Origin of the sequence: Pseudomonas songnenensis, from assembly GCF_003696315.1 — a bacterium.
GTDB lineage: Bacteria > Pseudomonadota > Gammaproteobacteria > Pseudomonadales > Pseudomonadaceae > Stutzerimonas > Stutzerimonas songnenensis.
This window is the reverse complement of sequence record NZ_RFFN01000010.1, coordinates 1-53791: the sequence shown is the minus strand read 5'-3', so window position 1 is coordinate 53791 and position 53791 is coordinate 1. Positions and strand designations below refer to the sequence as shown.

General features: G+C 63.0%; 68 protein-coding genes and 1 riboswitch (1 of these 69 cut by a window edge). Of the genes, 14 read left to right on the top strand and 54 right to left on the bottom strand.

Annotated elements, in window-relative coordinates; genetic code table 11:
• From EA798_RS19475 to EA798_RS19465, 3 genes are all read left to right on the top strand, one after another.
• Positions 1 to 1099, top strand: partial view of an exonuclease SbcCD subunit D C-terminal domain-containing protein gene (locus EA798_RS19475; protein WP_122100008.1) — the 3' portion only. It extends 137 nt beyond the left edge of the window; the window shows 1099 of its 1236 coding nt (coding positions 138–1236); its start codon lies off the left edge, out of view; it ends in the stop codon at positions 1097 to 1099.
• Complete coding sequence (locus EA798_RS19470; RefSeq protein WP_122100007.1) at positions 1096 to 4749, top strand: SbcC/MukB-like Walker B domain-containing protein; 3654 nt, start codon at positions 1096 to 1098, stop codon at positions 4747 to 4749. Before EA798_RS19475 ends, EA798_RS19470 begins: the two co-directional genes overlap by 4 nt.
• 243 nt (positions 4750 to 4992) lie before the next feature.
• Positions 4993 to 5209: riboswitch (cobalamin riboswitch) on the top strand.
• A gap of 97 nt (positions 5210 to 5306) precedes the next feature.
• Positions 5307 to 7172, top strand: coding sequence for a TonB-dependent receptor domain-containing protein (locus EA798_RS19465; RefSeq protein ID WP_122100006.1), 1866 nt, complete (start codon positions 5307 to 5309; stop codon positions 7170 to 7172).
• 22 nt (positions 7173 to 7194) lie between these two features.
• On the opposite strand, the gene EA798_RS19460 is transcribed toward EA798_RS19465, so the two are convergent.
• The 12 genes from EA798_RS19460 to nrdR all read right to left on the bottom strand — a co-directional run bounded on the left by EA798_RS19460 (position 7195) and on the right by nrdR (position 16250).
• Positions 7195 to 7995, bottom strand: a complete 801-nt coding sequence (locus EA798_RS19460; protein ID WP_122100005.1) for a cobalamin-binding protein — start codon at positions 7993 to 7995, stop codon at positions 7195 to 7197.
• Positions 7995 to 8402, bottom strand: coding sequence for a hypothetical protein (locus tag EA798_RS19455; RefSeq protein WP_106155890.1), 408 nt, complete (start codon positions 8400 to 8402; stop codon positions 7995 to 7997). The genes EA798_RS19460 and EA798_RS19455 overlap by 1 nt, the downstream gene beginning before the upstream one ends.
• Complete coding sequence (ribA, locus tag EA798_RS19450) at positions 8399 to 9016, bottom strand: GTP cyclohydrolase II (protein WP_041014975.1); 618 nt, start codon at positions 9014 to 9016, stop codon at positions 8399 to 8401. Before ribA ends, EA798_RS19455 begins: the two co-directional genes overlap by 4 nt.
• Before the next feature lie 117 nt (positions 9017 to 9133).
• Positions 9134 to 9781 (bottom strand): retropepsin-like aspartic protease family protein, encoded by a 648-nt coding sequence (locus EA798_RS19445; RefSeq protein WP_038663292.1) that lies wholly within the window; start codon positions 9779 to 9781, stop codon positions 9134 to 9136.
• An 86-nt stretch (positions 9782 to 9867) separates the two neighbouring features.
• On the bottom strand, positions 9868 to 10365 hold the full coding sequence (locus tag EA798_RS19440) for a phosphatidylglycerophosphatase A family protein (protein ID WP_106155891.1): 498 nt from the start codon (positions 10363 to 10365) through the stop codon (positions 9868 to 9870).
• 51 nt (positions 10366 to 10416) lie between these two features.
• The gene (gene thiL / locus EA798_RS19435; RefSeq protein ID WP_122100004.1) at positions 10417 to 11379 is read right to left on the bottom strand and encodes a thiamine-phosphate kinase; all 963 of its coding nucleotides are present in this window, start codon (positions 11377 to 11379) and stop codon (positions 10417 to 10419) included.
• 12 nt (positions 11380 to 11391) lie between these two features.
• Entirely contained in the window at positions 11392 to 11871 is a 480-nt protein-coding gene (gene nusB, locus EA798_RS19430) for a transcription antitermination factor NusB (protein ID WP_218857959.1), read from the bottom strand.
• A gap of 2 nt (positions 11872 to 11873) precedes the next feature.
• A complete protein-coding gene (gene ribH, locus EA798_RS19425; RefSeq protein ID WP_003289143.1) occupies positions 11874 to 12350 on the bottom strand; it encodes a 6,7-dimethyl-8-ribityllumazine synthase in 477 nt (158 codons plus the stop codon).
• 59 nt (positions 12351 to 12409) lie between these two features.
• On the bottom strand, positions 12410 to 13489 hold the full coding sequence (gene ribBA, locus EA798_RS19420) for a bifunctional 3,4-dihydroxy-2-butanone-4-phosphate synthase/GTP cyclohydrolase II (RefSeq protein ID WP_122100003.1): 1080 nt from the start codon (positions 13487 to 13489) through the stop codon (positions 12410 to 12412).
• 11 nt (positions 13490 to 13500) lie between these two features.
• The gene (locus EA798_RS19415; RefSeq protein WP_103455050.1) at positions 13501 to 14163 is read right to left on the bottom strand and encodes a riboflavin synthase; all 663 of its coding nucleotides are present in this window, start codon (positions 14161 to 14163) and stop codon (positions 13501 to 13503) included.
• Positions 14164 to 14685: 522 nt separating this feature from the next.
• Complete coding sequence (ribD, locus tag EA798_RS19410; RefSeq protein WP_122100002.1) at positions 14686 to 15786, bottom strand: bifunctional diaminohydroxyphosphoribosylaminopyrimidine deaminase/5-amino-6-(5-phosphoribosylamino)uracil reductase RibD; 1101 nt, start codon at positions 15784 to 15786, stop codon at positions 14686 to 14688.
• Entirely contained in the window at positions 15783 to 16250 is a 468-nt protein-coding gene (nrdR, locus tag EA798_RS19405) for a transcriptional regulator NrdR (protein ID WP_003304016.1), read from the bottom strand. Before nrdR ends, ribD begins: the two co-directional genes overlap by 4 nt.
• A 112-nt stretch (positions 16251 to 16362) precedes the next feature.
• Between nrdR and EA798_RS19400 the strand changes: the two genes are divergently transcribed.
• The 3 genes from EA798_RS19400 to thpR are packed head-to-tail and all read left to right on the top strand — an operon-like array spanning position 16363 to position 17975.
• Positions 16363 to 16788 carry a YbaY family lipoprotein gene (locus EA798_RS19400; RefSeq protein ID WP_019406518.1) on the top strand — a complete coding sequence of 142 codons (426 nt, stop codon included), beginning with the start codon at positions 16363 to 16365 and terminating at the stop codon, positions 16786 to 16788.
• On the top strand, positions 16785 to 17438 hold the full coding sequence (locus EA798_RS19395; protein ID WP_122100001.1) for a class I SAM-dependent methyltransferase: 654 nt from the start codon (positions 16785 to 16787) through the stop codon (positions 17436 to 17438). The genes EA798_RS19400 and EA798_RS19395 overlap by 4 nt, the downstream gene beginning before the upstream one ends.
• 15 nt (positions 17439 to 17453) lie before the next feature.
• Positions 17454 to 17975, top strand: coding sequence for an RNA 2',3'-cyclic phosphodiesterase (thpR, locus tag EA798_RS19390; protein ID WP_122100000.1), 522 nt, complete (start codon positions 17454 to 17456; stop codon positions 17973 to 17975).
• A gap of 30 nt (positions 17976 to 18005) precedes the next feature.
• On the opposite strand, the gene yedF is transcribed toward thpR, so the two are convergent.
• On the bottom strand, positions 18006 to 18245 hold the full coding sequence (yedF, locus tag EA798_RS19385; RefSeq protein ID WP_013981735.1) for a sulfurtransferase-like selenium metabolism protein YedF: 240 nt from the start codon (positions 18243 to 18245) through the stop codon (positions 18006 to 18008).
• Positions 18214 to 19440, bottom strand: a complete 1227-nt coding sequence (gene yedE, locus EA798_RS19380) for a selenium metabolism membrane protein YedE/FdhT (RefSeq protein ID WP_122099999.1) — start codon at positions 19438 to 19440, stop codon at positions 18214 to 18216. Before yedE ends, yedF begins: the two co-directional genes overlap by 32 nt.
• A gap of 207 nt (positions 19441 to 19647) precedes the next feature.
• On the opposite strand from yedE, the gene trxA reads away from it, so the two are divergent.
• The gene (trxA, locus tag EA798_RS19375; RefSeq protein ID WP_122099998.1) at positions 19648 to 20517 is read left to right on the top strand and encodes a thioredoxin; all 870 of its coding nucleotides are present in this window, start codon (positions 19648 to 19650) and stop codon (positions 20515 to 20517) included.
• Positions 20518 to 20542: 25 nt separating this feature from the next.
• Here the strand turns inward: trxA and EA798_RS19370 are convergent, their stop codons facing one another.
• Positions 20543 to 20893 (bottom strand): hypothetical protein, encoded by a 351-nt coding sequence (locus EA798_RS19370; protein ID WP_106155899.1) that lies wholly within the window; start codon positions 20891 to 20893, stop codon positions 20543 to 20545.
• Positions 20894 to 20986: 93 nt separating this feature from the next.
• On the opposite strand from EA798_RS19370, the gene EA798_RS19365 reads away from it, so the two are divergent.
• The 4 genes from EA798_RS19365 to EA798_RS19350 are packed head-to-tail and all read left to right on the top strand — an operon-like array spanning position 20987 to position 24131.
• The gene (locus EA798_RS19365) at positions 20987 to 21616 is read left to right on the top strand and encodes a DUF2796 domain-containing protein (protein ID WP_122099997.1); all 630 of its coding nucleotides are present in this window, start codon (positions 20987 to 20989) and stop codon (positions 21614 to 21616) included.
• Positions 21617 to 21633: 17 nt separating this feature from the next.
• Entirely contained in the window at positions 21634 to 22341 is a 708-nt protein-coding gene (locus EA798_RS19360; protein ID WP_106155901.1) for an ABC transporter ATP-binding protein, read from the top strand.
• 3 nt (positions 22342 to 22344) lie between these two features.
• On the top strand, positions 22345 to 23610 hold the full coding sequence (locus EA798_RS19355; protein ID WP_122099996.1) for an ABC transporter permease: 1266 nt from the start codon (positions 22345 to 22347) through the stop codon (positions 23608 to 23610).
• Between the two features lie 8 nt (positions 23611 to 23618).
• Positions 23619 to 24131 (top strand): DUF3299 domain-containing protein, encoded by a 513-nt coding sequence (locus EA798_RS19350; RefSeq protein WP_122099995.1) that lies wholly within the window; start codon positions 23619 to 23621, stop codon positions 24129 to 24131.
• A gap of 45 nt (positions 24132 to 24176) precedes the next feature.
• On the opposite strand, the gene EA798_RS19345 is transcribed toward EA798_RS19350, so the two are convergent.
• Genes EA798_RS19345 through EA798_RS19320 form a run of 6 tightly spaced genes read right to left on the bottom strand, consistent with a single transcriptional unit; the run spans position 24177 to position 29074 of the window.
• The gene (locus EA798_RS19345) at positions 24177 to 25268 is read right to left on the bottom strand and encodes a tetratricopeptide repeat protein (protein WP_122099994.1); all 1092 of its coding nucleotides are present in this window, start codon (positions 25266 to 25268) and stop codon (positions 24177 to 24179) included.
• A 1-nt stretch (position 25269) separates the two neighbouring features.
• Complete coding sequence (locus tag EA798_RS19340; protein ID WP_106155904.1) at positions 25270 to 25983, bottom strand: energy transducer TonB; 714 nt, start codon at positions 25981 to 25983, stop codon at positions 25270 to 25272.
• Entirely contained in the window at positions 25983 to 26396 is a 414-nt protein-coding gene (locus EA798_RS19335; protein ID WP_013981725.1) for an ExbD/TolR family protein, read from the bottom strand. The genes EA798_RS19340 and EA798_RS19335 overlap by 1 nt, the downstream gene beginning before the upstream one ends.
• An 11-nt stretch (positions 26397 to 26407) precedes the next feature.
• Complete coding sequence (locus EA798_RS19330) at positions 26408 to 26953, bottom strand: MotA/TolQ/ExbB proton channel family protein (protein ID WP_011912010.1); 546 nt, start codon at positions 26951 to 26953, stop codon at positions 26408 to 26410.
• The gene (locus tag EA798_RS19325) at positions 26946 to 28292 is read right to left on the bottom strand and encodes a MotA/TolQ/ExbB proton channel family protein (RefSeq protein WP_122099993.1); all 1347 of its coding nucleotides are present in this window, start codon (positions 28290 to 28292) and stop codon (positions 26946 to 26948) included. The genes EA798_RS19330 and EA798_RS19325 overlap by 8 nt, the downstream gene beginning before the upstream one ends.
• A complete protein-coding gene (locus EA798_RS19320; RefSeq protein WP_122099992.1) occupies positions 28289 to 29074 on the bottom strand; it encodes a DUF3450 domain-containing protein in 786 nt (261 codons plus the stop codon). The genes EA798_RS19325 and EA798_RS19320 overlap by 4 nt, the downstream gene beginning before the upstream one ends.
• A 183-nt stretch (positions 29075 to 29257) precedes the next feature.
• On the opposite strand from EA798_RS19320, the gene EA798_RS19315 reads away from it, so the two are divergent.
• A complete protein-coding gene (locus EA798_RS19315) occupies positions 29258 to 29950 on the top strand; it encodes an OmpW/AlkL family protein (RefSeq protein ID WP_122099991.1) in 693 nt (230 codons plus the stop codon).
• Positions 29951 to 30019: 69 nt separating this feature from the next.
• On the opposite strand, the gene EA798_RS19310 is transcribed toward EA798_RS19315, so the two are convergent.
• The 4 genes from EA798_RS19310 to EA798_RS19295 form a co-directional block, all read right to left on the bottom strand.
• Positions 30020 to 30949, bottom strand: coding sequence for an NAD-dependent epimerase/dehydratase family protein (locus EA798_RS19310; RefSeq protein WP_122099990.1), 930 nt, complete (start codon positions 30947 to 30949; stop codon positions 30020 to 30022).
• A complete protein-coding gene (locus EA798_RS19305; protein WP_122099989.1) occupies positions 30942 to 31826 on the bottom strand; it encodes a sugar nucleotide-binding protein in 885 nt (294 codons plus the stop codon). The genes EA798_RS19310 and EA798_RS19305 overlap by 8 nt, the downstream gene beginning before the upstream one ends.
• A 10-nt stretch (positions 31827 to 31836) precedes the next feature.
• Positions 31837 to 32331: a single-stranded DNA-binding protein gene (locus EA798_RS19300; protein WP_015278280.1), complete on the bottom strand. Its 495-nt coding sequence runs from the start codon at positions 32329 to 32331 to the stop codon at positions 31837 to 31839.
• 164 nt (positions 32332 to 32495) lie between these two features.
• Positions 32496 to 33863: an MFS transporter gene (locus EA798_RS19295; protein WP_122099988.1), complete on the bottom strand. Its 1368-nt coding sequence runs from the start codon at positions 33861 to 33863 to the stop codon at positions 32496 to 32498.
• A gap of 131 nt (positions 33864 to 33994) precedes the next feature.
• Here EA798_RS19295 and uvrA point away from each other — a divergent pair, with 131 nt between their 5' ends.
• Positions 33995 to 36838, top strand: coding sequence for an excinuclease ABC subunit UvrA (gene uvrA / locus EA798_RS19290; RefSeq protein WP_106155911.1), 2844 nt, complete (start codon positions 33995 to 33997; stop codon positions 36836 to 36838).
• A gap of 97 nt (positions 36839 to 36935) precedes the next feature.
• Positions 36936 to 38201, top strand: coding sequence for a M14 family zinc carboxypeptidase (locus tag EA798_RS19285; protein ID WP_122099987.1), 1266 nt, complete (start codon positions 36936 to 36938; stop codon positions 38199 to 38201).
• A 69-nt stretch (positions 38202 to 38270) separates the two neighbouring features.
• Here EA798_RS19285 and EA798_RS19280 read toward each other — a convergent pair whose 3' ends face one another.
• The 29 genes from EA798_RS19280 to rpsJ all read right to left on the bottom strand — a co-directional run bounded on the left by EA798_RS19280 (position 38271) and on the right by rpsJ (position 53614).
• Entirely contained in the window at positions 38271 to 39731 is a 1461-nt protein-coding gene (locus EA798_RS19280; protein WP_122099986.1) for a catalase, read from the bottom strand.
• A 208-nt stretch (positions 39732 to 39939) separates the two neighbouring features.
• Positions 39940 to 40326 carry a 50S ribosomal protein L17 gene (gene rplQ / locus EA798_RS19275; RefSeq protein ID WP_003304056.1) on the bottom strand — a complete coding sequence of 129 codons (387 nt, stop codon included), beginning with the start codon at positions 40324 to 40326 and terminating at the stop codon, positions 39940 to 39942.
• A 45-nt stretch (positions 40327 to 40371) separates the two neighbouring features.
• The gene (locus EA798_RS19270) at positions 40372 to 41373 is read right to left on the bottom strand and encodes a DNA-directed RNA polymerase subunit alpha (protein WP_014821626.1); all 1002 of its coding nucleotides are present in this window, start codon (positions 41371 to 41373) and stop codon (positions 40372 to 40374) included.
• Positions 41374 to 41395: 22 nt separating this feature from the next.
• A complete protein-coding gene (gene rpsD, locus EA798_RS19265) occupies positions 41396 to 42016 on the bottom strand; it encodes a 30S ribosomal protein S4 (protein WP_003293044.1) in 621 nt (206 codons plus the stop codon).
• Between the two features lie 17 nt (positions 42017 to 42033).
• Complete coding sequence (gene rpsK, locus EA798_RS19260) at positions 42034 to 42423, bottom strand: 30S ribosomal protein S11 (RefSeq protein ID WP_003281811.1); 390 nt, start codon at positions 42421 to 42423, stop codon at positions 42034 to 42036.
• 30 nt (positions 42424 to 42453) lie between these two features.
• Positions 42454 to 42810: a 30S ribosomal protein S13 gene (rpsM, locus tag EA798_RS19255; RefSeq protein ID WP_003289190.1), complete on the bottom strand. Its 357-nt coding sequence runs from the start codon at positions 42808 to 42810 to the stop codon at positions 42454 to 42456.
• A 129-nt stretch (positions 42811 to 42939) separates the two neighbouring features.
• Positions 42940 to 43056 (bottom strand): 50S ribosomal protein L36, encoded by a 117-nt coding sequence (rpmJ, locus tag EA798_RS19250; protein ID WP_003281814.1) that lies wholly within the window; start codon positions 43054 to 43056, stop codon positions 42940 to 42942.
• Positions 43057 to 43085: 29 nt separating this feature from the next.
• A complete protein-coding gene (gene secY / locus EA798_RS19245; protein WP_063544065.1) occupies positions 43086 to 44414 on the bottom strand; it encodes a preprotein translocase subunit SecY in 1329 nt (442 codons plus the stop codon).
• Positions 44415 to 44849 carry a 50S ribosomal protein L15 gene (gene rplO, locus EA798_RS19240; RefSeq protein WP_003293041.1) on the bottom strand — a complete coding sequence of 145 codons (435 nt, stop codon included), beginning with the start codon at positions 44847 to 44849 and terminating at the stop codon, positions 44415 to 44417. It lies immediately after the preceding gene.
• Between the two features lie 3 nt (positions 44850 to 44852).
• On the bottom strand, positions 44853 to 45032 hold the full coding sequence (gene rpmD, locus EA798_RS19235; RefSeq protein WP_003281818.1) for a 50S ribosomal protein L30: 180 nt from the start codon (positions 45030 to 45032) through the stop codon (positions 44853 to 44855).
• A 2-nt stretch (positions 45033 to 45034) separates the two neighbouring features.
• Positions 45035 to 45535, bottom strand: coding sequence for a 30S ribosomal protein S5 (rpsE, locus tag EA798_RS19230; RefSeq protein WP_003304059.1), 501 nt, complete (start codon positions 45533 to 45535; stop codon positions 45035 to 45037).
• 3 nt (positions 45536 to 45538) lie between these two features.
• Complete coding sequence (gene rplR, locus EA798_RS19225) at positions 45539 to 45889, bottom strand: 50S ribosomal protein L18 (protein ID WP_003281822.1); 351 nt, start codon at positions 45887 to 45889, stop codon at positions 45539 to 45541.
• 10 nt (positions 45890 to 45899) lie between these two features.
• The gene (gene rplF, locus EA798_RS19220) at positions 45900 to 46433 is read right to left on the bottom strand and encodes a 50S ribosomal protein L6 (protein ID WP_014821628.1); all 534 of its coding nucleotides are present in this window, start codon (positions 46431 to 46433) and stop codon (positions 45900 to 45902) included.
• 12 nt (positions 46434 to 46445) lie between these two features.
• Positions 46446 to 46838 carry a 30S ribosomal protein S8 gene (gene rpsH, locus EA798_RS19215; protein ID WP_003293036.1) on the bottom strand — a complete coding sequence of 131 codons (393 nt, stop codon included), beginning with the start codon at positions 46836 to 46838 and terminating at the stop codon, positions 46446 to 46448.
• Positions 46839 to 47017: 179 nt separating this feature from the next.
• A complete protein-coding gene (rpsN, locus tag EA798_RS19210; RefSeq protein WP_015278287.1) occupies positions 47018 to 47323 on the bottom strand; it encodes a 30S ribosomal protein S14 in 306 nt (101 codons plus the stop codon).
• Between the two features lie 13 nt (positions 47324 to 47336).
• Entirely contained in the window at positions 47337 to 47876 is a 540-nt protein-coding gene (rplE, locus tag EA798_RS19205) for a 50S ribosomal protein L5 (RefSeq protein WP_106155914.1), read from the bottom strand.
• A gap of 19 nt (positions 47877 to 47895) precedes the next feature.
• The gene (gene rplX, locus EA798_RS19200; protein WP_003304067.1) at positions 47896 to 48210 is read right to left on the bottom strand and encodes a 50S ribosomal protein L24; all 315 of its coding nucleotides are present in this window, start codon (positions 48208 to 48210) and stop codon (positions 47896 to 47898) included.
• Between the two features lie 11 nt (positions 48211 to 48221).
• Entirely contained in the window at positions 48222 to 48590 is a 369-nt protein-coding gene (rplN, locus tag EA798_RS19195) for a 50S ribosomal protein L14 (RefSeq protein ID WP_003281831.1), read from the bottom strand.
• 23 nt (positions 48591 to 48613) lie between these two features.
• Positions 48614 to 48880, bottom strand: coding sequence for a 30S ribosomal protein S17 (gene rpsQ / locus EA798_RS19190; protein ID WP_003293030.1), 267 nt, complete (start codon positions 48878 to 48880; stop codon positions 48614 to 48616).
• Positions 48881 to 48882: 2 nt separating this feature from the next.
• Positions 48883 to 49074, bottom strand: coding sequence for a 50S ribosomal protein L29 (gene rpmC, locus EA798_RS19185; protein WP_003281834.1), 192 nt, complete (start codon positions 49072 to 49074; stop codon positions 48883 to 48885).
• Positions 49074 to 49487 (bottom strand): 50S ribosomal protein L16, encoded by a 414-nt coding sequence (rplP, locus tag EA798_RS19180; protein WP_003281836.1) that lies wholly within the window; start codon positions 49485 to 49487, stop codon positions 49074 to 49076. Before rplP ends, rpmC begins: the two co-directional genes overlap by 1 nt.
• Before the next feature lie 12 nt (positions 49488 to 49499).
• Positions 49500 to 50186 carry a 30S ribosomal protein S3 gene (gene rpsC / locus EA798_RS19175; protein WP_003289210.1) on the bottom strand — a complete coding sequence of 229 codons (687 nt, stop codon included), beginning with the start codon at positions 50184 to 50186 and terminating at the stop codon, positions 49500 to 49502.
• A gap of 13 nt (positions 50187 to 50199) precedes the next feature.
• Positions 50200 to 50532, bottom strand: coding sequence for a 50S ribosomal protein L22 (gene rplV / locus EA798_RS19170; protein WP_003103908.1), 333 nt, complete (start codon positions 50530 to 50532; stop codon positions 50200 to 50202).
• Positions 50533 to 50545: 13 nt separating this feature from the next.
• Positions 50546 to 50821, bottom strand: coding sequence for a 30S ribosomal protein S19 (rpsS, locus tag EA798_RS19165; RefSeq protein WP_003293029.1), 276 nt, complete (start codon positions 50819 to 50821; stop codon positions 50546 to 50548).
• Positions 50822 to 50837: 16 nt separating this feature from the next.
• Complete coding sequence (gene rplB, locus EA798_RS19160; protein WP_106155915.1) at positions 50838 to 51659, bottom strand: 50S ribosomal protein L2; 822 nt, start codon at positions 51657 to 51659, stop codon at positions 50838 to 50840.
• A gap of 14 nt (positions 51660 to 51673) precedes the next feature.
• The gene (rplW, locus tag EA798_RS19155; protein WP_003281842.1) at positions 51674 to 51973 is read right to left on the bottom strand and encodes a 50S ribosomal protein L23; all 300 of its coding nucleotides are present in this window, start codon (positions 51971 to 51973) and stop codon (positions 51674 to 51676) included.
• A complete protein-coding gene (rplD, locus tag EA798_RS19150) occupies positions 51970 to 52572 on the bottom strand; it encodes a 50S ribosomal protein L4 (RefSeq protein ID WP_106155916.1) in 603 nt (200 codons plus the stop codon). The genes rplW and rplD overlap by 4 nt, the downstream gene beginning before the upstream one ends.
• Positions 52573 to 52584: 12 nt before the next feature.
• Positions 52585 to 53220: a 50S ribosomal protein L3 gene (gene rplC / locus EA798_RS19145; protein WP_106155917.1), complete on the bottom strand. Its 636-nt coding sequence runs from the start codon at positions 53218 to 53220 to the stop codon at positions 52585 to 52587.
• An 82-nt stretch (positions 53221 to 53302) separates the two neighbouring features.
• A complete protein-coding gene (gene rpsJ, locus EA798_RS19140) occupies positions 53303 to 53614 on the bottom strand; it encodes a 30S ribosomal protein S10 (protein ID WP_003186070.1) in 312 nt (103 codons plus the stop codon).
• Positions 53615 to 53791: the final 177 nt, after the last annotated feature.

Here is a 53791-nt window from a genome sequence, read left to right as displayed (position 1 = left end):
CGGCGACGTGTTCGACACGGTAAACCCGCCACTCAAGGCCCAGGAGCGCCTCTATGACTTCATCGTCCGCGCCCACGAAAAGCTCCCGCAGCTGGACATCGTGATGATCGCCGGCAACCACGACTCGGGCGGGCGCATTGAGCTGCCGGCACCGTTGATGAGGCGCCTCAATGCCCATGCCATCGGCCGCATCAGCTGGGTCGCCGAGGGCCAGCTGGACCACCAGCGGCTGCTGGTGCCGCTGCACGACGCCGCTGGCAACACCGCCGCCTGGTGCCTCACCTTGCCCTTCCTGCGCCCGGCCGAGGTCACCGGAATGACGCTGGGCGACGACTACATGGCCGGCATTCGCCAGGTGCATGAACGCCTCATCGACGCCGCCGAATCCGCACGCCAGCCCGGCCAGGCGCTGGTCGCCATGAGCCATGCGCACATGGCCGGCGGCGTGGTGTCGGAGGAGTCCGAGCGCAACATCGTCATCGGCAACGCCGAGGCCCTGCCGGCCAGCCTGTTTCCCGAGTCCGTCGCCTACGTCGCCCTCGGCCACCTGCACAAGCCGCAGCAGGTCGCCGGGCAGCCGCGCATCCGCTATAGCGGCTCGCCGCTGCCGCTGTCCTTCGCGGAGGTCAACTACCCGCATCAGGTGCTGCTGGTCGAACTCGACGGCGAGCAGCTGGCGCAGGTCGACAGCCTGGCGGTGCCGCGTGCGGTGGAGATGATCCGCATCGGCCGCGCCCCGCTGGCCGAGGTAATCGCCGCGCTGGAGGCGCTGCCGCCCACCGGCCTGTTCGACGAATACCTGCCCTGGCTGGAGGTACGCGTGCTGCTCGACGAGCCGCTGCCGGACCTGCGCCAGCGCATCGAAACCGCGATAACCGGCAAGGCCTGCCGGCTGGTGCGCATCGCCAGCGAATACGCCGGCAAGCGCGGCGAAACGGAATCGGACGTGCTGCTCGGCCTCGACCAGATCACCCCGCAGGAGCTGTTCGCACGCGCCTGGGAAGAACAGTACGGCAACCCGGCGGATGAACAGGCGCTGGACGATTTCGCCACCCTGCTGCAACGGGTCGAGTTCGCCGATGAGGAGATTGAGCGATGAAAATCCTCGCCATCCGCCTGAAGAACCTGGCGTCGCTGGCTGGTGAGCAGGTCATCGACTTCACCGCCGAACCCCTGGCCAGCGCCGGGCTGTTCGCCATCACCGGGCCCACCGGTGCCGGCAAGAGCACCATTCTCGACGCCCTGTGCCTGGCGCTGTTCGGCAGCACGCCGCGACTCGACAGCGTCTCGCCGCTGAACAAGGTCCCCGACGTGGAAGCCGAAATCGGCGGTGGCGACGAGCGCAATCTGCTGCGCCGTGGCTGTGGCAGCGGCTACGCCGAGGTCGATTTCGTCGGCGTCGACGGCCACCGCTACCGCGCACGCTGGGAGGTCAAGCGCGCCCGCGAGAAGATCGACGGCCGCCTGCAGGCCAGCAGCCAGAGCCTTACGGATCTCGACAGCGGCACGCTCCTGGCCAGCGGCAAGAAACGCGAATTCAAGGAATTGCTCGAAGCCCGCCTGGGGCTGACCCTGGCGCAGTTCACCCGCGCCGTGCTGCTGGCGCAGAGCGAGTTTTCCGCCTTCCTCAAGGCCGACGACAACGAGCGCGGCACCCTCCTGGAAAAGCTCACCGATACCGGGCTCTACAGTCGCCTCGGCCAGGCCGCCTTCGAGGCCGCCAAGCAGGCGAAGGAAGGCCTCGCCCGTCTGGAGCAGCAGGCCGGCGGCCTGCAACCGCTGGAGCCGGAGCAGCGTGACGAACTGGAGCGCGAACATCAGGCCCAGCTCATTGAGCTGAAAGCGCTGCAGCAGCAGCTCAAGGCGCTGGAAGCGCAGCGGCAATGGCTCAGCGAACTGCAGCACCTGGAAAACGAGCGCGAAGCGGCCCGCCAGCAACTGCAGGATGCCGAAGACGAGCGCGAAAACCTCGCCGAGGCCCGGCGCATCCTCGACCTGTTCGAGCAACTGGCGCCGCAACGCCATCGTTTCCTGCGCCAGCAGGATCTCGGCCCGCTGCTGGACAAGGCCGCCGACAGCCTGGCGCGCCTGCAGCATGAGGAACAGGCCGTGCAGCAGCGCCTGGCCGAGCTGCAGAGCCAATGCAGCGCCGCCAGCGAGCAACTGCGTTCGGCCGAACAGGCGCGCCAGGACGCCGAGCCGCGGCTCGTCCAGGCGCGCCGTGAAGAAGAACGCCTGCAGCATCTGAACGCCGACCTCGCCTCGATCCGTGAAGAAAGCGTCCAGGCCGATGCCGCGGCCAGCGCCGGCGAGGCAACGCTCAAACAGCTCGAGCAGCAGCAACAGCGCACCGCCGAACAGTTCGCGGCGCTGACGCAGCCACTCGAAACGAGTGCAGCCCTGCAACCACTCTGTGCGGCATGGGACGGTTACCGCCCGCGGCTGCAGCAGGCCGTCCAGCTGGCGGCACGCCTGCAGCACGGCCAGAGCGAGCTTCCCGCGCTGGAAGCGCAGGCCCAGGCCGCCGAAACCCAGCAGAATGTGGCCCGCGAGGCGCTGGACAACCTGCAACGCGAGCGCGACAGCGATGTCGGGCTGGCCGAACAGCTGGCCCAGCTGCATCGACAGCTCGACGACTGGCGCCAGGCCGAGCGCGAAACCGATGCGCTGCAGCAGCTCTGGTCTCAGCAGCTGACGCTCGTCGCCAGCCGGCGCGAATTGGCCGACGCCCACGTCAGCCAGCAGGCTGAACTGGACAGCCTGGTGCCGCTGGGCAAACAGGTTCGCATTGATAGAGATGCCGCCGAGCAGGCGCTCAAGGTCACCCTCGCCGTGCTCGAGCGCCAGCGTCTGGCGCGCAGCGAGAATGTCGAGGCGTTGCGCGCGGCACTGGTGCCCGGCGAGGCCTGCCCGGTCTGCGGCAGCCACGAGCATCCCTGGCAGCAGACCGATGCACTGGTTGCCAGCCTTGCTCGGCACGACGACAGCGAGGCCGCGCACGCGCAGCAGGCGTTACAGGAACAGGACCAGCGCCTGCAGGAGCTGCGCGATCGCCATGTGGCGCTCAGCACGCAGTTGCGCCAGACGCAGCAACGCCAGAGCGAAGTCGACGCGCAGCTGCAGGCCCTGGCGCCGCGCCTGCTCGCCCTGCCTGCGCACGCACGATTGCTTGAGCAGCCGGAAGCCGAGCGTTCACCATGGTTGGAAACGCAGCTGACGGCACTCAAAGGCCAGATCGCCAGCGCCAGCCAGCGTCAGCAGCAACTGCTCGCCCTGCAACAGCGCAGCGAAACCCTGCAGCAGGCCTGGCAGGCCGCGCGCGAGGCCTGTGTCGAGGCGACTCAACAGCTCGCGCGCCAGCGCGATGCCCTCGCCCGCGATAGCCAACAACTCGACGAGGAGCTGACGGCCTTTGCCGAACTGCTGCCCGTCGAGCAACTGCAGCGCTGGCGCGAAGACCCGGCGCAGACCTTTATGCAGCTGGACGCCAGCATCGCCACGCGGCTGCAGCAGCTGCAGGCGCAGTCCGAACTGAGCGAGGAGCTGCGCCAGGGCGAACAGCGCCGCAGCGACGAACAGTTGCAACAGCACCATCGTCAGGAGAAACAGGCAGGCTGCAGCGTGCGACTGGCTGAGCGCGAAAAGCTTCTTGTCGCCTGCCAGCAGGCGCTGCGGACCAGCCTTGGCGAGCAAAGCAGCGCCAGCGCCTGGCAACATCAGCTGGACGCGGCCATCCAGACTGCGCGGCAAACCCAGGCCGGGATCGATCGGCAGCTCAACGAGAGCAAACTTGGCCTGACGCGCCTGCTCAGCGAGCAACAGAACTGCCGCCAGCGCCACGCCGAATTGCAGCAGGAACGCGACGCGCTGAACGCGGAACTGGGCGCCTGGCGCGCCGGCCATCCGGCGCTGGACGACACCACCCTCGCCCAGCTGCTGCAGATGGACGACGCGCTGCTGGCTGAGGCGCGCCAGCGCCTGCAGCAGAACGCCGAAACCCTGACCCGCTGCCGCGAACGCCTCGACGGCTGCCTCAGCCGTCTGACGGCACATGAACAGCAGCAGCCCGAAGCGCCGGATGCCGCACAGCTGCAACTGCGCTACGCAGAGCAATTGCAGCAGTGCGAGCAGGCCGACCAGCGCTGCGCGGAAACCCGTGCCCAGCTGCTCGACGACGACAAGCGCCGCCGCCAGAGCCAGGCGTTGCTCGCGCAGATCGACGCCGCGCGCGCCGAAATGCAGCGCTGGGGGCGCATCGCCGCGCTGATCGGCTCAAGCGACGGCGGCGCCTTCCGCAAGATCGCCCAGGCCTACAACCTCGATCTGCTGGTGCAGCACGCCAATGTGCAGCTGCGCCAGCTGGCGCGGCGTTATCGGCTCAAGCGCGGCGGCAGTCCGCTGGGCCTGCTGGTCATGGACACCGAGATGGGCGACGAGCTGCGCTCGGTGCATTCGCTGTCCGGCGGCGAGACCTTCCTCGTTTCGCTGGCCCTGGCCCTGGGCCTGGCCTCGATGGCGTCGAGCAAGCTGAAAATCGAATCGCTGTTTATCGACGAAGGTTTCGGCAGCCTCGACCCCGAGTCGCTGCAGATCGCCATGGACGCGCTGGATTCGCTGCAGGCCCAGGGCCGCAAGGTGGCGGTGATTTCCCACGTCGCGGAAATGCACGAGCGCATCCCGGTTCAGATCCAGGTGCGCCGTCAGGGCAATGGGCAGAGTGATCTGCAGATTGTCGGGGGGCTTTCATAAAGCTCGGCGCTGTCGCGCGGACATGCCGCCGTCGCTTGGCGACGGTCGGCACGACCTCGGCGGCTTCGAGCCCAACGCAGCCATCCGCAAGCCAGCGCCGATCGCTAAGCATTGCGCGCCATCGCGGCTGAATGTTTTTCGAGCAACGTCCGAGCGCCCCTGGGACGCGGCTTTGCTTGGAAAGCACTGACCTTGCGGCCATTCGTCCGCTTGTGTTTCCCCAGCACCAGCCGTAAGGTTCGCGCGTTTTCTTATCCGCCCAGGTGTGCACGACCGCAAGGTCCGCATTAAACGGGAAGCCGGTGCGCTCGATGAGCAAGGCCGGCGCTGCCCCCGCAACGGTAATCGACCGCGATCCTCAGGGATCGCCGTCCGCTCCACAGCCACTGTGTTCCGACATGGGAAGGTGAGCGTGATGCGTGTCGAAAGCCCGGAGACCGGCCTGACGGATTCGACTGGTGTTGCGGAGGGCAGCACCGTCAAGCGCTGCTGCCCGTCATCCCCGCGCTTGTTCCTGCCCTCCTCAAAAGTCTGCGATCTTTTGAGGAATTCCAAGAATGAAACTGTCCCGACTTGCCCTGGCCGTGGCGCTGCTGCCTGGCGTGCAGGTGTTTGCTGCTGAGCTGACACGCGACGAAGCGCTGAAGCTGTCCGATACGGTGGTCAGCGCAAACCGCGAACCACAGCGACGCAACCAGACCCCGGCGGCCACCACTGTATTCAACCGAGATGATATCGAGCGGTTGCAGATTCGCAGCGTCGCGGAGTTGCTGGAACGTGTGCCGGGCGTAAGCATCACCCGCACAGGCGGAGCAGGCAGCCAAACCGGCCTGTTTCTTCGCGGCACCTCCAGTACCCAGACCCTGGTTCTGGTCGATGGTCAGCGCATCGCTGCAACCTCCAGCGGCACCAGCAGCCTCGAATTTCTCAGCCCCGATCAGATCGAACGGATCGAAGTCGTGCGCGGCCCGCGGTCGGCGCTGTATGGCTCGGATGCCATCGGCGGCGTGGTGCAGATCTTCACCCGCCAAGGCAGCGGTCAGGGGCTTGCGCCTGCGGTCCGCTTCGGCGCGGGAAGCAACGGCACCTTCGAACGCAGCCTGAACCTCTCCGGTGGGAATGGCCAGACTCGCTTCAACCTGGGGGCCGCGATGGATGAAACCCAAGGTATCGACGCGACGCGCGATAGCTTCGGCGCCAATGGCGATGACGACGCTTACCGCAATCGTTCGCTCAGTCTGAACGTTGCACACCGCTTTAATGATCGGCTCGAGGCGGGTGTCAGCGCGCTCGATCAGCGAGGCGAAATTGAGTTCGACGACACCTTCGACGGCTTTCAGCCGACCGTGGATTTCCAGTTGAGCAGCATCTCCGGGTTCGTTGACGCCAAACTCAATGATGTCTGGAACAGCCGCCTTGAGGTCGGGCACAGCGAGGACAAGCGGGACACCGGAAACGACAGCCTCCTGGCTCCTGACTATGTGTTTTTCAGCTACTCGACCTATCGTGACTCGGCCAGCTGGGTGAATACACTTCAGCTCGATCCGGCCCATCAATTGTTGCTGGGTGCCGATTGGCATGAGGACCAGCTGCACAGCTCGAGCGACTTTGCCCAGGACTCCCGTTGGAACCAGGCGGCCTTCATCCAGCACCGCTATACCGGCAACGCCTTTTCTACAGAGATTGGCCTGCGCCACGACAAGAACGAACAGTACGGCAGCGAGAACACTTGGAACGCGGCGCTTACCGTACCGCTGGATACTCGCAATGACCTGGTCGTTTCCTACAGCGAAGGCTTCCGCGCTCCAACATTCAATGAACTATATGACGCGTGGTACGGAAATCCCGACCTATCACCTGAAAAGTCCAAGAGCTACGAGCTGCAATGGCGCAACCGCTACAGCGAAAGCGGCTCGCTGGAGGTGTCGCTGTACCGCACCGACATCGAGGACGCCATCGTCTCGGACGCCTTCTGGATTCCTCAGAATGTCCAGACCGCACGGATCAACGGCCTGGAGGCCACCCTCCGGCAGGACGTGTTCGGTTGGCAGGCTAGCCTCGCGGCCGGCCTGATCGACCCGCGCGATCGCGATAGCGGTCATACACTCGCCCGTCGCGCCAAGCGCACGCTAAGCCTGGATCTGGACCGGCAGCTGGGCGAGTTTTCGGTGGGCGCTAGCTGGAGAGCCGTCAGCGGCCGCTATGACGACGCCGACAATAACATCGAGCTGGGCGGCTACGGCCTGCTTGGCTTGCGTGGGAGTTGGCAGGCCAGCTCGGAGGTGAAGCTGGACCTGAAGCTGAACAACCTGTTCGACAAGGACTATGCGGAAACCACCTACAGCACCGCCAACGGACGCTACGGATACAACACCGAAGGCCGTACCGCGCTATTCGCCATCACCTGGACTCCCTCGCTGTAGCAGCGTCTACCGGCGCGCCCGCTCAGGGCGCTGCCGCCATCACTTCGCAGAGCTTCCGGATCGCCCCCAGCATCTGGAAGCTCGGCCGCTCCAGGCCCTTGTCGGGCACTTCAAGCAGTCGACCGCTGCGCACGGCACTAAGCTGCGGCCAGGCCTGCCACTCATCCAGCTGCGCACCGCTACCGGCGAGGATGACCTCGGGATCGCGGGCAAGCACGGCTTCGACGCTGACCTGAGGTGCCGCCAGGGTCAGGTCGGCGAAAACATTCTGTCCCCCACACACCTCGATCGCTTCGCTGATGATCTGCCGACCGCCGAGGGTATAAAGCGGGCGATTCCAGATCTGGTAGAACACCCGCAGTGGCTCCGCGCGCAGGTAATGGCTGCGTAACTCGGCAAGGCCTGCGCGAAATTGCTCCGCCAGCCGCTCGCCTTGTTCGGCGCGGCCTACGGCATTACCAACCACAACGAATTGTTCGGCCAGTCCTTCGAGCCGGGTTTGTTCGACAACCAGCACCGGAATACCGAATTGCTGTAGCTGTTCGCGCTGGCTGCGCGGCACGCTATCCGGCCAGAGCAGCACGAGATCAGGGCGCAGGCTGAGCAGGGTTTCCATCTCCACCTGGCCGTAGCGCCCAACCGAAGGCACTGACTGCAGCTCGGCAGGGCGCTCGCCACCATCCAGGACGCCAACCAGCCGGTCGGCAGCATCGAGTTCGAGCATGATCTCGCTGAGCGATGGCGCCAGACTCACCACCCGCTCAGCAGCCAACGCAGGCAATGACGCCAGGGAAATCAGCGCAGCGAGGAGTAGACGTCGCATCAATGCAATTGCCGCGGAATGCGGTAGAGCACCAGCAAGACCAGGCTGCCGAATACCAGCAACAGGCGGGCGACCGGCTCCATGCCCAGCAGGGCCCCGGCGGCCGCGAGCCAGGCGGGCAGCGATGCGATCAGCAGGCCGCGACGGCGAACACGGCGCAAACGCGCCCAGGCTTCCGCCTCGCCAGGGCTGTCCAGCGCCTGTTCGGTAGCAATCAGTGCATGTTTGAAGGCGGTGAAGGCCCGCAGGCTGAAGAACAGCGAAACCAGGCCAGCAGCGAAGAGTGGCAACCCCCAATCGGCAAACACCACCGATGTACGCCCAAGGACCAGCACAGGCAGCACCATCAGCAGTGTATGCAGCCAGCCGTCACGTGCGAGCTGGCGGCGGGCAGCAGTGCGGTTCACGACTGTTCGGCTTCGCCCTGGTGGATCTCGCCGAGCATGTGGCCGAGCTTGCCGGCCTTGGTGGCGAGGTAGTTGCGGTTGTAAGGGTTGTGCGCGATCTGCAACGGCTTGCGCTCGGCGACGCGAATGCCGAAGCCCTGCAGCGCCTTGACCTTGCGCGGGTTGTTGGTCATCAGCTTGATTTCGGCGATGCCGAGATGCTCGAGCATCGGCAGGCAGATGCCGTAGTCGCGCATGTCCGGCGCGAAGCCCAGGCGCTCGTTGGCCTCGACGGTATCGGCGCCGGCGTCCTGCAGCTCGTAGGCACGGATCTTGTTCAGCAGGCCGATGCCGCGGCCTTCCTGGCGCAGATAGAGCAGCACGCCGCGGCCCTCGTCGGCAATCGCGCGCAGTGCCGCTTCCAGCTGGAAGCCGCAGTCACAGCGCAGACTGAACAACGCATCGCCGGTCAGGCACTCGGAATGCAGACGGCCCAGCACCGGCTTGCCATCGGCCACATCGCCCAACGTCAGCGCGACATGCTCCTTGCCAGTGTCCTGGTCGAGAAAACCATGCATGGTGAACACACCGAACGGCGTCGGCAGTTGGGAAGCGGCGACGAACACGACAGACACGGGCGGAAGTCCCAGAGGCAGAAAAGCGGACATTGTAACACCAACAAACGGCGAATCAGGCCGGAGAGTTTTGCCGGCGAAAGTGCCAATTGTGCCGCTCAGCGAGCCTGGCGGTTGCTAGGATGTCTTCGACTCCAGCACCAGCACGCCCTGCTCCTCGCGCCAGCTGACGCGACCGAGAAAGCTCATGCCAAGCAGCGCGTCGGTGGGCGAGCCGCCCTCGACGACTACCGCTTCCACGCCGATCACCTCGATCGCCCCGACCTTCACGCTGTTGAGATGAACGCGCCAGGCCTTGGCGGTACCGCTGGCGGTGCTCACCACCATCGGCCGGCCGTTGACCCGGTAGTCGATGCCCAGCCGGCGCGCCTGATGTTCGTTGATCGCCACCGAGGTAGCGCCGGTATCGACGAGAAACTGGATCGGCTGGCCATTGATCGCGCCGGCGATCCAGTAATGGCCGCCGGTGCCCTTGGCCACGCTCAGTTGGGTCTTGCTTGGTGTGGCGTAGGCGCCGCTGTATTCGCGGCTCAGGTTGTAGTGACGTTCGACGCCATCGACCCGCAGTACCGCGCCGCTGGCATCGGCACTGACTACCTGAACGCCGCCTGGGCCCGTCTGCCCGACCTTGACCAGCTTGCGCTGGCCGTCGACATTGACCACCGCAGCTCCCGGAAACAGCCCGACCACCTGCACCATGGACGCGGCCTGCGCCAGCGCAGGCAGCAGCAACAGGCTGGCGAACAGAATGGGGATGCTACGCATGGCTATTTCCTCGAAACCAGGCCGTCCGGGCCGGAACGACCGATCATCCATTAACAACCGGCACGCTGCAGCGACCGGCCGCACAATCAAACCAGCAGTGCCACCAGCCCCTGCATGACCGCCCAGGCAGCAACCCCGGCGAGGATATCGTCGAGCATGATGCCCACCCCGCCGTGGATATGCCGATCGACCCAGCTGATCGGCCAGGGTTTGGCGATGTCCATCACGCGGAAGATGACGAACCCGAGCAGCATCCAGTACCAGCCTTCCGGGACCAGCCAGAAGGTGATCCAGATACCGACAAATTCGTCCCAGACGATGCCTTCGTGGTCGTGCACACCGAGTTCGCGCGCCACCTTGCCGCACAGCCAGACGCCGAACAGCATGGTCAGGCCGAGCATCAGCAGATAACCCCAGCCTGGCAGCAGTTGCCACAGCGGCACGAACGGCAGCGCTACCAGCGAACCCCAGGTTCCCGGTGCCTTGGGCATCAGCCCGGAGCCGAAGCCGAACGCCAGGTTGTGCCAGGGATTGGACCAGACCAGGGTTTGCGGCTTGGCCGCGACCGGCGAGGTATCAGTCAAAACAGCGTTCCTTATCGGGTCGGAGGCAAGCGGCTGCTCTCGCAGCGGCGCTTACGCATTGAAATGGTTGTAGCCGCGCTCGGAGACGGGCACTTCGTTGCCCGCTGCATCGATCAGCTGAACACCCTCCCCTGCCCACACCCGGCCGATGACCTGCACCGGCCAGCCGGCAGCCTGCAGCGGCGCCAGCTCGGCAGGCGGCAGGGTGAAGGCCAGCAGGTAGTCGTCGCCGCCAGCCAGCGCGCAACGCAGCGCTTCGGCGTCGCCGGCGAAACGGCGCAGCGGCTCGGACAACGGCAGCCGATCACGCTCGATCTGCAGCGCGACGCCTGATGCCTTGGCAATATGCCCGCAGTCAGCCAGCAGACCGTCGGAGATATCCAGCGCCGCCGTGGCCTTGCCTCGTAGCACCTCGCCCAAGGCCAGCTGCGGTTGCGGCGACCAGTAACGCGCCAACAGGTGTTCGGCGACATCCGCATCGGCTTCGGCCTGCCGCAACACCAGCGGCAACGCGCCGGCTGCCTCGCCCAGCACACCGCCGACGCAGAGCAGATCGCCGACCTGCGCGCCGGACCGAACCAGCGCCTGCCCGGACGGCACGCGGCCGAACACGGTGACGGTCAGGCTCAGCGGGCCACGGGTGGTATCGCCGCCAATCAGACGCAGGCTGCAGTCGAGCGCCATGGCATCCAGTCCGCGGGCGAACTCGGCGAGCCACAGCGGATCGCCGTTCGGCAGGCTCACGGCAAGGGTGAAGCCGATGGGTGTGGCGCCCATGCCGGCCAGGTCGCTGGCGGCGACGGCCAGGGCGCGCTGGCCGAGCAGGAACGGATCGCAGGGATCGGGGAAATGCACCCCGGCGACCAGGGTGTCGGTGGACACGGCCAGCTGTTCACCGGTGGGAATCTGCAGCAGGGCACAATCGTCGCCGATGCCGAGAACGACTTCGCCGCCGGCCCTGGCACAAGCGGCGGCGGCGAAGTAGTGACGGATCAGCTCGAACTCACCCAGCAAGGCGAGCGGCCCTCAGCGCTTGTGGTTGCGCACTTCGGCGCTGCGCAGCGTGGGGGCCAGCTTGTCCAGCACGCCGTTGACGAACTTGTGTCCGTCGGTGGCGCCGTAGACCTTGGCCAGCTCGATACCTTCGTTGATGACCACACGATAAGGCACGTCGATGCGCTGCATCAGCTCGTAGGTGGACAGCCGCAGAATCGCCAGCTCCACCGGATCGAGTTCCTCCAGCGGGCGGTCGAGATTCGGCGCGATGGCACCGTCGACTTCGCTCTTGCTGCGCGCGACACCGGTCAGCAGCTCATGGAAGTAGCTGCCGTCCACCCCGGAGAAATCGTTGTCGACGCGGAACTGCGCCTCGATTTCGTTGAGGCTCTGACCGGCCATGTGCCACTGATACAGCGCCTGCATCGCCAGGCTGCGAGCAACCCGGCGCGTGGCGATCTTGCCCTTGGCCTTGGGCTGGGGAGCGTCCTGGCTATCGTCGTGATTCAGGCTCACTTCGCCTCCAGCTGCGACAGCAGGCTCACCATTTCCAGTGCGGAGAGTGCGGCTTCGGCGCCCTTGTTACCGGCCTTGGTGCCGGAGCGCTCGATGGCCTGTTCGATGGAATCGACGGTCAGCACGCCAAAGGCGACCGGCACACCGAACTCCATGGAAACCTGAGCCAGGCCCTTGGTGCATTCGCCGGCAACGTATTCGAAGTGCGGCGTGCCGCCGCGGATGACCGCGCCGAGGGCGACGATGGCGTCGTATTCACCCTGCTGGGCGACCTTCTGCGCGACCAGTGGAATCTCGAAGGCACCCGGTGCGCGGATGATGGTGATGTCGTTTTCGCTGACGCCGTGGCGAACCAGCGCGTCGACCGCGCCGCTGACCAGGCTCTCGACGACGAAGCTGTTGAAGCGGCCTACGACCAGGGCGTATTTGCCCTGCGGGGCGATGAAGGTTCCTTCGATGGTCTTCAGGGGCATGGGTGCTTTCTCATCTCTTTAAAGAACGAAGGCGCCGCGGACTGCGCGGCGCCTCTGATTTATTCGGCCGGGAGGTATTCTACAACTTCCAGATCAAAGCCGGATATCGCGTTGAACTTCATCGGCGCGCTCATCAGGCGCATCTTGCGTACACCAAGATCACGCAGGATCTGCGAACCGGCACCGACGGTGCTGTAGGTCGCCGGGGTCGGCGGCTGCTGGCGGGTCAGCTGCGCCAGCAACTGCGGGCCGGTCAGCGGGTTGCCGAGCAGCAGCACAACGCCCTTGCCGGCCTTGGCCACTTCGCTCATCGCAGCACGCAGGCTCCAGCGACCCGGCACGGTGACCAGCAGCAGATCACGCAGCGGCTCCATGTTGTGCACGCGCACCAGCGTGGGTTCTTCCGGGGAGATTTCACCTCGGGTCAGTGCCATGTGCACGGTGTCCTCGACGCCGTCGCGGTAGGTGACCAGGTTGAACTGACCCAGCTCGGTTTCCAGCGGCTGCTCGGAAACCCGCTCCACGGTGCGCTCGTGGATCATGCGGTAGTGGATCAGGTCGGCGATGGTGCCGATCTTCAGCCCGTGCTGCTCGGCGAAGACTTCCAGCTCAGGACGGCGCGCCATGGTGCCGTCGTCATTCATGATTTCGCAGATGACACCGCTGGCCTCGAACCCGGCCATGCGCGCCAGGTCACAGGCAGCCTCGGTGTGGCCGGCACGCGCCAGCACGCCGCCCGGTTGCGCCATCAGCGGAAAGATGTGGCCCGGGCTGACGATGTCCTCAGACTTGGCGTTCTTCGCCACCGCGGCCTGCACGGTACGCGCGCGGTCGGCCGCGGAAATGCCGGTGGTCACCCCTTCGGCGGCCTCGATGGAGACGGTGAACTTGGTGCCGAAACCGGAACCATTGCGCGGCGCCATCAGCGGCAGCTTGAGCAGTTCGCAGCGCTCGCGGGTCATCGGCATGCAGATCAGGCCGCGGGCGAAGCGCGCCATGAAGTTGATGTGCTCGGCGGTGACGCACTCGGAGGCGACGATGATGTCGCCCTCGTTCTCGCGGTCCTCGTCATCCATGAGGATGACCATCTTGCCGGCGCGGATGTCTTCGATCAGTTCTTCAGCGGTATTGAGCGCCATCGGGCGTCTCCTCAATTCTTCAGGTAGCCGTGCTCGGCGAGAAAACCTTCGGTGAGCCCCGAGGCCTTGGGTTCGGCGGCCTTGTCGCCCATCATCAGGCGCTCCAGGTAGCGCGCCAGCAGGTCGACCTCCAGGTTCACCTGCCGCCCGGGGCGGTAGTCGGCCATGATGGTTTCGCCGAGGGTGTGCGGCACGATGGTCAGCTCGAATTCGGCGCCATTGACCGCATTGACCGTGAGGCTGGTGCCGTCGACGGTGATCGATCCCTTCAGCGCAATGTACTTGGCCAGCTCGCGCGGGGCCCGGATGCGGAACTGCACGGCGCGGGCGTTATCTTCCCGGGAGACGACCTCGCCGACACCGTCGACGTGGCCGCTGACCAGATGGCCACCGAGGCGGCTGGTGGGGGTCAGGGCCTTTTCCAGGTTGACCCGGCTGCCGGCCTTGAGATCGATGAAGGCGGTGCGCGCCAGGGTTTCGCGGCTGACGTCGGCCCAGAAGCCGTTGCCCGGCAGCTCCACCGCCGTCAGGCAGACGCCGTTGACGGCGATGCTGTCGCCCAGTTTGACATCGCCCAGATCCAGCTTGCCGGTGTCGACCAGCACGCGGACGTCGCCGCCCTTGGGCGTGAGCGCACGAATGGTGCCGATGGCTTCGATTATTCCGGTGAACATGTGGCCTCCCGTGGAAGGCGGATAAAACGCTGCATACGACGAACTCCTGTTTTTGAAAAACAGGGCGCTACGGATCGATAGGGATGCATGACGGGCGCACGGACGGCGCCCATCGGAATATCCCGCTCTCTCTCATCCGGACTATACCGTCGGCCCCGGAATCACACCGGGTCTGCTGACCTTGCCGAAGCAAGCGCTCGCGGGCTAGACGCGATTGAAAGCTACTGCGCGCAGAGCATGCTGCGTTGTGCTCCTCCTCGAAGTGCTCATTTACCAAGGTAAACTCCGCCTTCTCGTCGAATCACGCCTTGCCTGCTCAGCGCTCGCTACGCTTTCATCCTTGTAATTGCGCCATTACCGCCGGTGGGGAATCGCACCCCGCCCTGAGAACGTTGGGCCGTTTGCGGCCCGGCAGCGTTTTTAACACAAATAGCGACGCGGGGCAGCCCGTTATCGCCCGGTAGCAGCTATCTGAATGCAAGACGCAGGCTATCGGCGGCCACCGCAGGCACGGGTTGCCGATCAGTTGGCCGGGCGCGCCACGATCTTCCAGTCGCCACCCACCGCCCGGATGTCGACGATCTTCAGCTCGCGCGCCTCGCTCATGCGCTCGAGCGGAAGCTCCAGCAGCGGCCGCGCCGAGGAGCCGAGAAACTTGGCCGCCATGAACACCTGGTATTCGTCGATCAGGCCGAGGCTGGCGAACGCACCGACCAGCCGCGGCCCGGCCTCGACCAGCACCTCGTTGGCGCCACGAGCGGCCAGCTCACGCAACAACGCAGCCAGATCGACCCGTTCCCGGCCCAGCACCAGCAGCTCATGCCCCGCGCCAGCGAACGCACCCTCATGGCCAGCGACAGTGGTCGCGACCAGCGCCGGACCAGCCTGAAAGAACGGCGCATCCAGCGGCACGCGCAGCCGACCATCGACCAGCACCCGCAGCGGCGGGCGCTGCAGCGCCAGCGCGGTGGTTTCCGCCTCCAGCCCCAGTTCATCGCCACGCACGGTCAGCCGCGCGGCGTCCATCAGCACGGTGTCGGCGCCGGTCAGCACCACGCTGGAGCGGGCGCGCAGGCGCTGCACCTCGGCACGCGCCGCCGGGCCGGTGATCCACTGGCTCTCGCCGCTGGCCATCGCCGTGCGCCCGTCCAGGCTCATGGCCAGTTTGGCGCGCACGTATGGCAGACCGCTTTCCATGCGCTTGATAAAGCCCGCATTGAGTTCCCGCGCCTCGCCTTCCAGCACGCCGCAGGCAACTTCGATACCGGCGCTGCGCAGCAGCTCCAGACCGTTCCCGGCGACCTGCGGATTGGGGTCCTGCATGGCCGCCACCACCCGCCCGACCCCGGCCTTGACCAGCGCTTCGGCACAGGGCGGCGTGCGCCCGTAATGGCTGCAGGGTTCGAGGGTGACGTAGGCGGTGGCACCGCGGGCGCGCTCGCCGGCCTGGCGCAGCGCATGGACCTCGGCATGCGGCTCGCCGGCGCGCACGTGCCAGCCTTCGCCGACCAGTTCGCCATCGGCGACGATGACGCAACCGACCCGCGGGTTCGGATGGGTCGAATAAAGCCCCTTGCGCGCCAACTGCAGCGCCCGTGCCATCCAGGCGTGATCGGCCGTCATTCGGGCTTGGCCGGCTCGCGGGACAGCCGCTCGATTTCCTCGCGGAACTCGTTGAGGTCCTGGAAGCGGCGGTAGACCGAGGCGAAGCGGATATAGGCGACCTCGTCGAGCTTCTGCAACTCGGCCATCACCAGCTCGCCGAGCACCCGCGACTTGATTTCGCGCTCGCCGGTGGCGCGCAGCTGATGCTTGATATGGGCGATCGCAGCTTCCAGACGCTCGACGCTGACCGGACGCTTCTCCAGCGCACGCTGCATGCCGGCGCGCAGCTTCTGCTCGTCGAACGGCTGGCGGCTGCCGTCGGATTTGATCAGTCGCGGCATCACCAGCTCGGCGGTTTCGAAGGTGGTGAAGCGCTCGCCACAGGCCAGGCACTCGCGGCGGCGGCGCACCTGATCGCCCTCGGCGACCAGGCGGGAATCGATGACCTTGGTGTCGTGGGCACCGCAGAAGGGACAATGCATGGGGCTGGAATCGGTCGTACGTCGGACGGCCATGGTAGCGCATCCGACCGGCAAGACAAGGCGACGGCTTTGCTGCTATACAAGCCCGCAATCGCCGTTCAGGAGGCCGTCCGTGCCATCACGTTTTCTCGCTCTGCCCGCCCTGCTGACGCTGCTCGCCGGCTGCGGCAGCCAACCCAGCGAACCGCCGACAGCCCCCGTCGAGCTGAGCACCGCCCCCCATTCCAAGCTGCTCAACGAACTGAGCGGCAGCCTGATCGGCGCACCGGCTGGCAGCGACGTGGAGCTGGCCCTCTTGGAGGTCGATCGTCGCGACCAGCCCGACCGCCTGCTCAGCAACGTGCAGCTCAAGGGCCGCGACGGTGAGCTGCCGTTCATCCTCCAGTTCAACCCCGACGCCTTCCCGGCCGGCCAGCGCGTCGAGCTACGCGGCCGCGTCACACGGGCCGGCCAGCTGATCATGCGCCTGCCGCCGCGCACCATATCGAGCGCCGCCAGCCAGGCGCTCGGACCGCTGCAGCTGGTTCCGGCACCGTGAGCGCACCGGCGCAGCTGCAGGCCGCGCTGCACGAACTACTGGGCGATGCCCGCCTGGTCGCCGAAACGCTGCCGGACACCGAGCTGCGTCTCTGGCTGATCGATGCGGCCAACATGGATCGCGCCTTCAGCACCGAGGAAACCCGGCGCATTCTCGACGAGCCACCCTATTGGTGCTTCTGCTGGGCCAGCGGGCTGGTCCTGGCCCGCTGGCTGGCCGAACGCCCGGAGTGGGTGCGTGGCAAGCGCGTGCTGGATTTCGGCACGGGTTCCGGCGTCGCCGCCATCGCCGCGGCCAAGGCAGGCGCCGCCGAGGTGGTGGCCTGCGACCTGGACCCGCTAGCGCTCGCGGCCTGCCGGGCAAACGCCGCGCTCAACGGGGTCGAGCTACGCTATTCGCGGGACTTCTTCGGCGAAGCGGATCGCTACGATCTGATCCTCGTCGCGGACGTGCTCTATGACCGCGCCAACCTGCCGCTGCTGGACCAGTTTCTCAGCCGCGGCCGGGAAGCACTGGTGGCCGACTCCCGCGTGCGGGACTTCGCCCATCCGCTGTATCGGCGCCTGGGCGTGCTGGATGCCTGCACCTGGCCAGATCTGGCGGAGCCTGCGGAGTTTCGCCAGGTGAGCCTCTACCACGCGACACGCTAGCCATACGGAGACACCATGAGCGAGGAAAGTCTGCGCCTGTTCTTCGCCCTGCCCTGCCCGCCCGAGCAGGCGACGGCCATCTGCGCCTGGCGTGACGGCCAGGCACTCGACGGGCGCCCGGTGGCCGAAGCCAATCTGCACATGACCCTGGCCTTTCTCGGTGCCCAGCCGAAGGAGCGGCTGGAGGCACTGCTGACCATGGCATCAGGCATCGAGGGGACGGCATTCGACCTCCGGCTGGACCGGCTGACCACCATCGGCAAGGGCTTCATCTGCCTGCAACCGAGCACGACGCCGCAGGCCCTGCCGAAGCTGGTCGCAACCCTTGCCGAGCATCTGGCCGCGCTCGGCGTGGTGCTCGACAGCCGGCCCTTCCTGCCGCACCTGACGCTGAGCCGCCAGGCCCGGAGCCGGCCGCAGAAACCGTCACCGGATTTCAACTGGTACGCCGACCGCTTCGTGCTCTACCGCTCGCGCAATGCCGAGGACGGTGTGCACTACGACGAACTGGGCAGTTGGCCGCTGTCGGCGCCATAGCAGCCGGCTAGGTTGATATGGCGCTGCCGCTCAGCGCGGCACTTCGATGAGAAAGCGGAACAGCGGACCGTGCTGCTCCACCGCCAGGCAGTTGTAACCCTTGGCCGTGGCGTCCTCGGGAATGCCGTGCACCGATTGCGAACAGTCCGTCACCACTTCCAGCAACTGCCCAGGCTGCATGGTCGCCAGGGTTTCCAGCGTAGCGATGGCGTTGTACGGGCAGTGCTCGCCACGCAGATCAAGCGAGAGATTCGGTTTGGCCTGGCTCACGGGCAGGACTCCTTTTCGGTTGGAAACGACGTGCGTTGAGGTGCACCAGCAGCATGGCGACGGCCAGGCCGGCAAAGGTCAGCAGCAATCCGCTGGCCGGGCCGAAGCTCTCCAGCAGATTGATCTTCGGATAGGGCAGCGCCAGCGACGTGCCGAGCTGGTCCCAGTACACCGCCACCAGCGTGCCGCCGATGACGTTGCCGACGCCGACCACCCAGAAGTGCACCTGCCCTTCCATGGCGCGATACATCCAGCCGGTTTCGCAGCCACCGGCGACGACAATGCCGATGCCGAACAGCACGCCGCCGAGAATCGCGTTCGGCCCCATCCAGAAAATCTTCGGACTTGCCCCCAGCGCGATGGCACCGAACGTACCGACGCAGGCCACGGCCATGCCGAGCAGGATGCCGTAGGCCGCACGGGTTCGGCCGGTGGTCCAGAGGTCGCGGGCAGCACTGGTGAAGCAGATCTGCGCCCGCTCGATCAGCCCGCCGAACAGCAGGCCGAACAGCACCGCCATGCCCAGCACCAGCGAGGCATCGAAGCGCCAGGCAGCGAATGCGATGGCCAGCACCGCCACCGCCGTCCCGATCTTCGCCTGCACGGCTGCCCGCCGCCGCGTGCCTTCCACGTCACCGAACAGCGAACTGGCCTGGCTACCGACCTTCAGCGGCGTGCGCAGCCAGGGCAGCAGGCAGATCTTCACGCCGACCCAGGCGCCGCCCACGGTGGCCAGCATGAAGGCCCAGGCATGCAGCGAGAACATCGGAATGCCGGTGAAGAAGGCCGCCAGGTTGCAACCCATGGCCAGACGCGCGCCGAAGCCGGCGATGATGCCGCCGATCAGCCCCTGCAACAGGCGGCGCTTGCTGGTCGGCCAGCGCAGGCTGACGTTGTTCGCCCACAGTGCCGCGCACAGTGCGCCAAGCAACATACCGATGATCATCACGCCGTCGATGCGATCGAGCGGCGTACCGGCCAGGCCGATCAGCTTGAAATAGCTCCACTCCTGCGGGGTGTAGCCGAACCAGGAAATGACGTGTCCACCCCAGCGGGTGAACTCGCCGGTGACGGCCCAGAAGGTCCCGGTGATGGCGAAGTAGTAGGCGGAAGCGACGCCCAGCGCGACAAGCGCGGGCAGCGGCGACCAGAAGCGCACGAGATAGCGCTCCCGGAAGTCGGAGAGAACGGACATGTGAAGCTCCTTATGACGCGCGACTGCAAACGCCGCACCGGTCTAGGAAAAGGGTTGCGCCACGATGCGCCGACAAGACGCCTGCGCAACCTGGCGGGCGCAACCATAGACCAATGGCAACCACCATGCGAGCCCTTGCTTCCCGTGGCGAGCGCCCCCACATACCATGCACAGCCTTTCAGTCATTCGTCGCCCACGAGAATCCCGATGAGCCAGACGCCCTATATCTTCGATGTCACCACCGCCAGCTTCGAACAGCTGGTGCTCGAGAACTCGTTTCACAAGCCGGTACTGGTCGACTTCTGGGCCGAATGGTGTGCGCCGTGCAAGGCGCTCATGCCGTTGCTGGCGAAGATCGCCGAGGAGTATCAGGGCGAGCTGCTGCTGGCCAAGGTCAACTGCGATATCGAGCAGGAGGTCGTCGCCCGCTTCGGTATTCGCAGCCTGCCGACCGTGGTGCTGTTCAAGGATGGTCAGCCGGTGGACGGCTTTGCCGGTGCGCAGCCCGAATCCGCGATTCGCGCCATGCTCGAACCCCATGTACAGCCGCCGGCGACACCGCAGGGCAACCTGCTGGAAAGCGCCCACGCGGCCTTCGCCGAAGGCCGTTTCGCCGAAGCAGAGGCGCAGCTGCAACAGCTGCTCAGCGAGGACAACGAGAACGCCGCCGGCCTGATCCTCTATGCGCGCTGCCTGGCCGAACGCGGCGAGCTGGCCGAGGCGGAAACCGTGCTCAATGCCGTGAAGGGGGACGAGCACAAGCAGGCGCTGGCCGGTGCGCGCGCGCAACTGACGTTCCTGCGCCAGGCCAATGACCTGCCCGAGGTGGCAACGCTGAAGAGTCGGCTGGCACAAAACGGCGAGGACGATGAAGCGGCTTATCAGCTCGCCATCCAGCAGCTGGCTCGCCAGCAGTACGAGGCGGCGCTCGACGGCCTGCTCAAGCTGTTCGTGCGCAATCGCAACTATGCCGACGGGCAGCCGCACAAGACGCTGCTGCAGGTCTTCGAGCTGCTGGGTAACGACCATCCGCTGGTGACGCTGTACCGCCGCAAGCTCTATCAGGCGATCTACTGATCGTTCGCGACAGCAGGCGAGCCGTTCAGGACGGCTCGCCGATCCAGTGGTAGCAGGGCGAGTCGGCACCGTGCTCCACCTTCACGTCGTCGCAATGACGCAACCGCACCAGCAGCCGCTTGGCCAGCTGCGCGTTCCCGGTCAGGGCTTCCAGTTCGGCGAGCAGCTCGGGGCCGTCCAACTTGCCAGCGCAGCGCAAACGCTCGCGAGCGCTGTGCCACAGCGCATCTACGGGCGGCGCTGCGGTCGCCGGAGCGCCGCCGGCCACCACGCCGACATCGGCAAAGCCACGGGCCAGCTGCGACCAGTCCCGCTCACCAAGCTCGATTTCAAGATCGACCGGCCAATCGCCTATACGTCCGCGAATTCGAATCATGCTGCGCCTCCTGATTGATGCACTCATGCTCACATGACGGCAACGGACTGGCCAGCGGCGCAGCAAAGTTGTTATAAGGTAACACCCCTTCGAATGGAGCTGACCATGCGCCACCTACTGCTTGCCGTGCCTGTGCTTCTGCTGCCTCTGACCTCCAGCCACGCCCAGGAAGAACACCATCATCATAAGCATGAAGAGGCCTCCAGCCTGAGCGCACATGAACATGGCTCGGCGCGGCTGAATGCGGCACTGGACGGTAATCGGCTGGAACTGGAGCTGATCAGCCCGGCGATGAATCTGCTGGGTTTCGAGCACGCACCGGCCAATGCAGCGGATGAGGCGAAGATCGCCAGCGCCCGCTCGCAACTGGAACAACCCCTGGCGCTGTTCGGCCTGCCGGCGGCAGCTGGCTGCAGCGTGAGTGAACAGCAGTTTGCCGGCGACCTGCTCGGCTCGGCCCATGCGGGCTATCAGCGCGGTGATGAACATGCTCACAAGCAGGAGCATAAGCACGATCACGACGACCACGAAGCCGGTGGCCATAGCGATATCGAAGCGCACTACCAGTTCGACTGCAGCAAACCTGACGCGCTGCAGGCCTTGGATCTGAAGGGCCTGTTCGAACGCTTCCCCGGTATGGAGAAGATTCAGGTACAACTGATCGGCCCCAACGGCCAACAGGGCGCAGAACTGACCCCCGCGCGCGCGCAGCTGCCCTTCTGAATCAGCACTGGACACCGATGACCGTTCCACTCCTCGCAATCGACAACCTCGGCTTCGCCTGGCCACGCCAGGCCGAGCTGCTGGACATCCCCTGCTTTCGCCTTGAACGCGGTGAGAGCCTGTTTCTCAAAGGCCCCTCGGGCAGCGGCAAGACCACCCTGCTCGGCCTGATCGGCGGCGTGCAGAAGGCCGCGCGCGGCAGCGTGCGCCTGCTCGACCATGATCTTGGCCGCCTTTCGGCCGGTGCCCGGGATCGCTTCCGCGTCGATCACACCGGCTACATCTTCCAGCAGTTCAACCTGCTGCCTTTTCTATCGGTGCGTGAAAACGTCGGTCTGCCCTGCCATTTTTCGCGGCTGCGTGCCGAACGTGCGCGCAAGCGTCACGGCAGCACCGATGCCGCGGCGGCGAGCCTGCTGGAGCACCTGGGGCTGGCACCGGAGCTGTTCGAGCGGCGGGCCGACGCGCTGTCCATCGGACAGCAGCAGCGCGTGGCCGCCGCCCGAGCGCTGATCGGCCAGCCCGAGCTGGTCATCGCCGACGAACCGACCTCGGCACTGGATGCGGACAGCCGCGAAGCCTTCCTGCAGCTGCTGTTTTCCGAATGCCGGGCGGCGGGCGCCAGCCTGCTGTTCGTCAGTCATGATCAGAGTCTCGCACCGCTGTTCGACCGCAGCCTGTCGCTGGCCGATCTCAATCGCGCCGCACGCGCGCCGGAGTGCTGAGCGATGTATCTCCTGCGCCTGGCCCTGGCGAGCCTGAACAATCGCCGCTTCACCGCCCTGCTGACCGTCTTCGCCATCGCGCTGTCGGTGTGCCTGCTGCTTGCCGTCGAACGGGTGCGCAATGAAACCCGCGCCAGCTTCGCCAACACCATCAGCGGTACCGATCTGGTGGTCGGCGCCCGTTCCGGTTCGGTAAACCTGCTGCTGTACTCGGTGTTCCGCATCGGCAATGCAACCAACAATATTCGCTGGGACAGTTACCAACGCTTCGCCGAGCACCCACGGGTCGCCTGGGCAATCCCGATTTCCCTCGGCGATTCCCATCGTGGCTATCGCGTGATGGGCACCAGCGCCGGCTATTTCGAGCACTACCGCTACGGCCGCAAACAGCCGCTGCAGCTGGCCGAAGGCCGCGCCTTCGAAAGCGACCCGTTCGAGGTGGTACTGGGTGCCGAAGTGGCCAGCGCGCTGGGCTACCAGCTCGAAGACAGCATCGTTCTCGCCCATGGCGTTGCCCGGGTCAGCCTGGTGCAGCACGACGACAAGCCCTTCCGTGTGGTCGGCGTGCTGCAGCGCACCGGCACACCGGTCGACCGCACGCTGCACATCAGCCTTGAAGGCATGGAAGCGTTGCATGTCGATTGGCAAAACGGCATGCCGGCCCGCGGCGCGGCGCGTATCGATGCGGAGCAGGCGCGGGAACTCGATCTTCAGCCACAGCAGATCACGGCGTTCCTGCTCGGCCTCAACAGCAAGATCGCGACATTCACCCTGCAGCGGGAAATCAACGAGTACCGCGGCGAGCCGCTGCTGGCGATTCTGCCCGGCGTCGCGCTGCAGGAACTGTGGAGCCTGATGGGTACGGCCGAGAAGGCGCTGTTCGTGGTTTCACTGTTCGTCGTGCTGACCGGCCTGATCGGCATGCTCACGGCGATCCTGACCAGCCTGAACGAACGCCGCCGCGAGATGGCGATCCTGCGCTCGGTGGGTGCTCGCCCCTGGCACATCGCCGCGCTGCTGATCATCGAGGCGTTCGGCCTGGCGTTGGCTGGAACACTGCTGGGTCTGGCCCTGCTCTATCTCGGCATCGCCGTGGCGCAGTCACCGCTGCAGAGCCTTTACGGACTTTACCTGCCGCTGGCCTGGCCGAGCGCCTATGAGTGGAGCCTGCTCGGCGCTATCCTGCTGGCCGCACTGCTGATGGGCAGCGTGCCGGCCTGGCGGGCCTATCGCCAATCGCTGGCCGATGGCCTGTCGATCCGACTATGAGGAAGCCCATGCCACGCCTGCTGTTCGTCCTGCTCCTGGCCTGCGCGCTGCCGCTGCACGCGGCCGAAGTCCGCCTGCTGCAATGGTCGGAGCTGATCCCGGAAGGAGCCCCTCCGCCGCCACCGCCGCTGGCGATACATGACATGTCGCAGCTGGCCGATGCGCTCGCCGCCGAGGCCGGCCCTGCCGCGGCGCAGCAGTCGCCGGCCGCGCCGGTGGTTGAGGCGCTTGATGGGCAGATGGTGAAGTTGCCAGGCTATATCGTGCCGCTGGACATGACCGACGAAGGGCGCGTCATCGAGTTCCTGCTGGTGCCGTATTTCGGCGCCTGCATCCATGTGCCACCACCGCCGTCCAACCAGATCGTGCATGCCACCAGCGAACTGGGCGTGCGGGTGGAAGCACTGTACGAGCCGTTCTGGATCGAGGGGCCCATGCGCGTCGAGCATGCCAGCAGCGAGCTGGCAGAGGCCGGCTACCGCATGCAGGCGCAGAAGATCTATCCCTACGAGTTGCAGTGATCGCCAGCCGACCAACGCGGCGGCGATTACATTTTGCCAGTCTGATCAGTGCGCGCTGGCGATCTGCTTCTCGCGCTCGAAGCTGAGCTCGCCTTCGGCCCATTCGCGCCATTCACGCACCCGACGACGCTCCGCACCAGCGCGCTCGGCCTGCTTCAGCGCTTCGAGCCCGGCCTGCCAGCGGGCCTGTTCCAGCTCGAGCTGTGCGACATTCATCCAGAACTTTGCGCTGCCGGTCTGGGTCGCCAGCTGCCGATAGATCTTGGCGGCTTCGGTACGCTCCCGCGCCTGCCACCAGAGCATGCCCATGCGCTCCTGACGGGCTGCATTGCCGGAAAGCAAGTGTGACGCCAACATCCCTTCGAGCAGTTTGGCACCTTGCCAGGGCTGGCCTGCAGCACTGGCAAGAGCGACTAGGTTATCCAGTTCCGCTTCGCTGAAACGCAAGCCCTTTGCATGCGCCGCGCGCAGCGTTGCCAGCGCGCGATCCTCGGCACCAGCCAGCTGCTGCAAACCGGCCAGCTGACGCCAGGCCTTGGCCTGATCGGGATGGCGCAGCAACAGCTTCTTCTGCCAGCCTTCAGCCGCTTGATAGCGCTTAAGCTCCGCATTACCAGCGACCAGGAACTGCAGCCAGGTATCGCCGGCTTTCGGATTGGCCTGCACGTAACGCTCGGCCAGCGGCAGGGCCTTGGCATGCTGGCCAAGCCCCTGATAGGCCTGCACGAGCATCTGCAGGACCTCCTCGTCGGCCTGATTGGCCGAGCCCAGCAGGCTGACGACCTTGGCATAGCGCCCCTCGACCAGGTTCAGGCGTGCCAGATTGAGGCGCTCGCCGGCCAGCAGTTGCTCGTCCAGCTTGCCACTGGCCACGGCCTTGTCCAGCCACTCCAGCGCCTGCCTGTTGTTGCCTTCGGCCCAGGCCAGGTAGCCCCGGCTGCGCCAGAGCAAGGCCTCTTCGTTGCTCCCCGGCTTGGCGCTTGCGCCTTCAAGCGCCTTGCGTGCAGCCGCATAGTCGCCCTTGCTCTGCGCGGTCTGCGCTCGCTCGAGCGCCATGAACACGGCCGGGTCGATGGCCTGGGCAGCCTGGACCGAAGCAGCGAGGGAAAGGGTCAGCACAAGCAGCAGACGAAGCATCTCAGCGTTCTCCTTGCAGGCGGAAGTGCAGGGTTTTAACGGCTTCTCGGGATACCGGCGCGCCGTTCTCGGTGCGCGGGGCGAAACGCCAGCGGGCCGCGGCACGCCGGGCCTCGCGATCGAACACGTTGCGTGGCGAGGCCTCCAGCACGCGGATGTTCTCCACCCGGCCCTGCGGGTTGATGGTGAAGGCCAGCTTGATATGGCCCTCGATGCCCTGCTGCCGGGCACGATAGGGATACTCAGGGCGCACATCATTGAGCGGCATCACTTCCTGCTCTGGGCCACCCGGGTTACCGGCCGCTTCCACTGCCGCGCTGGCTGGCGCAGGAGCAGCCGCAGGTGCGCTCGGTGCGGCCGTCAGGCCGGACAGACTGGGCGCCGGCGCGGTCGCCACCGATATACCCGCATCGATGCTCGGCAGATCGAGGTCGAGCTTCGGCAGGTTGGCATCCGGCGTGGCCATGTTCGGCGTCGGCGGCGTCGGCGGCTGCGGCGTCTTCGGCTGTGGTGGTTGCGGCGCCTGCTGGCGAGTGCGCGTGGCGCTGTCTTCGTTGCGCCCATCCATACGCACGAAATTGGCGATGGCCAGCGGGTCTTCCTGAATCTTGCTGCGCGGTGGATTGACCATGCTCAGCATCAGAGCGAACAGCAGCAGCGCCACCACGCAGGCGGCGACGAACGCCAGACTGAAACGGACCAGCCGCGGTTGCATCAGCGCGACCCCGTGCTGGCAGCCAGCGCCACGTCCTGCACGCCGGCCTGGCGCGCCTGGTCCATCACCTGCACCACAAGGCCGGTGCGGGCATCCTGGTCGGCCTGGACGACCACCGCGCCCTCCGGCTGATCCACCCGCATCCGCTCGACGTGCGCGCGAACGCTGCGCACGTCCACCGCCTGCTTGTCGATCCAGACCTGCCCATCGGCGGTGACGGCGATAAGGATGTTGCCCTTGTCCTGCGTGCTCGCGGTATCGGCCTGCGGGCGCTGGACCTCGACACCCGACTCCTTGATGAAGGAGCTGGTGACGATGAAGAAGATCAGCATGATGAAGACCACGTCGAGCATCGGCGTGAGATCGATGCCGGTGTCTTCTTCCTGCTGGTAATGGTGACGACGCATACGCATCCGGCTAATCCTCAATCGTGACGCAGCTGGTCGGCCAGCCGGTCGAGAGACTGGCGCGCGATTCGCTCGAGGCGCGCCAGACTGAACAATCCCGTGATGGCCAGCACCATGCCGGCCATGGTCGGCAGGGTCGCCTGCCAGACGCCCGCAGCCATGCCGCGAGGGTTGCCGGTGCCGCTGAGCGCCAGCACATCGAAAACCGCGATCATGCCGCTGACCGTGCCCAGCAGGCCGAGCAGCGGATACATCGCAACCAGTGTCTTGCTCAAACGCAGCGGGCCGGACAGCTGCTGCTGCGCCTGGGCCAGCCAGGCCAGGCGCACGGCGCGCTGCCAGCTACCGGGCTCATCGGCCAGCTGTGCCCAGGCCTGCCGGCGCGACTCGACCCAATGCGGGAAGACCCGACGCATGAACCACAGGCGCTCGAACACCAGCGTCCAATACAGCACGCACAGGCCTGCCAATGCCCACATCACCACCCCACCCGCGGTCATGAAGTCGAGCAGCGCGTGACCGCTGTCGACGACACTCAGCCAGTGAGCGCGCAGATCAGTCACGGCGCGGTGCTCCGGACAGATGCAGCGCGATCAGCCCGGCGCTCTGCTGCTCCAGCAGCTGGATCAGCGCCTTGCTGCGGCTGGCCAACAGGCTGTGCAGGAACAGCAGCGGAATCGCCACCACCAGGCCCAGCACCGTGGTCACCAGCGCCTGGGAAATGCCGTCGGCCATCAGCCGCGAATCGCCGCCACCACTCTGGGTGATGGCCTGGAAGGTGATGATCATGCCGGTCACGGTACCCAGCAGGCCGAGCAGCGGCGCCACGGCGGCGAGCAGCTTGAGCAACGGCTGGCCACGCTCCAGCGGCGGGGTTTCCTGCAGGATGGCTTCGTCCAGCTTGAGCTCCAGCGTCTCCAGGTCCGACAGCTGAGGCTTTGGCCCCAGCACGCCGATGATGCGGCCGAGCGGGTTGTCATCACGCGGATGATTGAGCTCGCGCATCTGGCTTCCAACCTTGCGGCCAATGCCACCGAGATAGACCATGCGCCAGATCGCCAGCAGCAGGCCGATGGCGCCGAGCACCAGAATCACGCCGCCGACCAGACCGCCCTGCTTGACGCGATCCCACAGGTCCGGCTGGCGCTGCAACTGCGCCAACAGGGTACCCCGGCTCGGGTCGACAGGCAGCGTGGCCAGGGCATCGGAGCTTTTCAGGTAATCCTCGATCAGGCCCTTGCCGGACGGCTGACGCGGCGGCACCAGCAGCTCGCCGGCATCTGCGTCGTAGCGCAAGAAGGCGTCGCTGGTAAAGGCAGAGAAGCTGCCGACGCGCAGTACCGGCTGCTCGCTGCGCGCACCATCGGTGCCCACCACCGGCAGTTGCACGCGCTCGACGCGGCCGCTGGCCGCCAGGTCTTCGAGGAGGGTCATCCAGAAGGCATCGAGGTCATCGGCTGATGGCAAGGCACGGCTTTCGGCCAAGCTGCGCAGCTGCTTGAGGCGCTCGGGATACTGGGCATTGAGCAGGCTGTCCTGCCACTGGCCGGCGATATCACCGGCACCCTGCCGCACCACGCCGAACAGCTCGCCGAGATGACCGACACGCTGTGCCAGCAACTTTTCCTGCTCGGCCAGCTCCGCTTCCTGACGGTCGAATTCAGCCTTCAGCCGCTCGGCCTCGGCCTTCTGCTCGGCGAGGGCGGCCCGTGCGCGTGACAGCAGTTGCTGCTGCTCGCCACGGTCACGCACAAAGGCCTGCTCGCGGGTCTGCATGGCGCTGACCTCGGCCGCGCGGTCGCTGCGAATGCGCTCGAGCAGCTGGTCGGGACTGAGCGGCTCCGCCGCATGAGAGGTGAACGGCAGCAGCGCGACAAGGAACAGGGAAAACAGACGGCTCATTGCGCGGCCTCCTCGGCCAGAGTCTTCACGGGCAGTTGCAGATACGCGGGGGCCTGCTGCTGGCGGGCAATGGCGATGGCCTGGGTCAGCGGACGTCGGGCGCTGCCATCAAGCACTTCCCAGCTGCGTGTCTGCGGGTTCCACCAGCCGCTCTCGTGTGCATCGAGGGTCTGGTAATAGAGCATCACCCGGCCCAGGCGCAGGAACTCGACGCTACGCGAATCACCGTTGCCCGGCAGTTCGCCGCGCCAGGCTTCCAGCGTGCGGCCGTAGTCGCTTTCGATCTGATAGGCCTCGAGGATGCGCCGGTACTTCTCCGCCAGGCTGACGTCGGCACGCGGCAGCAGGTCCTGCAGCCCGGCCAGACGATCAGCGCGCTCCTCGGGCAGGAACGGCAAGTCGGCCGCGATGAACTCGCCAAGCACCTCGACCATGCGACTCATCTGCGGCGTTACCGCTTCCTGAGTGCGCTCGATGCTGTCCAGCTGGCGCTGGAAGCCGACCAGCTCCTTGCGCTGCGCAGCGGTCAGTTCCTGCAGCTGCTTGTTGTAGGCCTTCAGGGCTTCGGTCTGCTGCAGCGCGTTGCGGTACTCGGTGAGCATCTCGCGCGTGGCATCGTCGAGCTGATCGATCCGCGCTTGCGAAGCCTTGGCTTCGGCAGACAGGCGCTCGCTCTCATCGAGCGCAGCGTCCAGCGGAGCGGCGGACAGCGACCCGGCATAAAGCTGCAGACAGCATGGCAGCACGGCAGCCGCCAGCAGGCGGGGGATGAAGGAAGGCATTGAGGAATCCTTGGGACGGGCGTTAACTCAAAAGAGAAACATTATCATCTGTGAGTTGACGCAAAGCAACCCGGGCGTTTCGTCGCAGCAGCCGAGGCTTCTTTCATTGAGCTGGATCAAAAAGCGCCCGCGCTCACTCCCTACCATGGCCCCCAATCGCATTCCAACAAACGGAGCATCATCATGCGCAAGACCCTGTTCACCGCTTCCGCGCTGGCCCTGGCGCTGGCCGCCCCCTTCGCCCAGGCTTTCGAAGCCGGGGACATCATCGTTCGCGCTGGTGCGATTACCGTTGATCCGCACGAAAGCACCTCCAGCGTCAAAGTTGACCGGGGAACTCTCGCGGGCACCGACCTAGGCGGAAAAGCTTCGCTGGACAGTGATACCCAGCTCGGACTCAACTTTGCTTACATGCTGACCGATAATGTCGGCATTGAGCTACTCGCCGCTACGCCATTCCAACACAACGTATCCATCTCCGGCACCGCTGGCGGAATCGCCGACGGCAAACTTGGCGACCTGAAGCACCTACCACCAACACTGAGCTTGGTTTATTACCCGCTGGACAATAAATCGGCGTTCCAGCCTTATGTCGGCGCGGGGATCAATTACACATGGTTCTTCGATGAAAGCGTTGGTAGCGCCGCAAGCGCTGGCGGGTTTGACAATTTCCGCGTGAAGAATTCGTGGGGCTGGGCCGCTCAAGTCGGCATGGATTACATGCTGACCGATAACGTCATGCTTAATGCCCAACTTCGCTATATCGACATTGACACCGAAGCCTATGTCGACAACACAATCCTCGGCGTTCGCGCAAAAGTCGACGTTGATGTAGACCCCTTCGTCTACATGGTCGGCCTCGGCTACAAGTTCTAACGAATCGGCCCAATCGAATCGTAGACAGACAAAAGGCGCCAATGGCGCCTTTTGTATTTTTGGTTTCGCTTACTTCCCCAATAAACGGGCCAGCCCTTCGCGCATGCTGGTCGGTGGTTCTGGCAGGCGGTAGCGCTGCACCAGTCGCGCATTGTTCGCCCGCGAATGACGAATGTCTCCCGAGCGCGCCGCCTGGTAGCTAACCTCGGGCAGACCGCCCAGCACATCGCCAATCGCGTCGAGCAGCTGGTTCAACGACGTCGCCTTGTTGAGCCCCACGTTCACCGCCCCTTCCGGCGCATCCGCAGCTTCGAGTGCCTGCACCAGCACCTCGACCAGATCCCCTACATAGATGAAATCCCGCGTCTGCTCCCCATCGCCGAACACCGCAATCGGCTGCCCCTTCTGCGCCCGCTCGGTAAAGATGCTGATCACCCCGGAATAGGGCGACGACGGGTCCTGCCGAGGGCCATACACATTGAAGAAGCGGAAGATCACCGGCTCCAGCCCATGCTGGCGCCGATAGAAATCCAGGTAGTGCTCACTGGCCAGCTTGTCCGCGGCGTAGGGGGTTAGCGGCGCCTTCGCGGTGTCTTCGTCGATGGACTGACCTTCGCCGTTGTTGCCATAGACCGCCGCGCTCGAGGCAAACACCACTCGCTTCACGCCTGCCTCGCGCATCGCTTCGCACAGATTGAGCGTGCCGATCAGATTACTCTGATGCGTACCGAGCGGATCATCCACGGACGCCTGCACTGAGGCCACCGCGGCCAGATGCACCACGGCGCGACAACCCTGCACCGAGCGACGCACGCATTCGGCGTCGGCGACATCACCGACGATCAGTTCGACGCGCTCATCCTGTGGCAGGTTTTCACGCTTGCCAGTGGAGAGGTTATCCAGCACTCGAACGGCGTAACCGCGTACCAGCAGCGCATCGACCAGATTGGAGCCTATGAACCCGGCACCGCCGGTCACCAGAATCGGGGCATCAACCATGGCGGTAGTAGCGCTCCAGCAGACTCGGCAGCCCCGTGCGCCAGGCACGCGGCTTGATGCCGAAGGTGGTGAATATCTTCTTGCAGGCCAACACGCCGTGCTGCGGCTCAGCCGCGGCATCCGAACAGTCGGCGTGAGCGACCGGCGTCAGTTTGGCGGTCGTCACATCGCGATACTTGGCGGCCTCGCCAAGCAGCGCCTGCGCGACCAGCAACGGCGTCGAGGCTTCGTGCCCGCCGTAATGGTAGGTACCCCACAACGGGGCCTGGCAATCGAGCTGCTTGAGCACTGCAAGAATGACTCTCGCAGCGTCATCCACCGGCGTCGGATTGCCACGGCGATCGTCCGCCAGCAGTATCGCCTCGCTCTGCTCCAGCCGTTGCAGTACACGCCCCAGCACACCGTCACGACTGTCGTCGAGCAGCCAGCCGAAACGCAACAGCACATGACGCGGGCACAGCGCACGCACGCTCTGCTCGATGCGCCAGAGCGCCCTGCCCCGCGCATCCAGCGGCGCGACTTCGTCCTTCTCGCTGTAGGCCGTGGTGCGCGCGCCATCAAACACGCGGTAGCTCGACGGCTGCAGGAGAACGAAATCGTGGTGCTGGCACAGCTCGGCAAGCCGCTCCACAGCGCGCTCCTGAGCCGCGAGCGCCGGTTCGTTGGGCTGCCCGCTCTGGAACCAGTCGTAGTAGTAGGCAAGGTTGACGACGACATCCGGACGGTTGTCGTCGAGCAACTGGGTGAGACTGGCGGCATCCCAGCCCTGGGCGGGCGGGCGCGGCGCGAGAAAGCCGATGTCTTCCTCGGCGCCGAGGCGGATGAGCGCCTGGCCCAGGGCATTGCCGCCGCCCAACAGCATCAGGCGCATTCGCATTCAGAGAACTCTAGAAGGGGATGTCGTCGTCGAAGCTGTCGTAGTCCGGTGCCGGCTGTTGCCGTGCAGCCGGCTGCTGCGGCTGAGCCTGCTGACGCGGTGCCTGTTGCGGCTCGCGCTGCTGCGGACGAGCTTGACGCGGGGCATCGTCGGAACTGCCGCCACGGCCACCGAGCAGCTGCATGCTGCCGTTCATGTCAACGACAATTTCGGTGGTGTAGCGCTTGACGCCGTCCTTCTCCCACTCACGGGTCTGCAGACGGCCTTCGATATAGCACTGCGAACCCTTGCGCAGGTACTCGCCGGCGATCTCCGCGACCTTGCCGAAGAGCACCACGCGGTGCCACTCGGTACGTTCCTGGAGCTGGCCGGTCTGCTTGTCCTTCCAGCTATCGGTGGTTGCCAGCGTGATGTTGGTCACCGCATTGCCATTGGGCATGTAGCGGGTTTCCGGGTCGCCGCCGACATTGCCGATCAAGATGACTTTATTCACCCCTCTGGCCATGGGTAACTCCTCTTGGAACATTGAAATTAAATGGGCTCGCCGATGGCGGTCCTGCTACCAGCAAACCCGATGACCGCGAATCTTACCTCAGCCACCCCTGACAACCAACCGACGCACCGTCAAGTTGCGCCGGCTTCCTCACCCGTCCGGGCAAGCGTACGGTTTCAAGCGACGAGACGATCCAGCGCTTCTCGATCCAGCTGCTGAGTATCGACCTTGATGTACGCCGCAGCCTCTTCGATGACGATCAGCACATCGCTGACGCCCGCCACCCGCAACAGGTCATCACCAAGCCCGCTGTTGGCCAGCGCACCGCTGGATAACGGCAAACGCAAGCTGGTCACATAGGGGGGCTCACGCATGCTGAAGGCCACCACGAACCACAGCGCGCAGAGCGCAGCGCAGCCAGCGAACACCAGCGCCAGCCCGCCCTGCTGATAGAGCATGCCACCCAGCACGCCACCGAGACCGGCACCGAGGAACTGGCTGGTAGAGTAGACCCCCATCGCGGTGCCCTTGCCGCCGGCCGGCGCGACCTTGCTGATCAATGAGGGCAGTGACGCTTCCAGCAGATTGAACGCGATGAAGAAGCCCACCATGCCGACAACCAACATCCAGAGCCCGTTACCGAACCACCAGAAGAACAGCTCGCAAAGCAGCAACGCAGTGACCGCGCCCAACAGCACGCGGCGCATCTGTCGCTTCTTCTCGCCATAAATAATGAAGGGAATCATGCCGAAGAAGCCCACCAGCAGTGCCGTGAGATAGACCCACCAATGCTCCTCCTTGGGCAATGCGCCCTGCTCCACCAGTGCCAGCGGCAGCGCAACGAAGCTGGCCATCAGGATCGCGTGCAGCGCCAGAATACTGAAATCCAGGCGCAGCAGATCAGGATGGCGCAGCGTCAGACCGAGCGCCTGCTTGGCGACGCCCGACTCACGATGGCGCACGTGGGCCTCGGCCTTCGGCAGCACAGCAACGATCACGCCACCCAGCACCGCCATCCCGGCGGTCACCCAGAACAACCCGGACAGTCCGAACGCGCGGGTCAGCAATGGCCCGACGATCATTGCCACGGCGAACGAGAAACCGATGCTCACGCCGATCAGCGCCATCGCCTTGGTCCGATGCTGTTCGCGGGTGAGGTCCGAGAGCAGCGCCATGACCGCAGCAGAAATCGCCCCGGCACCTTGCAGAATGCGCCCGGCCACTACGCCCCAGATGCTGTCCGACATCGCCGCCAGCACGGCGCCGGCGGCGAAGATCAGTAAGCCGAAATAGATGATTGGCAGGCGACCAATACGATCGGAAAGGATGCCGAAGGGAATTTGCAGCAGCGCCTGGGTCAAACCATAGGCACCTATCGCAAGACCGATAAGGGTCGGCGTAGCGCCCTCCAGGTCCATGCCGTAGGTTGCCAGCACAGGCAAAACCATGAACATGCCGAGCATGCGAAAAGCGAAAACCAGAGCCAGCCCGGAAGCTGCGCGTTTTTCGCTGGCGCTCATGCGCTCGCTGTAAGGGTCCTGCATGGAGGGTCTCGCTTGTATGAACCGGCGGCGATTCTAGCAGCCCAACCCTGTTCGGCACAGGCGCGCGGTTTTGCCGCGACCATCACCCCGGCCGTATACTTTCGGGTTTCCGCCCGCCACGCGAGGCTGTTTTGGACAAGATTCTGATTCGTGGGGCCCGCACCCACAACCTGAAGAACATCGACCTTACCCTGCCGCGCGACAAGCTGATCGTCATCACTGGCCTCTCCGGCTCCGGCAAGTCCTCGCTGGCCTTCGACACGCTGTATGCCGAAGGCCAGCGCCGTTACGTCGAATCGCTTTCGGCCTATGCCCGGCAGTTCCTCTCGATGATGGAAAAGCCCGATGTCGACACTATCGAAGGGCTCTCCCCGGCGATCTCCATCGAACAGAAATCGACGTCGCACAACCCGCGCTCCACTGTCGGCACCATCACCGAGATCTACGATTACCTGCGTCTGCTCTATGCCCGGGTCGGCACGCCACGCTGCCCGGATCACGATGCGCCGCTGGAAGCGCAGACGGTCAGCCAGATGGTCGATCAGGTACTGGCGCTGCCGGAAGGCCGCAAGCTGATGCTGCTGGCGCCGGTTATCCGCGAGCGCAAGGGCGAGCATCTGGCCGTGTTTGACGAGCTGCGCGCCCAGGGCTTCGTGCGTGCTCGCGTCAATGGGCGGCTGTACGAACTGGACGAGCTACCCAAGCTCGATAAGCAGAAGAAGCACTCGATCGATGTGGTGGTCGACCGCTTCAAGGTCCGCAGTGACCTGCAGCAACGCCTGGCCGAGTCCTTCGAAACGGCGCTCAAACTGGCCGATGGCATCGCCCTGGTTGCTTCCATGGAAGAGGACGATGAAAGCGAGGAGATGATCTTCTCCGCGCGCTTCGCCTGCCCGATCTGCGGCCACTCGATCAGCGAGCTTGAACCCAAGCTGTTCTCCTTCAACAACCCGGCTGGCGCCTGCCCGACCTGTGACGGCCTGGGCGTGAAGCAGTTCTTCGACGCCAAGCGCCTGGTCAATGGCGAGCTGACCCTGGCCGAAGGCGCCATTCGCGGCTGGGACCGGCGCAACGTCTATTATTTCCAGATGCTCGGCTCCCTGGCATCGCATTACGGCTTCAGTCTCGACGAGCCTTTCGACTCGCTGGCGGCCGATCACCAGAAGTCCATCCTGCGCGGTAGCGGACGCGAGAACGTCGAGTTTCGCTACCTCAACGACCGCGGCGATATCGTCAAGCGCTCGCACCCCTTCGAAGGCATCATTCCCAATCTGGAACGCCGCTACCGCGAAACCGAATCCAATTCGGTGCGCGAAGAGCTCGCCAAGTACCTCAGCACCCAGCCCTGCCCGGACTGTCGCGGCACCCGCCTGCGCCGCGAGGCCCGCCACGTATGGGTCGGTGACAGAACCTTGCCGGCGGTCACGGCTATGCCCATCGGTGACGCCACCGATTATTTCGGCGGACTCTCGCTCAGCGGCCGGCGCGGCGAGATCGCCGACAAGATTCTCAAGGAAATCCGCGAGCGTCTGCAGTTTCTGGTCAACGTCGGCCTCGACTACCTGACCCTCGACCGCAGCGCCGACACCCTGTCCGGCGGGGAAGCCCAGCGCATACGCCTGGCCAGCCAGATCGGTGCCGGCCTGGTCGGCGTGATGTACATCCTCGACGAGCCCTCGATCGGCCTGCATCAACGCGACAACGAGCGCCTGCTCGGCACCCTGCGTCACCTGCGCGATATCGGTAACACAGTGATCGTGGTCGAGCATGACGAGGACGCGATTCGCCTCGCCGACTACGTGGTGGATATCGGCCCAGGGGCCGGTGTGCACGGCGGGCGCATCGTCGCTGAAGGCACACCTGACGAAGTGATGGCGCACCCGGACTCGCTGACAGGCAAGTACCTCTCTGGCCGGGTGAAGATCAACTACCCGCCAGAGCGCACCCGCCGCGATCCGAAGAAGCTGCTCAAGCTCAAGGGCGCACGTGGCAACAACCTGCGCAATGTCGATCTGGAGATTCCGGTCGGCCTGCTCACCTGCATCACTGGCGTTTCCGGCTCGGGCAAGTCAACGCTGATCAACAACACGCTGTTCCCGATTACGGCCACCGCGCTAAACGGTGCGACAACGCTTGAGGTGGCCCCGCACGACAGCTTCGACGGTCTGCAACACCTGGACAAGGTGGTGGACATCGACCAGAGCCCCATCGGCCGCACCCCACGTTCCAACCCGGCAACCTACACCGGCCTGTTCACGCCGATTCGCGAACTGTTCGCCGGCGTGCCGGAAGCACGCTCCCGCGGCTATGGCCCGGGTCGCTTCTCCTTCAACGTCAAGGGCGGCCGCTGCGAAGCGTGCCAGGGCGACGGCGTGATCAAGGTGGAGATGCACTTTCTGCCGGACATCTACGTGCCTTGCGATGTCTGCAAGGGCAAGCGCTATAACCGCGAAACGCTGGAGGTGAAGTACAAGGGCAAGAGCATCACCGAGGTGCTCGATATGACCATCGAGGAGGCTCGCGAATTCTTCGACCCCGTACCAGCCGTTGCCCGCAAGCTACAGACCCTGATGGATGTGGGGCTGTCCTACATCAAGCTGGGGCAGAGCGCGACGACCTTGTCCGGCGGTGAAGCGCAGCGGGTCAAGCTGTCTCGCGAGCTCTCCAAGCGCGATACCGGCAAGACCCTGTACATTCTCGACGAACCCACCACCGGCCTGCATTTCGCCGACATCCAGCAACTGCTCGACGTGCTGCATCGCCTGCGCGACCACGGCAACACCGTCGTTGTCATCGAGCACAATCTGGATGTGATCAAGACCGCTGACTGGCTGGTGGATCTGGGGCCGGAAGGTGGCTCCAAGGGCGGCCAGATCATCGCTACCGGTACGCCGGAAGAAGTGGCAGGCATGGAACAGTCGCATACCGGGCACTTCCTCAAACCCTTGCTCGAACGCGACCGCTCGGCGGGTTGATCTCGGCTTCGGCAACAAGCGCAAGCGCAACGGGGTCCACTGCGGACCCCGCCGGGCAGTTGGGCGGGACATCCCAGCCTGATAAGGAGAATTCCTCATGCGTATTGCGCTTGCTGCCTGCCTGGTTGGCGTCGGCCTGTTACCCGGCCTTGCCACCGCGGTTCAACCCAACGGCCCTTGGATCACGGATAAGCAGAATGTCTCGCTCGAGGCGTTCATGAGCAATCAACAGCTGTACGATCAGCTCAGCGCCATGTCGCGCCGCTTCCCCGATGCGCTGCGCCTGGAACAGGCCGGCAGCAGCAATGAGGGCCGCCCCATCTGGCTCGCCAGGCTGGGTAATGCGGACAAACCCGCGGTGATGATCATCACCCAACAGCACGGCAATGAACCTCACGGCACCGAAGCTGCAGTCAACCTGATTCAACGTCTCGCTTCGGGTGGCGCGCTGTCGCGGCGGGTGTTGGACAATCTGCAGGTATTGATCGTACCGCGGGTCAACCCGGACGGGGCGGAGCGCTTCAGCCGCGGCAACATGGACTTCAGCGCGCCGCAAACCAGCGCAGACTGCCTGCGTGACGACGGCACCCTGGATCCCGCCAAGCTAGATCAGCGCCTGGGCGCCAACGTGACGGCCTACAGCTTGGCCGACGGCCAGCGTCGCTGGAGCTATGACATCAACCGCTACCATTGGACGGACTGGAGCGAAAGCACGCAGATTCGCTGCAATCCAGGCCTGGCCAGTGAGCGTCACTTCAATCCTGGGCAGAACCCGGTTCCTGAAGCGGTAGCGGTGCGCGGCATCTACGACCGTTACCGCCCCATCTGGCTGGTGGATGTCCACAACCAGAACCCCGCCGTGGTACTCGACGATGTCGACCCTGAGGTGAATCGCCCCGGACGTCAGGTGACCGGCTCCATCACCTGGCCAACCCACCCGGAGGTCGCGCCGGAAGCAGTAGCGCTGTCGAAACAGCTGGCAATCGTGATGAAGCAGCGCTCCCTGCAGCTTGGCTTCATGGAAATCACCAACTACTACCATGAGCACCCCAACGGTGATGTCCGCCGCGGAGGCGGCGATCCAGGCATTGCCCGAAACGCCTACGGCCTGCTGGGAACAGAGCGACTGGCGGCTGGCGAAACTGGCCCATTGGGCGGCAGCGTGCTCATGGAAATCGGTGGATTGAACAGTCGCGGCCAGAAGTCGGTCGGCATGCTGCGCAACAATGTGCGTGAAATGCTTGAGGCCGTACTTGTAGCGACTGCCGATGGCAGCCTGATGGCTATCGATCCGGCAGAGGCCGATCGCCTTCTGCCACCCGGACAGCAGAGCGACAAGCCGCTGAGCAATCCCCACGAGTAGCGCTGAAGGAACAAGAAAGCCCGCAGCACTCGCTGCGGGCTTTTCGGTGTTGCGGATACCGCGATTCGCTTATGCCGGGACGTCCGACAGCGGAATATCCAGCGCGGCAGCAATGCCTGCTCCGTAGGCCGGATCAGCCTTCAGGCAGTGGCGGATGTGGCGGATCTTGATGTGACGCTCCACTCCCTGCATCGACCGAGCGGTGTTTTCGAACAACCTCTGCTGTTCATCGCCCCCCATCAAGCGGAACAGGTTGCCCGGTTGAGTAAAGTAATCGTCGTCATCGGCACGGAAGTCGTGACGATCCGCTGCGCCCTCGAGAGCCAGCGGCGGCTCGCTGAAGTCAGGCTGTTCCTGCCACTCGCCGTAGGTGTTCGGCTCGTAATGCAGGCGACCGCCCTGATTGCCATCCACGCGCATGGCGCCATCGCGATGGTAGCTGTGGACCGGGCATCGCGGAGCATTGACCGGAATCTGGTGGTGATTGACCCCCAACCGGTAGCGTTGCGCATCTCCGTAGGAGAACAGACGGCCCTGCAGCATCCGGTCCGGAGAGAAGCTGATGCCCGGAACGACATTCGCCGGTGTGAATGCGGCCTGCTCGACATCTTGGAAGTAGTTGTCGGGATTGCGGTTGAGCTCGTAGTAGCCGACCTCGATCAGCGGATAGTCGGCATGCGGCCAGACCTTCGTCAGGTCGAACGGATGGTAAGGCACCTTCGCCGCCTCGACCTCCGGCATCACCTGCACATACATCGTCCAGCGCGGGTATTCACCACGCTCGATAGCCTCGAACAGATCGCGCTGCGAACTCTCCCGGTCATTGGCAACGATGGCTGCCGCCTCGGCATCGGTGAGATTCTTGATGCCCTGCTGGGTCCGGAAGTGAAACTTCACCCAGAAACGCTCGTTGTTCGGACTGATGAAGCTGTAGGTGTGCGAACCGAAACCGTGCATATGGCGATAAGACGCCGGAATGCCGCGATCGCCCATGACATAGGTAATCTGATGCAAGGCTTCGGGCAGCCCGGTCCAGAAGTCCCAGTTGTTGTTCGCGCTGCGCATGTTGGTGCGCGGGTCACGTTTTACCGCGTGATTGAGGTCAGGAAATTTCAGCGGATCGCGGAAAAAGAACACAGGGGTATTGTTGCCCACCATGTCCCAGTTGCCTTGCTCGGTATAGAACTTCAGGGCGTAACCACGAATGTCGCGCTCGGCATCGGCGGCGCCCCGCTCGCCTGCGACGGTGGAAAAGCGCGCAAACAAGGGAGTGCGTTTGCCAATCTCGGAAAACAGCTTGGCTTTGGTGTAACGGGTAATGTCATGGGTGACGACGAATTCTCCGAAAGCGCCCGACCCCTTCGCATGCATGCGTCGCTCCGGAATGACTTCCCGATCGAAATGGGCGAGCTTCTCCAGAAACCATACGTCCTGGAGCAGCATCGGACCGCGACGGCCCGCAGTCATGGAGTTCTGATTCTCGGAAACCGGTGCACCAGCAACGGTTGTCAGCTTCGGCTTGTCAGTCATGGTTGCGACTCCTTGGCATTCAATAGGCTTCCAGGGTCTCGGTGAGTACCTGCTGGTCGAATGCCATCATAGGAATCAAGCGCAACGGCGACCAATGATGAAGATCAACGCCCCTTATAGAGCCAGTCTCTCAGACTTCGATGGAGCGGTTCTTGAGACATAAAAAAACCGAGCCCAAGGGCTCGGTTCTTAATTACTGCTACCGATCTTACTCGGCGGCTTCCACTTCACCAGTGACCGGACGGTCAACCAGCTCGACGTAAGCCATAGGTGCGTTGTCACCAGCGCGGAAACCGCACTTGAGGATACGCAGATAGCCGCCCTGACGGGTGGCGTAACGCTTGCCCAGATCGTTGAACAGCTTGCCTACGGCAGCCTTCGAACGAGTACGGTCGAAAGCCAGACGACGGTTGGCGACGCTGTCTTCCTTGGCCAGGGTGATCAGCGGCTCGGCGACGCGACGCAGTTCCTTGGCCTTGGGCAGGGTGGTCTTGATCAGTTCGTGCTCGAACAGCGACACCGCCATGTTCTGGAACATGGCCTTGCGGTGGGCGCTGGTGCGGCTCAGGTGACGGCCACTTTTACGATGACGCATGATTGAAATTCCTTACCAAACGTTCAGTTCGGTTACTGGGGGCGATCAGGCAGTGGCCTTATCGTCCTTCTTGAGACTTGCCGGCGGCCAGTTATCCAGACGCATACCGAGGGACAAACCACGCGAAGCCAGAACGTCCTTGATCTCAGTCAGGGACTTCTTGCCCAGATTCGGCGTCTTCAACAGCTCTACTTCGGTGCGCTGAATCAGATCACCAATGTAGTAGATGTTTTCCGCCTTCAGGCAGTTGGCCGAACGTACGGTCAGCTCCAGGTCATCAACCGGACGCAACAGGATCGGATCGATCTCGTCTTCCTGCTCGATTACAACCGGCTCGCTGTCGCCCTTGAGGTCGACGAACGCAGCCAGTTGCTGTTGCAGGATGGTCGCTGCACGACGGATCGCCTCTTCGGGATCCAGGGTGCCGTTGGTTTCCAGGTCAATGACCAGTTTGTCCAGGTTGGTGCGCTGCTCGACACGAGCATTCTCGACCACGTAAGCCACGCGACGAACCGGGCTGAAAGTGGCGTCGAGCTGCAGACGGCCGATGCTACGGCTTTCGTCTTCATCACTCTGACGCGCATCAGCAGGCTCGTATCCGCGGCCGCGAGCGACCTTGAGCTTCATGTTGAGCGAGCCGTTGGCCGCCAGATTGGCGATCAGGTGATCGCCATTGACGATTTCGACATCGTGATCCAGCTGGATATCGGCAGCGGTAACAGCGCCCGCGCCCTTCTTCACCAGGCTCAAGGTCACTTCATCACGGCCGTGCAGCTTGATGGCGATACCTTTGAGGTTGAGCAGGATTTCGATGACATCTTCCTGCACGCCCTCGATGGCGCTGTACTCGTGGAGCACACCGTCGATCTCAGCCTCGACCACAGCGCAGCCGGGCATGGAGGACAACAGGATACGACGCAGCGCGTTGCCCAGGGTGTGGCCAAAACCACGCTCGAGGGGCTCGAGAGTGATCTTGGCACGGGTCGGACTGACCACCTGCACATCGATATGGCGGGGGGTCAGGAACTCATTTACCGAACTCTGCATGGATACACCTATTTTCTAGCCCTTACTTGGAGTAGAGCTCGACAATCAGGTTTTCGTTGATGTCGGCGGACAGATCGCTGCGAGCCGGAACATTCTTGAAAACACCGGATTTCTTGTCGGCATCTACTTCGACCCATTCAACGCGACCGCGCTGAGCGCACAGTTCGAGGGCCTGGGCGATACGCAGCTGGTTACGGCACTTCTCACGAACAGCCACTACGTCACCGGCCTTGACCTGGTACGACGGGATGTTCACGGTCTGACCGTTGACGCTGATCGACTTGTGAGAAACCAGCTGACGCGATTCGGCACGCGTGGAACCGAAGCCCATGCGATACACGACGTTGTCCAGACGGCACTCGAGCAGTTGCAGCAGGTTCTCGCCGGTAGCGCCCTTACGGCTGGCAGCTTCCTTGTAGTAACCGCTGAACTGACGCTCCAGCACACCGTAGATGCGGCGCACTTTCTGCTTTTCACGCAGCTGGGTGCCATAGTCGGACAGACGGCCACGGCGCTGGCCATGAACACCTGGCGGAGTTTCGATGTTGCACTTGGATTCGAGCGCGCGCGCACCACTCTTCAGGAAGAGATCGGTGCCTTCACGACGAGACAGTTTGCACTTGGGACCAATATAACGAGCCATTCTTCACTGTCTCCTGATTACACGCGGCGCTTCTTCGGCGGACGGCACCCGTTATGCGGGATAGGCGTCACGTCGGTGATGCTGGCGATTTTATAACCACATGCGTTCAAAGCACGCACGGCGGACTCACGACCCGGACCTGGGCCCTTGACGTTCACGTCGAGGTTCTTCAGGCCATACTCCAGAGCAGCCTGGCCAGCGCGCTCTGCAGCGATCTGGGCAGCAAACGGAGTGCTCTTACGCGAGCCGCGGAAACCGGAACCACCGGAAGTAGCCCAGGACAATGCATTGCCCTGACGATCGGTGATGGTCACGATGGTGTTGTTGAAAGACGCGTGGATATGGGCGATCCCATCAACCACTGTCTTTTTGACTTTTTTACGAGGACGAGCAGCAGGTTTTGCCATGACTAAATTCCTGTCGATTCGCTAACGCGATTACTTGCGGATCGGCTTGCGCGGGCCCTTACGGGTACGTGCGTTGGTCTTGGTACGCTGACCGCGAACCGGCAGACCACGACGATGACGCAGGCCGCGATAGCAACCCAGGTCCATCAAGCGCTTGATTTTCATGTTGACTTCGCGACGCAGGTCGCCTTCAACGATGAACTTGCCGACTTCGCCACGCAGCAGTTCGACCTGCTCGTCGGAAAGATCCTTGATCTTTGCTGCCGGATTCACACCGGTAGCGGCACAGATTTCCTGCGCACGGGTGCGACCAACACCGTAGATGTAGGTCAGCGAGATAACAGTGTGCTTGTTATCCGGAATGTTGACGCCTGCAATACGGGCCATTCAGTGAAACTCCAATTGACAGCTACCTACGCCCCGGAAGCCAAGAAAAGGGCGCGAGATATTAACGCTGTAATAACAAATATTCAACCCGGCAGCGCACTAGCTGCCGGGTTATAACGCCTTACACAATCAGCCTTGGCGCTGCTTGTGACGCGGTTCTGCGCTGCAGATCACGCGCACGACACCGTCGCGACGGATGATCTTGCAGTTACGGCACAGCTTTTTAACCGATGCACGAACTTTCATCACCAACTCCTAGAACCTTACGAACCACCTCAGCGGAGCATTCCGCTGCCGTAGCCCTTCAGGTTGGCTTTCTTCATCAGGGAATCGTACTGGTGCGACATGAGGTGTGATTGCACTTGCGACATGAAGTCCATGACAACCACAACAACGATCAGCAACGAGGTCCCACCAAGGTAGAACGGCACATTGGCCGCGACCACAAGGAACTGCGGAAGCAGGCAGACGGCCGTCATGTACAGGGCGCCGAACATGGTCAAACGGGTCAGCACGCCATCGATGTAGCGCGCCGACTGCTCGCCAGGACGAATCCCAGGAATAAACGCACCGGACTTCTTCAGGTTCTCCGCGACATCTTTCGGATTGAACATCAATGCCGTATAGAAGAAGCAGAAGAAAATGATCCCAGCACTGAACAGCAAGATGTTCAACGGCTGACCGGGAGCGATTGCCTGCGAGATATCAGCCAACCACCCCATGCTCTCGGACTGGCCGAACCACTGCCCCAGAGAGGCAGGGAACAACAGGATGCTGCTGGCGAAAATAGCCGGGATCACACCCGCCATATTCACCTTCAAAGGCAAGTGGCTGGTCTGCGCAGCAAACACCTTACGACCCTGCTGACGCTTCGCGTAGTGCACGGCGATACGACGCTGGCCCCGCTCGATAAAAACCACGAACCCGATGATCGCAACAGCCAGCAGCCCGACAGCCAGCAAGGCGATGATGTTGATGTCACCCTGGCGAGCGGATTCGAACGACTGACCGAGCGCTCCCGGCAAGCCGGCGACGATACCCGCGAAGATCAGCATCGAAATACCGTTGCCAACCCCACGCTCGGTGATCTGCTCACCCAGCCACATCATGAACATCGCGCCGGAAACGAAGGTAGTGATGGCCACGAAGTAGAAGCCGAAATCATTGCTGAACGCGACACCCTGCCCAGCTAGACCGACCGACATCCCGACAGCCTGCACGATCGCCAATACCAGCGTTCCATAACGCGTGTACTGACTGATCTTGCGCCGCCCGGCCTCACCTTCCTTCTTCAACTGCTCCAGCTGTGGGCTGACAGCAGTCATGAGCTGCATGATGATCGAGGCCGAAATGTACGGCATGATCCCCAGTGCAAAAATGCTCATGCGCTCCAGCGCACCGCCGGAAAACATATTGAACAAGCTAAGGATGGTCCCTTCGTTCTGACGAAACAGCTCAGCCAGCCGATCGGGATTGATCCCGGGAACCGGGATGTGCGCGCCAATCCGATAGACGATGATCGCCATGAACAGAAAGCGCAGACGAGCCCAGAGTTCGGACAGACCACCATTACTCAGCGCGGAGAGAGCACCTTGCTTAGCCATTTATTCCTCGAACTTGCCGCCAGCTGCTTCGATAGCCGCACGCGCACCCTTGGTGGCTGCGATACCCTTGAGAGTAACCGCGCGACCAACCTCGCCCGACAGCATGATTTTCACGCGCTGCACGTTCTGGTTGATGACGTTGGCGTCCTTCAGGCTTTGCACAGTGACAACGTCGCCTTCCACCTTGGCCAGCTCGGAAGTACGCACTTCGGCGCGATCCATGGCTTTCAGCGAAACGAAGCCGAACTTCGGCAGACGACGATGCAGAGGCTGCTGACCGCCCTCGAAGCCGGGAGCAATCTTGCCACCGGAACGGGAAGTCTGACCCTTGTGACCACGGCCACCGGTCTTGCCCAGGCCGCTACCGATACCACGACCGGGACGCAGCTTTTCGCGACGGGCACCCGGCGCAGAACGCAGATCGTTCAGTTGCATGGCTTAGCCCTCCACACGGAGCATGTAATAAGCCTTGTTGATCATGCCGCGATTCTCAGGGGTATCCTGAACCTCGACAGTATGACCAATGCGACGCAGACCCAGGCCCTTGACGCACAGCTTGTGATTGGGGATACGACCGCTGACACTCTTGATCAGCGTGACCTTGACGGTGTTAGCCATGATCAGGAAATCTCCTCGACGCTCTTGCCGCGCTTGGCAGCGATCGACTCAGGCGACTGCATCGCTTTCAAACCCTTGAAGGTGGCGTGAACCACGTTGACCGGGTTGGTAGAGCCGTAGCACTTGGCCAGGACGTTCTGCACGCCAGCGACTTCCAGGATGGCGCGCATGGCACCACCAGCGATAACGCCGGTACCTTCAGAAGCAGGCTGCATGTATACCTTGGACGCGCCATGCGCAGCCTTGGTGGCGTACTGCAAAGTAGTACCATTCAGATCGACCTGAATCATGTTGCGGCGAGCCGCTTCCATGGCCTTCTGAATAGCAGCCGGAACCTCACGGGACTTGCCACGACCGAAGCCGACGCGACCCTTGCCATCACCCACTACGGTCAGCGCGGTGAAGGTGAAGATACGACCACCCTTAACAGTTTTTGCGACGCGGTTAACTTGAACCAGCTTCTCGATGTAGCCTTCGTCGCGCTTTTGCTCGTTATTTGCCATAACTTAGAACTCCAGCCCGCCTTCACGAGCAGCATCAGCCAGTGCCTTCACACGACCGTGGTACTTGAAGCCAGAACGGTCGAACGCCACCTGAGTGACACCTGCGGCTTTCGCACGCTCAGCGACCAGCTGACCGACTTTCTTGGCAGCGTCGACGTTGCCGGTGGCAGCGTCACGCAGTTCTTTGTCCAGAGTCGAGGCGCTGGCCAGGACCTTGCCGCCGTCGGCCGAAAGGACCTGGGCGTAGATGTGCTGGGAAGAGCGGTACACGCAAAGGCGTACGGTTTCCAGCTCGCGCATCTTCAGGCGTGCCTTGCGAGCGCGACGCAGACGAGTTTCTTTCTTTACGCTCATTTGCTATGCCCTACTTCTTCTTAGCTTCTTTGCGACGGACTACTTCATCCGAGTACCGCACGCCTTTGCCCTTGTAAGGCTCAGGACGACGGAAATCGCGGATCTCAGCAGCCACCTGACCGACCAGTTGCTTGTCGACACCCTTGATCAGGATATCGGTCTGGCTGGGGGTCTCAGCGGTAACGCCTTGCGGCAGTTCATAATCCACCGGATGCGAGAAACCGAGAGCCAGGGACAGCACTTGACCTTTGGCTTGCGCCTTGTAACCAACACCAACCAGCTGAAGCTTACGCTCGAAGCCTTGGCTGACGCCGATCACCATGTTGTTGACCAGAGCACGCGTGGTGCCGGCCATAGCACGGGTCTGCTGATCGCCATTACGACCAGCGAAACGCAGCTCACCAGATTCCTGGATGACTTCCACGGACGGGTGGACATTCAGTTCGAGAGCGCCTTTTGCGCCCTTCACCGAAAGCTGCTGACCGGACATCTTGATTTCGACGCCAGCAGGCAGCTTGACGGGGTTCTTAGCAACGCGAGACATGCTTATCCCCCCTTAGAACACAGTGCAAAGCACTTCGCCGCCAACGCCGGCAGCCCGAGCAGCACGATCAGTCATCACACCCTTGTTGGTGGAGACAATCGACACACCCAGACCACCGCGCACTTTCGGCAACTGATCAACGGATTTGTACTGGCGAAGGCCAGGACGGCTTACGCGCTTCAGCTCCTCGATGACCGGACGGCCTTCGAAGTACTTCAGCTCGATGGACAGCTGCGGCTTGGCGTCGCCACTGACCTGGTATCCCGCGATATAGCCTTCACCTTGAAGAACGTTGGCTACAGCCACCTTCAGCGTGGAAGACGGCATGCTTACGACGGACTTTTCGGCCATCTGGGCATTACGGATACGAGTTAGCATGTCCGCTAACGGGTCCTGCATACTCATGGGCTCTTAGCTCCTAATACAAAAAAATAAGCCTTAAACGGCTCGTGTCGCCAACGGGCAAGCCTGCGAAATTCGAGGCTCAGGCGAGCCGGGCATTCTAGAGCGTTGCCATAAACGAATCAAGCCCCATAAGGGGCTTGATCGAAAAACAAACAGGACCCGAAGGTCCTGTTAGCTTATTACCAGCTGGCCTTGACCAGACCCGGTACGTCACCACGCATTGCAGCCTGACGCAGCATGTTGCGCGAGAGACCGAACTTGCGATAAACGCCGTGCGGACGACCGGTCAGACGGCAGCGGTTACGCAGGCGCGAAGCGCTTGCGTCACGTGGCTGCTTCTGCAGTGCGACCTGGGCTTCCCAACGCGCTTCCGGAGTGGATTCCGGGCTGGCGATGATAGCCTTCAGCGCAGCACGCTTCTGGGCGAACTTGGCAACCGTTTGCTGACGCTTCAGCTCACGGTTCTTCATGCTTTGCTTAGCCATGTGCCTACTCCAATCAGTTACGGAACGGGAAGTTGAAGGCACGCAGCAGAGCGCGACCCTCTTCATCCGTCCGAGCAGTGGTGGTCAGAGTGATATCCAGACCACGCAGGGCATCGATCTTGTCGTAATCGATTTCCGGGAAAATGATCTGCTCTTTCACACCCATGCTGTAGTTGCCACGACCATCAAAGGACTTGGCATTCAGGCCACGGAAATCACGTACGCGCGGCAGGGAGATCGAAAGCAGGCGATCCAGGAACTCGTACATACGATCGCTGCGCAGGGTGACCTTGACGCCAATCGGCCAGCCTTCGCGGACCTTGAAGCCTGCGATGGACTTGCGAGCGTGGGTCACTACAACTTTCTGACCAGTGATCTTTTCCAGATCGGCAACCGCATTGTCGATGATCTTCTTGTCACCGATCGCTTCGCCGATACCCATGTTGAGGGTGATCTTGGTAATGCGCGGAACTTCCATCACGTTCTTGAGCTGAAGTTCTTGCATCAGCTTCGGCGCGATTTCCTTCCGATAAACTTCTTTTAGTCGTGCCATGGTTATCTACCTAGCAGTCTCAAGCGTCAACCGGCTTCTGGGTCGACTTGAAGACACGAATTTTCTTGCCTTCTTCAACCTTGAAGCCAACGCGGTCTGCCTTGTTGGTCTCGCCGTTGAAAATGGCGACGTTAGAGACGTGCAAAGGCGCCTCTTTCTCGACGATACCGCCCTGAACGCCGGACATCGGGTTCGGCTTGGTATGGCGCTTGACCAGGTTGATCCCGCCAACGACCAGACGGTCGTCAGCGAGAACCTTGAGCACCTTACCGCGCTTGCCTTTGTCTTTGCCGGCGATGACGATGATCTCGTCGTTGCGACGAATCTTTTGCATGCGGCTACTCCTTACAGCACTTCAGGGGCGAGCGAGACGATCTTCATGAACTTCTCGGTACGAAGCTCACGCGTCACTGGCCCAAAGATACGGGTGCCGATAGGCTCCTGCTTGTTGTTCAGCAGAACAGCAGCATTGCCATCGAAGCGAATGATGGAGCCATCGGGACGACGAACGCCGTGACGGGTGCGAACCACAACAGCAGTCATCACCTGGCCTTTCTTGACCTTGCCACGAGGAATCGCTTCCTTGACGGTTACCTTGATAATGTCGCCGATGCCGGCGTAACGGCGGTGGGAACCGCCGAGCACCTTGATACACATGACGCGACGAGCGCCACTGTTATCAGCCACATCGAGCATGGATTGAGTCTGAATCATATAATTTCTCCGACCCCTAGCCCTTAGACTTCGACGGCGCGTTCAACGACGTCAACCAGCATCCAGGACTTGGTCTTTGCCAGCGGACGAGTCTCGCGGATGGTGACCTTGTCGCCGATACGGCACTGGTTGGTTTCGTCGTGGGCGTGCAGTTTGGTCGAACGCTTCACGTATTTACCGTAGATCGGGTGCTTGACGCGACGCTCGATCAGAACGGTGATGGTCTTGTCCATCTTGTCGCTGACGACGCGGCCGGTCAGCGTGCGGACGGTTTTCTGAGCTTCAGCCATGATCACTTACCTGCCTGCTGGTTGAGCACAGTCTTGACACGAGCGATGTCGCGCTTGACTTGCGAGAGCAGGTGAGACTGCCCCAACTGGCCAGTCGCCTTCTGCATGCGCAGATTGAACTGGTCCCGCAGCAGCTCGAGCAGTTGCTCGTTCAGCTGCTCAACGGATTTTTCACGAAGTTCATTCGCTTTCATCACATCACCGTCCGCTTAACAAAGGAGGTGGCGAGCGGCAGCTTTGCAGCGGCCAAGGCGAAAGCCTCACGCGCCAGCTCTTCGGAAACACCCTCGATCTCGTAGAGCACCTTGCCCGGCTGAATCTGGGCTACCCAGTACTCGACGCTACCCTTACCTTTACCCATACGAACTTCGAGGGGCTTCTTGGTAACGGGCTTGTCGGGGAACACGCGGATCCAGATCTTGCCGCCACGCTTTACGTGACGAGTGAGCGCACGACGTGCAGCCTCGATCTGGCGCGCGGTCAGACGACCACGGGAAACAGACTTCAGCGCGAACTCGCCGAAGCTGACCTTGCTACCGCGCTGAGCCAGACCACGGTTGTGGCCGGTCATCTGCTTGCGGAATTTTGTACGCTTGGGTTGCAACATTTGGCGTACCCCTTACTTAGCAGCTTTTTTACGAGGAGCAGGCGCTTGAGGCTTGAGCTCTTCATGGCGACCACCAATCACTTCGCCTTTGAAGATCCACACCTTCACGCCGATCACACCGTAAGTGGTGTGCGCTTCGTAAGTGTTGTAATCGATATCGGCACGCAGGGTGTGCAGAGGCACACGACCTTCGCGATACCACTCGGTACGGGCAATTTCAGCCCCACCCAGACGACCACTGACCTGGATTTTGATGCCCTTGGCACCAATACGCATGGCGTTCTGCACGGCGCGCTTCATGGCACGACGGAACATTACGCGGCGCTCCAGCTGCTGAGCTACGCTCTGTGCAACCAGCATGGCGTCGAGCTCCGGCTTGCGGATCTCTTCGATGTTGATGTGCACCGGCACACCCATTTGCTTGGTCAGGTCCTGACGCAGCTTCTCAACATCTTCACCTTTCTTGCCGATCACGATGCCGGGACGAGCGGTGTGGATGGTGATGCGTGCGGTTTGAGCCGGGCGATGGATATCGATACGGCTTACGGACGCGCTTTTTAGTTTGTCTTGGAGGTACTCACGCACGTTCAGATCTGCAAGCAGATAGTCTGCATACGTACGGCCGTCTGCGTACCAGACGGAGGTGTGCTCCTTGACGATTCCCAGGCGAATGCCAGTGGGATGTACTTTCTGACCCATCTGATCGACTCCGTTACTTGTCCGCAACCTTGACAGTGATATGGCAAGACCGCTTGACGATGCGATCAGCGCGGCCTTTGGCACGCGGCATGATGCGCTTAAGCGAACGCCCCTCGTTGACGAAGACGGTGGAAACCTTCAGGTCGTCCACATCAGCGCCTTCGTTGTGCTCGGCGTTGGCTACGGCCGACTCCAGCACTTTCTTCATGATCTCGGCGGCTTTCTTGCTGCTGAAAGCCAGGAGGTTGAGCGCTTCGCCCACCTTCTTCCCGCGGATCTGGTCGGCGACCAGGCGGGCTTTCTGGGCGGAGATGCGAGCGCCCGACAACTTAGCGGCTACTTCCATCTTTCCTTACCCCTTAGCGCTTGCCTTTCTTGTCCGCCACATGCCCGCGATAGGTGCGGGTAGCAGCGAACTCGCCGAGTTTATGGCCGACCATGTCTTCGGACACGAGGACCGGGACATGCTGACGACCGTTATGTACAGCGATGGTCAGACCGACCATTTGCGGCAGGATCATCGAACGACGCGACCAGGTTTTAACCGGCTTGCGATCATTCTTTTCCACCGCCGCTTCGACCTTCTTCAGTAGGTGAAGATCGATAAAAGGACCTTTTTTCAGAGAACGCGGCACTGTCGTATCCCTCTAGTTACTTGCGACGACGGACGATCATGTTATCGGTGCGCTTGTTAGTGCGGGTCTTCGCGCCCTTAGTCGGGAAGCCCCATGGCGACACCGGATGACGACCACCGGAGGTACGACCTTCACCACCACCGTGTGGGTGATCGACCGGGTTCATCGCGACACCACGAACGGTAGGACGAATGCCCTTCCAGCGCTTGGCGCCAGCCTTGCCCAGCGAACGCAGGCTGTGCTCGGAGTTCGAGACTTCGCCCAGCGTGGCACGGCACTCGGCCAACACTTTACGCATCTCGCCGGAGCGCAGACGCAGCGTCACGTAGGAACCCTCACGAGCGACCAGCTGAGCCGAAGCACCAGCAGAGCGAGCGATCTGAGCACCCTTGCCCGGCTTGAGCTCGACACCGTGAACGGTAGAACCCAGCGGGATATTGCGCAGCGGCAGACTGTTACCAGCCTTGATCGGAGCGTTGACGCCCGAAACCAGCTGATCGCCAGCGCTTACGCCTTTTGGCGCGATGATGTAGCGACGCTCACCGTCGGCATACTTCAGCAGCGCGATGTGTGCAGTACGGTTCGGATCGTATTCGATACGCTCGACGATGGCAGGAATGCCATCCTTGTTGCGACGAAAATCGACCAGACGATAGTGCTGCTTGTGACCACCGCCAATATGACGAGTGGTAATGCGACCGTTGTTGTTACGGCCACCGGTCTTCGACTTCTTCTCGAGCAGCGGTGCGTACGGAGCGCCTTTATGCAGCTCCTGATTGACCACCTTGACCACAAAACGGCGGCCCGCGGAAGTCGGTTTGCATTTAACGATTGCCATGATGCACCCCTTCCTTACTCAGCACTGCCGGAGAAATCGAGATCCTGGCCCGGCTGAAGAGCGATATACGCCTTCTTCCAGTCGTTGCGCTTGCCCAGACCGCGAGCGGTGCGCTTGGTCTTGCCCTGAACGTTCAGGGTGTTGACGGCGGCGACCTTCACGTCGAACAGGCTCTCGACAGCCTTCTTGATTTCCAGCTTGGTTGCGTCGGTCGCAACCTTGAAAACGAATTGCTTCTTGCTGTCAGCCAGCACGGTAGCCTTCTCAGAGACGTGCGGACCAAGCAGGACTTTGAATACGCGTTCCTGGTTCATCCCAGCAGCTCCTCGAATTTCTTCACAGCCGACACGGTGATCAACACCTTGTCATAGGCGATCAGGCTGACCGGATCGGAACCCTGGACGTCACGTACATCGACATGCGGCAGATTGCGCGCAGCCAGGTACAGGTTCTGATCTACAGCATCGGAAACGATCAGCACGTCGTTCAGACCCATACCATTGAGCTTGCTAGCAAGCACCTTGGTTTTCGGGGCGTCGACGGCGAAATCTTCTACGACAACCAGACGCTCGGAGCGAACCAGCTCTGCAAGGATGGAACGCAACGCAGCGCGATACATCTTCTTGTTCAGCTTCTGCTCATGGTTCTGCGGACGAGCAGCAAAAGTCACACCACCGCCACGCCAGATCGGACCACGACTGGTACCAGCACGAGCGCGACCGGTGCCCTTCTGGCGCCACGGACGCTTGCCACCACCGGACACATCGGAACGGGTCTTCTGCTGCTTGCTGCCCTGACGACCGCCAGCCATGTAGGCGACGACTGCCTGGTGCACCAGCGTCTCGTTAAACTCGCCACCAAAGGTGCGATCGGAGACTTCGATGGCCTGTGCGCCATTTACATTCAATTGCATGTGAACTCCCCCTTAACCGCGAGCCTTGGCGGCCGGACGCACGAGCACGTCACCACCAGTGGCACCGGGCACTGCGCCCTTCACCAAAAGCAGATTCCGCTCAGCATCGACACGCACGATTTCCAGAGACTGCACGGTTACGCGCTCGGCGCCCATGTGCCCGGACATCTTCTTGCCCTTGAATACACGACCTGGAGTCTGGCACTGACCGATAGAGCCCGGGACGCGGTGGGATACGGAGTTACCGTGGGTATTGTCCTGACCACGGAAGTTCCAGCGCTTGATGGTACCGGCAAAGCCTTTACCCTTGGACTGCCCGGTGACATCCACCATCTGTCCAGCCTGGAAAATCTCGGCATTGATCTGGTCACCAACCTGGAACTCCTCGCCTTCGAGGCGGAATTCCCAGACGCCACGACCTGCAGCAACATTCGCCTTAGCGAAGTGACCGGCCTGAGCCTTGGTAACACGGGACGCGCGACGCTCGCCGACAGTGACCTGCACTGCACGATAGCCATCGCTCTCTTCATTCTTGAACTGAGTGACGCGATTCGGCTCGATCTCGATGACCGTAACCGGAATAGAGACACCATCCTCGGTGAAAACGCGGGTCATACCGCATTTGCGACCGACTACACCAATAGTCATTTTGAAACCTCTTGAGTGTACGGGGCTTTCACCCGCTATGGCCGCCCATTTCAGAGCGTTACACGACTAAAACTCTCAGGTTTTAGCCGAGGCTGATCTGCACTTCCACACCAGCCGCAAGATCGAGCTTCATCAGCGCATCGACGGTTTTGTCGGTCGGCTGAACAATGTCCAGCACACGCTTGTGGGTTCGAATTTCATACTGATCGCGCGCGTCTTTGTTGACGTGCGGAGAAACCAGCACAGTGAACCGCTCTTTGCGGGTTGGCAGCGGAATCGGACCACGCACCTGAGCACCAGTACGTTTCGCGGTTTCCACGATTTCCTGGGTTGATTGATCGATCAGGCGATGGTCAAAAGCCTTCAACCGAATACGGATTTGTTGGTTTTGCATTTTGACCTCAGACTCCAAGTAGCCACCCTACCAGGCGCAATACCCCCGGTAAAAGGAGGCGCAATTGTACGGATGCGCCCATAGGGTGTCAATAAATGATCAACAATAGAAAAAGGCCCCCGAAGGGGCCTTTTTCATCATCGTCAATTATTACTCGACGATCTTGGCAACCACGCC

Bases quoted from the DNA above. Each gene is read 5' to 3' on its own strand.
- EA798_RS19470 (WP_122100007.1), top strand. From the start codon at position 1,096: ATGAAAATCCTCGCCATCCGCCTGAAGAACCTGGCGTCGCTGGCTGGT.
- EA798_RS19465 (WP_122100006.1), top strand. From the start codon at position 5,307: ATGAAACTGTCCCGACTTGCCCTGGCCGTGGCGCTGCTGCCTGGCGTG.
- EA798_RS19460 (WP_122100005.1), bottom strand. From the start codon at position 7,995: ATGCGACGTCTACTCCTCGCTGCGCTGATTTCCCTGGCGTCATTGCCT.
- EA798_RS19445 (WP_038663292.1), bottom strand. From the start codon at position 9,781: ATGCGTAGCATCCCCATTCTGTTCGCCAGCCTGTTGCTGCTGCCTGCG.
- ribH (WP_003289143.1), bottom strand. From the start codon at position 12,350: ATGCCCCTGAAGACCATCGAAGGAACCTTCATCGCCCCGCAGGGCAAA.
- ribBA (WP_122100003.1), bottom strand. From the start codon at position 13,489: ATGGCGCTCAATACCGCTGAAGAACTGATCGAAGACATCCGCGCCGGC.
- EA798_RS19415 (WP_103455050.1), bottom strand. From the start codon at position 14,163: ATGTTCACCGGAATAATCGAAGCCATCGGCACCATTCGTGCGCTCACG.
- ribD (WP_122100002.1), bottom strand. From the start codon at position 15,786: ATGACGGCCGATCACGCCTGGATGGCACGGGCGCTGCAGTTGGCGCGC.
- nrdR (WP_003304016.1), bottom strand. From the start codon at position 16,250: ATGCATTGTCCCTTCTGCGGTGCCCACGACACCAAGGTCATCGATTCC.
- thpR (WP_122100000.1), top strand. From the start codon at position 17,454: ATGAGCGAGGAAAGTCTGCGCCTGTTCTTCGCCCTGCCCTGCCCGCCC.
- yedE (WP_122099999.1), bottom strand. From the start codon at position 19,440: ATGTCCGTTCTCTCCGACTTCCGGGAGCGCTATCTCGTGCGCTTCTGG.
- trxA (WP_122099998.1), top strand. From the start codon at position 19,648: ATGAGCCAGACGCCCTATATCTTCGATGTCACCACCGCCAGCTTCGAA.
- EA798_RS19370 (WP_106155899.1), bottom strand. From the start codon at position 20,893: ATGATTCGAATTCGCGGACGTATAGGCGATTGGCCGGTCGATCTTGAA.
- EA798_RS19365 (WP_122099997.1), top strand. From the start codon at position 20,987: ATGGAGCTGACCATGCGCCACCTACTGCTTGCCGTGCCTGTGCTTCTG.
- EA798_RS19360 (WP_106155901.1), top strand. From the start codon at position 21,634: ATGACCGTTCCACTCCTCGCAATCGACAACCTCGGCTTCGCCTGGCCA.
- EA798_RS19355 (WP_122099996.1), top strand. From the start codon at position 22,345: ATGTATCTCCTGCGCCTGGCCCTGGCGAGCCTGAACAATCGCCGCTTC.
- EA798_RS19350 (WP_122099995.1), top strand. From the start codon at position 23,619: ATGCCACGCCTGCTGTTCGTCCTGCTCCTGGCCTGCGCGCTGCCGCTG.
- EA798_RS19345 (WP_122099994.1), bottom strand. From the start codon at position 25,268: ATGCTTCGTCTGCTGCTTGTGCTGACCCTTTCCCTCGCTGCTTCGGTC.
- EA798_RS19340 (WP_106155904.1), bottom strand. From the start codon at position 25,983: ATGCAACCGCGGCTGGTCCGTTTCAGTCTGGCGTTCGTCGCCGCCTGC.
- EA798_RS19335 (WP_013981725.1), bottom strand. From the start codon at position 26,396: ATGCGTATGCGTCGTCACCATTACCAGCAGGAAGAAGACACCGGCATC.
- EA798_RS19325 (WP_122099993.1), bottom strand. From the start codon at position 28,292: ATGAGCCGTCTGTTTTCCCTGTTCCTTGTCGCGCTGCTGCCGTTCACC.
- EA798_RS19320 (WP_122099992.1), bottom strand. From the start codon at position 29,074: ATGCCTTCCTTCATCCCCCGCCTGCTGGCGGCTGCCGTGCTGCCATGC.
- EA798_RS19315 (WP_122099991.1), top strand. From the start codon at position 29,258: ATGCGCAAGACCCTGTTCACCGCTTCCGCGCTGGCCCTGGCGCTGGCC.
- EA798_RS19310 (WP_122099990.1), bottom strand. From the start codon at position 30,949: ATGGTTGATGCCCCGATTCTGGTGACCGGCGGTGCCGGGTTCATAGGC.
- EA798_RS19305 (WP_122099989.1), bottom strand. From the start codon at position 31,826: ATGCGAATGCGCCTGATGCTGTTGGGCGGCGGCAATGCCCTGGGCCAG.
- EA798_RS19300 (WP_015278280.1), bottom strand. From the start codon at position 32,331: ATGGCCAGAGGGGTGAATAAAGTCATCTTGATCGGCAATGTCGGCGGC.
- EA798_RS19295 (WP_122099988.1), bottom strand. From the start codon at position 33,863: ATGCAGGACCCTTACAGCGAGCGCATGAGCGCCAGCGAAAAACGCGCA.
- EA798_RS19285 (WP_122099987.1), top strand. From the start codon at position 36,936: ATGCGTATTGCGCTTGCTGCCTGCCTGGTTGGCGTCGGCCTGTTACCC.
- EA798_RS19280 (WP_122099986.1), bottom strand. From the start codon at position 39,731: ATGACTGACAAGCCGAAGCTGACAACCGTTGCTGGTGCACCGGTTTCC.
- rplQ (WP_003304056.1), bottom strand. From the start codon at position 40,326: ATGCGTCATCGTAAAAGTGGCCGTCACCTGAGCCGCACCAGCGCCCAC.
- EA798_RS19270 (WP_014821626.1), bottom strand. From the start codon at position 41,373: ATGCAGAGTTCGGTAAATGAGTTCCTGACCCCCCGCCATATCGATGTG.
- rpsD (WP_003293044.1), bottom strand. From the start codon at position 42,016: ATGGCTCGTTATATTGGTCCCAAGTGCAAACTGTCTCGTCGTGAAGGC.
- rpsK (WP_003281811.1), bottom strand. From the start codon at position 42,423: ATGGCAAAACCTGCTGCTCGTCCTCGTAAAAAAGTCAAAAAGACAGTG.
- rpsM (WP_003289190.1), bottom strand. From the start codon at position 42,810: ATGGCCCGTATTGCAGGCGTCAACATTCCGGATAACAAGCACACTGTT.
- rpmJ (WP_003281814.1), bottom strand. From the start codon at position 43,056: ATGAAAGTTCGTGCATCGGTTAAAAAGCTGTGCCGTAACTGCAAGATC.
- secY (WP_063544065.1), bottom strand. From the start codon at position 44,414: ATGGCTAAGCAAGGTGCTCTCTCCGCGCTGAGTAATGGTGGTCTGTCC.
- rplO (WP_003293041.1), bottom strand. From the start codon at position 44,849: ATGCAACTGAACGATCTGCGTTCTGCGCCGGGTGCCCGTCGCGAAAAG.
- rpmD (WP_003281818.1), bottom strand. From the start codon at position 45,032: ATGGCTAACACCGTCAAGGTCACGCTGATCAAGAGTGTCAGCGGTCGT.
- rpsE (WP_003304059.1), bottom strand. From the start codon at position 45,535: ATGGCAAATAACGAGCAAAAGCGCGACGAAGGCTACATCGAGAAGCTG.
- rplR (WP_003281822.1), bottom strand. From the start codon at position 45,889: ATGAGCGTAAAGAAAGAAACTCGTCTGCGTCGCGCTCGCAAGGCACGC.
- rplF (WP_014821628.1), bottom strand. From the start codon at position 46,433: ATGTCTCGCGTTGCTAAGAACCCCGTCAAGCTGCCTGCTGGCGTCGAA.
- rpsH (WP_003293036.1), bottom strand. From the start codon at position 46,838: ATGAGTATGCAGGACCCGTTAGCGGACATGCTAACTCGTATCCGTAAT.
- rpsN (WP_015278287.1), bottom strand. From the start codon at position 47,323: ATGGCTAAGCAAAGCATGAAGAACCGTGAGCTGAAGCGTCAGCAAACG.
- rplE (WP_106155914.1), bottom strand. From the start codon at position 47,876: ATGGCACGACTAAAAGAAGTTTATCGGAAGGAAATCGCGCCGAAGCTG.
- rplX (WP_003304067.1), bottom strand. From the start codon at position 48,210: ATGCAAAAGATTCGTCGCAACGACGAGATCATCGTCATCGCCGGCAAA.
- rplN (WP_003281831.1), bottom strand. From the start codon at position 48,590: ATGATTCAGACTCAATCCATGCTCGATGTGGCTGATAACAGTGGCGCT.
- rpsQ (WP_003293030.1), bottom strand. From the start codon at position 48,880: ATGGCTGAAGCTCAGAAAACCGTCCGCACGCTGACCGGCCGCGTCGTC.
- rpmC (WP_003281834.1), bottom strand. From the start codon at position 49,074: ATGAAAGCGAATGAACTTCGTGAAAAATCCGTTGAGCAGCTGAACGAG.
- rplP (WP_003281836.1), bottom strand. From the start codon at position 49,487: ATGTTGCAACCCAAGCGTACAAAATTCCGCAAGCAGATGACCGGCCAC.
- rpsC (WP_003289210.1), bottom strand. From the start codon at position 50,186: ATGGGTCAGAAAGTACATCCCACTGGCATTCGCCTGGGAATCGTCAAG.
- rplV (WP_003103908.1), bottom strand. From the start codon at position 50,532: ATGGAAGTAGCCGCTAAGTTGTCGGGCGCTCGCATCTCCGCCCAGAAA.
- rplB (WP_106155915.1), bottom strand. From the start codon at position 51,659: ATGGCAATCGTTAAATGCAAACCGACTTCCGCGGGCCGCCGTTTTGTG.
- rplW (WP_003281842.1), bottom strand. From the start codon at position 51,973: ATGAACCAGGAACGCGTATTCAAAGTCCTGCTTGGTCCGCACGTCTCT.
- rplD (WP_106155916.1), bottom strand. From the start codon at position 52,572: ATGCAATTGAATGTAAATGGCGCACAGGCCATCGAAGTCTCCGATCGC.
- rplC (WP_106155917.1), bottom strand. From the start codon at position 53,220: ATGACTATTGGTGTAGTCGGTCGCAAATGCGGTATGACCCGCGTTTTC.
- rpsJ (WP_003186070.1), bottom strand. From the start codon at position 53,614: ATGCAAAACCAACAAATCCGTATTCGGTTGAAGGCTTTTGACCATCGC.